Consider the following 56,605-nt stretch of genomic DNA (forward strand, 5'->3'; position numbering starts at 1 on the left):
TTCGCGGCGGTGATCCTGGCACTCGCGGTGGTCCTCACCCTGTCGTTTCGCTGGACGCGATTCGGGCTTGCCACCCGCGCCGCCGCCGAGTCGGAGAAGGGAGCCCTGGTCACCGGGCTCTCCCCCGACCGCATCGCCTTCGGTAACTGGGCGCTGAGCACGATGGTGGCCGGGCTGAGTGGCATCCTGATCGCACCGATCGTTCCGCTCATCCCAGTCTCCTACACGCTGTTCATCGTGCCCGCGCTCGCGGCAGCGCTGGTCGGCAACTTCAATGCGCTGGGACTGACAGTGACAGCCGGTCTCGGCATCGGCATGTCGCAGTCGGAGATGACGCACCTGCAGAGCACCGTGGATTGGTTCCCACAGTCCGGCATGGCCGAACTCGTCCCGCTGGTGATGATCCTCATCTTCCTGGTGGTGCGTGGAAAGCCGCTGCCGTCGCGTGGCGCCATTATTCAGCAGACCCTCGGCAGGGCACCGCGTCCGCGCAGCCTGTTGATCCCCACCGTGATCTCCGTGGTGGTCGCGCTCGCAGCGCTGCTGCTGACGTCGGGCAGCTACCGCGCCGCTGTCATCACAACCCTGATCCTCGCGGTCGTCGCGCTGTCCCAGGTAGTCGTCACCGGTTTCGCCGGTCAGATCTCACTGGCCCAGCTCACCCTGGCCGGTGTCGGCGCTTTCACGCTGAGCCGGCTCACCGGCGACCTCGGCGTGCCGTTCCCCATCGCCCCGATACTGGCTGCCCTCGCCGCCACCGTGATCGGTGTCGTCGTGGGGCTGCCGGCGCTGCGGATCCGCGGCTTGCCCGTCACCGTGGTCACCTTGGCGCTGGGGGTATTCCTGGAGACCTTCTGGTTCCGCAACAGCAACCTCAACGGTGGATTACTCGGGGCGCACATCGAGAACCCGCGCCTGTTCGGTCTCGATCTCGGCATCGGGGCCGGTGCGGGGTACCCGCGGATCTCGTTCGGCATCGTCTGCCTGGTCATCGTTGTGCTGGTCGCGCTGTGCGTCGCCACGCTGCGCACCAGCCGTCTCGGCGCGTCGATGCTGGCGGTCCGCGCCAACGAGCGTTCGGCCGCCGCGTCGGGAATCGACGTGGCACGCACCAAGATCAAGGCCTTCGCCATCGGCGCGTTCATCGCGGGACTGGGCGGGGCGTTGATGGGTTACCAGCAAACGGTCGCTACGGCCGAGTCGTTCTCGGCAATCGCGGGAATCGGCCTGTTCGCCATCGTGTACATCGCGGGCATCACGTGTGTGTCCGGCGGTATCCTCGCCGGCGTCACCGGCGCCGGCGGCGTCATGTTCATCGCGATGGACAGGTTCCTGCACCTCGGCAACTACTACGCGATATTGTCCGGCATCCTTCTGGTACTCATCGTTATCCGATACCCCGAGGGCCTCATCGGGTACCTGCACGGGTACACGGCACGAATCCGCGTGCTACTCGGGCGTCTTCGCCCGGCCCCGACCGCCGAGCCGGTTCCGGCACCGATTCCGGTCCGCAGCATCGCACCGCCGCACCGGGAGCGCTCCGAGGAGATCCTGCTGTCGGTCGAGGGGATCGGTGTCCGCTACGGCGGTGTCGTAGCGCTCGACGAGGTCGGCTTCGAAGTCCGGTCCGGCGAGATCATCGGGCTGATCGGCCCCAACGGCGCGGGCAAGACCACCTGCATCGACGCACTCAGTGGGTTTGCTCCGGCATCGGGCACGGTCACACTCGGCGGCCTGCCGGTGGATAAACTCCAGCCGCACGTGCGAAGCAGACTCGGCCTCGGCCGGACCTTCCAGGGCATCGAGTTGTACGACGACCTGACGGTGCGGGAGAACGTCGCCGTCGGCGTCGTCGCGGCGGCGAATCGTCCTGGCGGCGGTGCCGCACCGTCGGACGCGGACATCGATATCCTGTTCGGCGTGCTCCACCTGCACGGGGTCGCCGATCGTTCGGTCAGCGAGCTGTCGCAGGGCCAGCGCCAACTGGTCTCCGTCGCCCGCGCCCTCGCCGGAGGCCCCAGAATCGTCCTGCTCGACGAGCCGGCCGCCGGCCTCGACAGCACCGAAAGCCGATGGCTCGGTGAGCGTTTGAAGGCAGTGCGGGACGCGGGTGTGACTGTGTTCATGGTGGATCATGACATGGAACTCGTGCTCGACGTCTGCGACCGGATCGTTGTTCTCGACCTCGGCCGGGTCATCGCCCAGGGCACGCCCGAGCAGATCCAGTCGAACCAGGATGTGGTGCGCGCCTACCTCGGCACCACCCACGCACCCACGGAGGTGTCCGCATGACCACGGTTCTCTCATGTGCCGAAATCGACGCCGGCTACTCCGCGGGACGTCCGTGTGTGCGCGGTTTCGACCTCGCGCTCGCCGAGGGCGAGGTGCTCTCGCTGCTCGGACCCAACGGTGCGGGCAAGACCACCCTGCTGATGACCCTGGCCGGACTGCTGCCCAGCCTCGGCGGCACGATCTCCATCGCGGGCACCACCGTCAAGCCCGGTCAGGCGCGGGCATCGTCTCGGGCCGGGTTGGTCCTGGTGCCCGACGACCGCGCACTGTTCACCACACTTACCGTGAAGGAGAATCTCGCGCTCGCACGCAGCCGCTCGGGTCCGACCGTCGCCGACATCATCGAGTACTTCCCTCGGCTCGGCGAGCGGCTCGAGGTCTCCGCGGGCATGCTCTCCGGCGGCGAACAGCAGATGCTCGCGATCGGGCGGGCACTCATGCAGGACCCGAAAGTACTGCTGATCGACGAGCTGAGCATGGGGCTGGCACCCGTGATCGTCGAGTCGCTGCTCCCGGTGATCCGCAGGGTCGCCGACGACAAAGGCGCCGCGGTGATCCTGGTCGAGCAGCACGTACGGCTGGCCCTCGAAATCGCCGACACGGCCATCGTTCTCGCTCACGGATGCGACGTGTTGCGCGGCAGCGCGGCGGAACTCGCGGCTGAGCCGCAGAAGATCGAGCGGGCCTACCTCGGCACCACCGAAGTCCGGATCGGCGCCTGACCAGGCCCGACCCGGCAAGCCGATATCACTCCCTCACCTGCCAGCGGACTGGCCTCGTACGATCTACCATTGTCCCTGCGCGACATGGACTTCCTCGACTCGACGAGCGCACAGTGCCTGCGATCGACTACCGCGACTTCCACACCGGAGGACGCTTCTCGGCGAAGGCCAACGGGCCCTCCTTGGCATCCTCGCTGCTCATCAGTGCCTGCCACTCGGCCTCCGAGTGACCCCACTTGTCGTTCTCGGCGGGGCGGTCGCCCGCCTGGATGCCCAGCGCGATCCGCTTGCTGGCCTGCACCGACAGCGGAGCGTTGACCGCGATCCGTTCGGCGAGCGCCAGCGCGGCCTCGACCGCGGTGCCATCCGGTACGACCTGGTTGATGAGGCCGTACTCGCGGGCGGTGGCGGCCGAGATCGGATCGCCGGTGAGAATCATCTCCATGGCCAGGCGCTGCGGTATCTGCGCCGGCAGCCGGAACACCCCACCGGCACCCGCGAGCAATCCACGCTTGACCTCGGGCAGTCCGAAGCTGGCGCTCTCCGCCGCGACAATGAGGTCGGCGGAGAGGGCGAGTTCGGTACCGCCGCCGAGCGCGGTGCCGTTGACCGCGGCGATCGTCGGCTTGTTGACGACGTGCCGGACGAACCCCGCGAAACCCCAATGCTCGTTGCCGGGAGCGAACAGCCCCTCGCCGCGTGAGATCGCCTTGAGATCCGCGCCCGCGCAGAAGGATTTGTCGCCCGACCCGGTGATCACGATCACGCGGATCTCCGGGTTGTTCTGCGCCTCGACCAATCCCGCGCCCACGGCCGCGCTCACCGAGGCGTTGACCGCGTTGCGGGCCTGCGGACGATTGATGGTGATGAGCAGGACGTTGCCCTTGCGCTCGACCAGTGCGCCGATCTCGGTTGCCTGCGTCATCACTTCACCAGCTCGAGAATCGTCGCGTTGGCCTGCCCGCCACCCTCACACATGGTCTGCAGACCGTAACGGATGTCGTTGCGGCGCATATGGAAGATCATGTCGGTCAGAATGCGGGCCCCGGAGCCGCCGAGGGGGTGACCCAGGGCGATGGCGCCGCCGTTGGGGTTCAGTTTCTCCTCGGGCGCGCCGATCTCCTTCTGCCAGGCCAACGGCACCGGCGCGAAGGCTTCGTTGACCTCGAAGACACCGATCTCGTCGACCGACAAGCCGGAGCGCTCCAGCGCCTTCTCCGTGGCGGGAATCGGGGCGCCGAGCATCATCACCGGGTCCGCGCCCGCGACGACCGCGGTATGCACGCGGGCGATCGGCGTCAGTCTGTGCTTCTGCGCGAACTCGTCGCTGACGATCAGCAGAGCCGCTGCCCCATCGGAGATCTGCGAGGCGTTGCCCGCGTGGATGACACCGTCGTGCTTGAAGACCGGCTTCAGGCCTGCCAGCTTCTCGACGGTGGTTCCGCGGCGAATGCCCTCGTCCTTCGAGACGACCGTCCCGTCGGGCAGGGTGACGGGCACGATCTGCGCGTCGAACAGGCCCGCGTCCTGCGCCGCCGCGGCGCGTTCGTGCGAGCGGGCGGAGAACGCGTCCACATCGGTGCGCGACAGTGCCCACTTCTCGGCCATGATCTCGGCGCCGACGCCCTGGTTGGGGGCGGCGTTGTAGCGCTCGGTGAACTTGGGGCTCAGCGGGCTACCGCCCCCGGCCACCGCCGCACCCATCGGAACCCGCGACATCGACTCGACACCGCCGGCGACGACGGCCCGGTAGTGACCGGCGAGCACGCTGGCCACCGCGAAGTTGAGCGACTGCTGCGACGATCCGCACTGACGGTCGACGGTCACACCCGGCACCGACTCCGGCCAGCCCGCCGCGAGCACCGCGTTGCGCGCGATGTCGTGGGTCTGCTCACCGACCTGCCCGACGCAGCCCCAGATGACGTCCTCGATCAGCTCGGGCTCGATGCCCGCTCGCTCGACCAGTGCCCGCAGTACAACAGCCGACAGATCGACCGGGTGAATCCCGGACAGGCCACCGTTGCGCTTGCCGACCGGGGTCCGGACGGCCTCGACAATTACCGCACCCATAGGGGTTTCCTTTCTACAGTCCGAGCGAGCGCCCGATGATTTCCTTCATGATCTGAGTCGAGCCGCCGTAGATCGTCTGGATCCTGGCGTCCGCGTAGGCCTTGGCGATCGGATACTCCATCATGTAGCCGTAGCCGCCGTGCATCTGCTGGCAGGCATAGATCAGCCGCTGCTGCAGTTCGGTGGTCCACCACTTGGCCTTGGCCGCGTCGGTGCCGTCGAGGGTCCCCGCGTTCAACGCGGTGATGCACCGGTCGACGTAGACCTGCGCCAGATCGACCTCCGTTTCCAGGGTCGCCAACTCGAACTTGTTGGCCTGGAATGATCCGATCGGTGTGCCGAATGCCTTGCGGGACTTCACATATTCGAGGGTCATATCCAGCAGGCTCCGGCAGGAGGCGACGGCCGAGACGGCGATGGACAGCCGTTCCATCGGCAGGTTGCGCATCAGGTGCACGAATCCCTTGCCGACCTCACCGATCACGTTCGCCGACGGAACCCGCACCTCGTCGAAGTCGAGTTCCGCGGTGTCCTGGGAATGCAGGCCGAGCTTCTCCAGGTTGCGGCCGCGGGTGAATCCCGCCATGCCACGCTCGACCGCCAGCAGGGTGAACGCCCCGCCCGCCTTGGCGTCGGGATCGGTGCGGGCGACCACGATAACGAGGTCTGCATGGATACCGGAGGAGATGAAGGTCTTCGATCCCGTCAGCACCCAATGGTCGCCGTCCCTGTGCGCTGACGTACGAATCCCCTGCAGATCACTGCCCGCGCCCGGTTCGGTCATCGCCACAGCCACGATCAGTTCGCCGCGCGCGAACGCGGGCAGCCACCGAGCCTTCTGCTCGTCGTTGGTGAGTTCGAGCATGTACGGGGCGATCACGTCGTTCTGCAGGGTGAACGCGGGGCCACCGGAGGACGCGCGGGTGACCTCCTCGGCGACGATGGCGTTGTAGCGGAAGTCGCCCGACACCCCACCCCCGCCGAACTCCTCGGGAACCGCGAACCCGAGCACTCCGAACTTCGCGGCATCGACGTAAAGCCGTTTGTCGATGATGCCGTCCTTTTCCCACTGCTCCTGATGCGGAGTCGCGTAGCGCGCCAGGAATTCGCGAACCGTTTCGCGGTACTGGTTGTGTTCGGTTTCGAAGATCTCTCGTTGCATCTTTCGTCTACCTTCCCGGTGTCACTGCTGAGACCGATGCGGATTCCTCTATCTCCGAGACCATTTCGAGGAGGCGACGCCGATCCACCTTCAGCGAAACGCTTCTCGGCAGCTCCGCCACCGTGTGGATCCGCACCGGGATCTCGTAGGCGGTGAGCTGATTGCGGCAGAAGGCTTTCAGTTCTTCCTCGGGGACCTCGGCAGCGCCGTCGCGCAGTTCGACGACCGCGACAGGCACCTTCCCGAGCCGCTCGTCGTCTCGGCCGTACACCGTGGCGTCCAGGACCGCGTCGTGCGCGCGAAGCGCCTCCGCGACAGTCTCGGGATGAACCTTGAAGCCGCCCCGGATGATCGCGTCGTCGGCGCGGCCGTCGACGTAGACGAATCCGTCTTCATCGAGGTGACCGAGATCCGATGTGCGGACCCACTCGTCTGTGCCGGTGCCGGTCTGGCTGGAGCTGACCTCGAGACGTCCCGACTCCCCGACCGGCAGGACCGTGCCGTCCTCGGCGACCGCCCGGAGGCTGACACCGGGCATTTCCCGCCCGACACTGCCGCGTTTCTCGGTCCACCACCGCGCGTGCATGGGCTTGGTCCACCCGGCGATGGCTCCGGAAAACTCGGTGGCTCCGTACATGATCAGCACTGGGATGCCATATTTGGCGGTGAACTCGTCGGCGAGGTCCGGATTGACGAACGTCGTGCCCGCGGTGATGGCACGCAGGCTGGCCAGATCCGCGGCGGGGACGTCGGCGCTGAGCACCGCACGCATCCCGGCCGGCGGTAAGCCCGCGACCTTCGGCCGGTGTTCCTTGACCGCCGCGCACCAGCCCTCGACGGTGAAGCGCGGGAGCAGCACGAAGGGCCTGGCCTCGGCGAGATTCTGCAGCACAGCCCACAAACCACCGATATGCACGATCGGGAGGGTGACCAGCGCGACACGCCCTGTGAGCAGCTTTCGGTCGGCCGGACCCGCCGCGCCGGTATGCCCGTGCACGGCGGTGAGCGCGGCCTCGAGCTGACGCCAGGTGAGCGGGATCCGCTTGGGCGGGCCGGTGGTGCCAGAGGTGAACATCTCCACGCCCACCGCATCGATGACCTCACTGTCCGCCTCCCGCACCGTCGCCTCGGTCGCCTCGGTCGCCTCGGTCGTCGCGACGACCCGCGTGCCGTCGACGGCGAATCCGATCATGCCGCCCGCTTCGGCCGCGGACCGGAACAGCGGCTCGCTCCACGTGGATGCCGGCGCCAGGACGGCGTGGGGGCGGGCGCCGGTCATGTCGGCGGTCAGCCGGGCCACCGGCTGCATGGGATTGAGGGTGATGACGGTGCGTCCCTTGGCGAGTACAGCGATGAGCGCGGCAATCGACTCCATCCGGTTGTCGAGCACCACGCCGACTCTGCTGCCCTCAGCACACCCGGCCTCGGCCAATTCGGTATCCAGGATCTCCGCAAGTGCCCGGACCTCCCCCCAGGTGAACCACGTGTCGCCCTGCTGAATCATGGCAGCGTCGTCGTCGGCCTCCCACAGCCTCGCCAACGCGCCTCTGATACTCGCCATTCGTTACCTCCCACTCTTGCGGTAGCGGGCCACCGAGTCGGGACTCCGTGCTTCAGCACCCCGGCCGTATCGATCGCCATGATCACGCGATCCGGAATCCCAGCTGTCGTATGCTCTATCCAGAAGGTAGCTCACATGGTTAACTAGGTCAACATTCAGAGAAAGGGGTCTCGTGGATTTCGCATTGAGTGCCGAGCAGGAAGACCTGGCCGCGAGCGAGCGGGCCTGGCTGGCAAAGCACGACCCCATCGCCGCACTCCGGCCGACGATCGACTCCGGTCCGGCCCGAATTCCCGATACCGCGGTACGACACATCGTGGAGTCCGGACTGATCGCCCTCCTGACCGGCGACACGGGTGGGACCCACGTCGACCTTGCCGTACTCGTCGAAGAACACGGCAGAGCCTGCAGTACCGTGCCACTGGCCGAATTGGCCCTTGCCACCGCCGAACTCGACAAACTCGACCACCCCCTGGCCGCACTCGCCGAGGCGAACGCGGGCGGCGCGGCGTCGGTCCCCCTTGTGCTCGCCTCGGTCGACGGCGCCGCGTTCGCCGCCGAAGTCCGCGGCGCCGAGCTGAGGATCAGCGGTACCGCCGCGCCCGCCACAGCTCTCATCGACGCCACCGGATTCCTGGTCGCGGCAACGACTTCGAACGGGACCGAGGTCCTCGCCCACGTGCCGAGCGTGAACGAGGGCGTCGGCACACGCAGGCTGGAGACCCTCGACCTCACCAGGTCCTGGTCTGTCCTCGAACTCGACCTGACGGTGGCCGCCGAGCGCTGGGCGACCGTGCCGACCGGCACCGTCTCATACCTCGAAGACGCCCTCGCGTTCTACCGGAAGATGGACGCGCTCGGCGCTGCCGAACGACTCGTGGCACAGACGGTCGAGTACGCGGGCCAACGCACTCAATTCGGTCAGCCGATCGGCGGGTTCCAGGCCGTCAAGCACCACTGCGCCGATATGGCGTTGCAGACCGAGGCGTCGCGGGCGTCACTGTGGGCCGCCGCGGTCGCGCTCGACGGCACCGACTACGGCCGCCGCGCCACCGCGGTATCCGCGGCCGCGGCCTACGCGGGCGACGCGACCAGCACGGTCGCCTCGATCGCGTTACAGGTGCACGGCGGCATCGGGTTCACCTGGGAGCACGACCTGCATCTGCTGACACGCCGAATCAAGGTGGACGAGTTGCTCAACGGCTCGGTGAGCTGGCACCGTCGCAGACTCGCCAGCGCCTGAGCCGACACCATATCCCCACACCTGGACTGCGTCCGGCATTGCACGCGCGATGCCGGACGCAATGGCGGAGCATGACAAAGTCGCGACCGCCGTCGACGTCAGCGCGGCATCTTCAGCCCGCGCTCGGCGATGATGTTCCGCATGATCTCGGAGCTGCCGCCGGCGATCGTGTACCCGCGGGCGTAGAGGAACTCGTCCTGCCACCGCCCGTGGTCGACGGCGCCGATGTCACCCTCCACCAGGATGCCGGCCTCGCCACTCAGTTCCAGTGCGAACCGCGAGATCTGCACGCCGAGTTCGCTGAACATCAGCTTGGCCATGGGGGCGTCCTGCACTCGCTCGGTGCCGCGCGACCATCGGCTGATGTTGGCGTACACCAGCGCGGACAGCGCCGCGACTTCCGCATCGAGTTTGCCCAGAGTCTCCTGGACCGCACCGTCTTCGATGGCCGGGCGTCCGCCCCGGTCGACTCTCCTCGCCAGATCCGCGAGCGCGTCCACGTTCTGACGCAGCAGCACGACGCTCGTAGCGACACTGGTGCGCTCGTGCGCGAGACTCGAATTGGCGATCACCCAGCCGGCATGGAGCTCACCGATCAGCGCATCGGCGGGCAGTTCGACATTGTCGAGGAATACCTCGTTGAAGTCCGAAGTGCCGGTCATCTCGCGGAGCGGACGCACGTCGACACCGGGCAGGGTCATATCGACGATGAGGGCGCTGATGCCCTTGTGCTTGGGCGCGTCCGGATCGGTGCGGGCAAGCAGGTAGCCGTACTCGGCCCACTGCCCGTTGGTGGTCCACACTTTCTGGCCGCTGACCAGGAAGCCTCCGCCCTCGTTGCGAACCGCCTTGGTCCGCAGCGACGCCAAGTCGCTGCCGGAGCTGGGCTCGCTGAACAGCTGACACCATGTGTCTTTGCCGGAGCGGATGCCAGGCAGGTAGCGCTGACGCTGTTCCTCGGTGCCGAAGTCGATCAGAGCGTGTGAGACCAGACCGCCCGCACCCGCGAAGTGCGGGGCTCGGGCCCGGGCGATCTCCTCCCCTACCACCACATCACGTTCGGCGGAGTAGGCACTGCCCTGTCCGCCGTAGCGCTGCGGCCAGCCCCCACCCATGTACCCGGCGGCGAAGAGTTTGCCGATCCACTCGGTGATCAATGTGTGCTCGGCTCGGTTCTCGGCAGTGCGCACGCCGGCCTTCGGCGCGATCTTCGGCGCGTTGGCCTCGACGAATGCCCGCACCTCCAGCCGGAATCGCTCCAACTCGGGGCTCATTCCATAGTCCATCTCAGCCTCTTCTGTCGATGCGCGTCGGGCGACCCGATGGTCAGCGGACCTCGTACTCGCGGGTGGGCACCTCCGAGCGCGTGACCTGCGCCTGCCCGATCGGATTGCCGATCACCGTGTACGCCATGCCGGTGGCGAGAGCGTGCGCGCGGCCGGTGTCGCGCGATTCCCAGATCGCCCGGATGCTGCCCTGCACCGCCGCAGGCGGCTTCGCGGCGATCCGTTCGGCGAGTTCGCGCGCACGGTCCCACAGCCGCGCACGCGGCAGCACCTCGCTGACGAAGCCGATCTGATGCGCACGTTCGGCGGACATTCGTTCGTCCAGTCCGAGCAGAACCATGCGCAGCACCTCGCCGATCGGGATGCGGTGCGCGAGTCCGATCGGCTCGAGGGCCGCGACCAGACCGTACGAGACGTGCGGGTCGAAGAACTGGGCGTCGTCGCTGGAGATGATGATGTCGGCTTCATTGAGCCAGTAGAGAGCGCCGCCCGCGACCATGCCGTGCACCGCGCAGATCAGCGGCTTCCAGCACCCGTTCTGCTTGGGGGACAGATCGACGCCGGGATCCTGCCTGCTGAACGGGTTCTCGGCGAGAAAGGTCCCTTCCTTCACGTCCACGCCGGTGCAGAATGCGCGATCGCCGTTGGCCTGCAACACGATCGCGTGCACGTCGTCCTCGTCGTCCGCGAACCGCCAGAGTGCCTTGAACTCCGCACGCATCGCGTCATTGAAGGAGTTCAACCGATCCGGCCGGTTGAGGGTGATGGTCAGGACGTGCTCTTTCAGGTCCGCGATGACCGTGGTCAACCCGTTCAGATCCACCGTTCCTCCTGCACTCGACTGTGACATTTCTGCACTATAAATATTCAACTAAGTGATTTATCTAGCCGTGGACTGGCCGCGGATGCTCGTCCACTACCGCCTCGACCGCCGTGGCCGAGAGGTCGCCTCCGGTGGAATCCGGTCGACAGTTCAGTCGTCGCAGGCAATCACTCCGAGCGCGACCAGCTCGTCGATGCGCTCCTCGCCGACCCCGATCTCGCGCAGCACCGGGCGGGTGTGTTGACCGATGGTGCAGCCCGCATCGGCCTTGGTGCGCGAGCGTGAGAAGCGGGTGAGCGGGGCCAGTCGACGGTGCTCGTCGAAGATCGGGCTGACCGCTTCGACGCTGTACCCGGCCTCGAAGAACGGATCGGATTGCAGCGCCGCCCCGGCGTTACGCTCCAGGATCGCGACGCAACCCACGTCGAGGGCTGCGAGCTCGTCCTCCCACCGCTGCTTACCTTTGCCCGCGAACACGCCCGCGAGCACCTCCGCGAGAGCCGCGTCGTTGTCGCGGCGGTCCTGCGGGGTGGAGAACCGCGCGTCCGCGGCCAGATCGACATAGGGTGCCAGTGCCTTGACCAGCGCCTCCCATTCGCTCGGCAGCGGCGACGCCAGGAAAACCCAGCCGTCACCGGCCCGGTACATCCGGTAGAGCGCGCCGAGCCCGTAGAACTGCGCATCCGTGGTGGCGATCTCCGGACGGCCCTCGTAGCTGGTGTTATAGGTGATCAGCGCCTGATGCACGGTACCGAGCATGGTGGTTACCATGTTCGAGAGTTCGACCCCGTTGCGCTTGGCGTAGAGGCCGACCAGCATCGCCGAGGCGACACCGAGTGCGGCGACGCCGTCGGATTGGACGGCGGGCACCGCACCGGCCGCGTGCAGGGTCCGCGCTCCGGCGCGCAGTGCGTCTCGGTCGGTCGGCGCGTTCGCGGCGTCGCGACCGTCCACGGTCGACAGTCCGGTTGCCGCGCCCACCGAGGGGGCGTAGGCCGGACGGGCCGCGTACGGACCGTCCACACCGTAGCCGGGGGTGCTCAGATACACGATGTCCGGATTTATGGCCCGGAGCGTCGCCTCATCGATCTGCGCCCTCCGCGCGGCCGCGCCACGGAAACACTGCAGCACGATGTCGCTGCGCCTGACCAACTCGTAGACGAGTTCGAGTCCCGCGGGCGCCATGAGATCGACCGCGACACTTTCCTTGCCCTGCAATACCTTCGCGCCACCGGCCTCGGGAAAGGCCACGAGGTTACGGATATTGTCGCCAGCGACCGGCTCGATCTTGATCACCCTGGCACCGAGGTCGCCGAGCAGGGTCGCACCGTACGGGCCGGCGAACATGGTGCCGAATTCGAGAACCGTCACCCCGGCCAGCGGCAACTCCTCCGGCGCGGGGCCACCCGCGGCGGGTGCGGGCGTGGACGCCGCGATGGCGTCCCGTACCTCGTCATTGTGCTGGCCGGGCAGCGGTGCGGGACGCAGCGGGCTCAGTGGCCTGCCGTTCGCGTGGATGAGGGTGGACGGTTGACGCACCGGACCGATCACGGGGTTGTCGACCTCGACGGCTCGGCCGTCCGCCACGACCTGCGGGTGGTCCAACGCCTCATCGGGTGTGCGGAAGGCCTCGGCGCTGATGTCGCTGTTCGTCTCGAAGACCCGCTGCCACTGCTCGAACGTGCGAGCGCCGACGCGCTCGAGCATCGTCTCCCAGAATTCCGTCCGGAGTTCGGCGGTCGGCAGCATCGGGAAGCCGGCCCACTTGGGGTCGGCCAGTTCCCGCGCCAGATCGAGTTCGGTGAGCCACGCCTGCATCAACCGTGGCGCGGTCTGGGCGAACTGCAGCCAGCGACCGTCCTTGGTCGCCGCTATCAGCAGGGCGTAGATCAGGTACGCCTGCGGGCGCCCCTCGTCGTCATAGGCCACGTCCATCGCGCTGAAGGCGTCGGGGTAGCGCTCGAGCACCATCTCGTAGAACCAGTTGTACGGGTCCATCGCCCCCATCCCGGTCACCAGGTTGGACTCGACGACCTGTCCACATCCACTCGACATGCGCTCGATCAGCGCCGCGAGGATGCCGTGAACGGCAGCCTGCGACGCCCCGAAGGAGGCGTAGGGCGCGCTGACGAACGCCGGTCCAGGACGAGTGGTCAGCTGGCGTTTCTCGAACATGACCCCGGTCTTGGCCATCACCAGGCCTTCCCAGCCCTTGTAGTCCTTCCACGGACCGGTGCTTCCCCAGCCGGTAATCGATGCCCAGACCAGGCGCGGGTACTTGTCGGCCAACGACTGCGGGGTGAGCCCGATCCGGGTCGCCGAGATCGGCCGCATGGTCGTGATCACCACATCCGCGGTGCTCAGTAGCGCACGCAGGTCGGCGAGGTCGGCGTCCGCGTGCACGTCCAGGGTGACGCTGCGTTTGCCCCGCAGCAGTCCGGGCCAGCCCGCGAGGTTACGCAGGTGGCTGCCCCCGGGCGGCTCGACCATGATGACATCGGCGCCGCTGTCCGCCAGGAACTGGCTCGCCTGCGCCCCGGGCAGGGTGGTCGAGAGGTCGACGACGACCAAGCCCGCGAGGGGACCCGAGCTCGTTTCGTGGTCCGGTGCTGTCGTCACGGTGAATCCCTTCGTCACAAAGATGGTCGGCACCGCGGTGCCGTGCCTTGCCCGTCAGCCCGTCATCACGGCGACGGGCGCGGCGAAAGATCAAGCGATGGCGATGTTCTTGAGCCGGAGGAACTCCTCGACGCCCTGTCTGCCGCCCTCCTTGCCCAGGCCGCTGAGGCCGATGCCGCCGAACGGGCGGTTGACGCCGAGGTTCGTCGCACCGTTGATCAGGACCTCTCCGGTGATCAGTTCCTCCGCGACCCGGTGCGCGCGGCGCAGGTCGTTGGTCTGGATGTAGCCGGACAGGCCGTACTCGCTGTCGTTGGCGATCTCGATCGCGTCCCGCTCGGTCGCGAACGAGGTGATGGCCAGCACCGGACCGAATACCTCTTTCTGCGCGAGTTCGGACTTCGGGTCGACGTCCGCGAACACGGTCGGCTCGAGGAAGAAGCCATCGGCCAGCGCCCCGCCGATCCGGCGACCACCGGTGACCAGACGCGCGCCTGCTGTCCGGGCGCGCTCGATCATTCCGAGGATTCGGTGCAGCGCCGCCTCGTTGACGACGGGTCCGGACATCGTCCCGGCGGCCAGCGGGTCACCGACGGTGATGAATTCGGCGAACGCCTTGACTCGCCCGATCATCTCCTCGTAGATGCTGTCCTGCACCAACATTCGAGTGGGAAGTGCGCAGCCCTGGCCGCTGAGCGCCCCGATGGACATCATCGTGCCCTGCGAGCAGGCCTGGTCGAGGTCGGCGTCGGCGAACACGATGTTCGCCGACTTGCCGCCGAGCTCGAGCACCGACGGCTTCATCGAATCGGCGCAGCTGTGCAGGATCTTGCGTGCGGTGTCAGGGCCGCCGGTGAAGGTCACCTTCTTGACCAGCGGATGCTCGACCAGTGCCGCGCCCGCTTCGGGCGCACCGGGCAGAATGTTGATCACACCGGCTGGTATGCCGACCTGCTCGACAAGGTCGGCGAAAAGCTCAGCGGTGAAGGGAGTCAGTTCGGATGGCTTGACCACCACCGTGTTTCCCGCGGCCAGTGCGGCCGGAATCTTCATCGCGAGCGAGATCAGCGGGCCGTTCCAGGTGATGATCACCCCGATCACGCCGTAGGGCTGGCCGAGCGAGTAGGAGAACTCTCCGTCCGGGGCAAACGATCCGGTGACCTCCGAGGTGAGCTTGTCCGCCCAGCCCGCGTAGTAGCGCGTCCACTCGACAGACGTCGCGACCAACCCTGCCGCGACCGGGATCGGAGTGCCGTTGTCGAGCGCGCCCAGGCGCGCGAACTCGTCAGCGTTGGCCTCGATCAGATCGGCGAGTCTGCTCAGCATCTGCCGCCGCTCGGCGGGCCTGGTGCGACGCCAGTCGGCGAAGGCCGTGTGCGCCGTCCGCACTGCCAGGTCGACCTCGGCCGGACCGGCCAGCGGGATCTGCGCGTCCACCTGGCCGTCGACGGGGTTGATGTGCTGATGCACTCCGCCCGATCCGGTGGTGATCCGCTCGGTACCGATTCGAAGGTGCACGGTGGGCCTGGTCGTGTCGATTGCCTGGCTGGTCATAGATGAGTCACTCCGCTTCGCTGCGATCGGATCAGACGACAACGCCATCTTAGTTAGCGATGTTGCGCAGCTCACACAGTATTACGGACACCAGGTGTCCGCAAGTAGCAGAAAGCCGAATGTCACCGGACTAATCGTGCACTCGACTGTGGTTGGTTGATCCGAGACGAACGCGTGGACAGTCGCATCGAGGAGAGGAACGACATGGGCAGGCAAGCCACACCACTCGGACGCCCGCGCGACCCCGAGCTCGACGAGAAGCTGATGACGGCGGCACTGCTCGAATACGCCGCGCTGGGCTGGGGGGCATTCACCATGCAGGGCGTCGCCAGGCGCGCCGGCGTCGGGAAGTCCGCGCTCTACCTGCGCTGGGCGAGCAAGGAACAACTGCTGCTCGACAGCGTCGAATCGGTAGCGCTCACCTTGCGTATCAACGTGGACACCGGCTCCCTGACCGGCGATTTGACCGCGCTCGCCACCGCACTGCTCGAGCACTTCCTCGACCCGATCGGCTGGGCGACCTTGCGGATCACCATCGACGCCACCGCAGAGTTCACCGATCTACAGCCCTACCAGCAGCGCATCGTGAGGTCCCTGCGCACGGCCGCGACGGCAGCCTTCACCCGAGCCGTCGAGCGCGGCGAGATGGCCGAGGGCGCCACCTATCAACCCCTGATCGAGTCCCTGTTCGGCGCGGTGCTGATGCATACGCTGGCATGCTCGCAAGAGGAGCGCGCCGACGCCCGCGCACATCCCGGCGAGCACGTCGCTCCGCTCGTCGACGTGATAGTGCGCTCAGTTAAGCCGACAAAGAAGTAATTGCACATAGATAACCCAGTCGGTTAACTTGGTCGTGCATGCGGCGCATGCGTTCATTCCCCGCACACGGGGCCTCCCGCGGCAAACCCGTGTCGAATCGACGGAGGACACCATGACCGGTCTCGAAGGCAAGGTCGCCCTGATCACCGGAGGCGCACGCGGACAGGGCCGCTCACACGCTGTGCGCCTTGCGAGCGAGGGCGCCGACATCATCGCCCTCGACATCTGCGCGGACATCGACACGATGGACTACCCCAATGCCACCCCCGCCGACCTCGAGGAGACGGTCGACCAGGTCAAGGCGCTCGGTCGGCGGATCGTCGCGGTCGAGACCGACGTTCGCGATGCCGCCGCGACCCGGGCGGCCGTCGACCACGGCTACGAGACTTTCGGACGAATCGACATCGTGCTGTCCAACGCGGGCATCGTCCGGCTCAGCGACGGCCCCGACGACTACGCCCAGATGTGGCAGGACGTGATGTCGACCAACCTGAGCGGCGGCTTCCACGTAGTGACCGCCGCGCTGCCGCACCTCATCTCCGGCGGAAGGGGCGGTTCGATCGTGTTCACCGGATCTACCGCAGGTGTGCGCCCGACCGCGAGCCTGAACCCCGCCGCGCTGGCCTACACCGCGTCCAAGTGGGGTCTGGTCGGTATCTGCAAGCAGTACGCCGCGTCGCTGGCCGAGCACTCGATTCGAGTCAACATCGTGCACCCGACCGGCGTCGCGTCGGGCATGACGATGAACGAGGCGATGGGCAGACTCGTCCAGGAGGCGGCCGCGGGCGGCGACAACTCCATCGCACAGATGCAGAATGCGATGCCGATCGAGATCCTGCAGCCCAGCGACATCTCCGACGCCATCGCGTTCCTGGTCTCCGATCAGGCGAAGTGGATCACCGGCGTCTCCCTGCCGGTGGACGCGGGCTTCTCGATCCGCTGAGCCGAGATCCGCGGGCGGCGGTCAGCACAGGCCGCCGTCCACCCGGATCGGTCGGCGTCTCGCACGGCTCTACGCTGCGCGACAGGATGGTGCGCCTCGTGGGTGAAGTAGATCAGCCGACTCGGGTCCGCACGGGGTCACTCCCAGACCAGCTCTGCTGGAAACGCCGCAACGCGGGCCAGGAAATCCATGACCCGCGTTGCGGCACTACCTAATCGACGAATCGAATCGCCGAGCGTCTCATCCCCGAGCCGGGCGGAACACCGGGAGCTGCCAACCATCCGATATGGGCGAGAAGGTCACCTCCAACTCCATGCCGATCCGCACTTCGCTCGGATCCACATCGATGACATTGGTCACCAGCCGGGCCTCGCCCGCTCCGTCGAGTGAAACCACCGCCCCGACAAGGGTGATGTCGGGAATTCCGGGGAAGCCGTGGATTACGGCGTAACTGTAGACACTGCCACGGCCCGAGAGCTCTTTCCAGCGCTTCTCGGTGGACTGACATTCCGGACAGAACGGCGTCGGCGGCATCCGGAAGTGCCCGCACGAACCACATTGCAGCGCAACGAGTTTACCCTCCCTGGCGTACCGCCAGAACGGCTCGGTGTCGCTATTGGTGGTGATGCGGACCGCGTCGGCGGGCAATGTAGTCGCGCGCACGTCGCTCATACCGCGCTCCCGAGGATCAAGCCACTGACCGGCAGCGACGCGGGTCCGCCCGTGGCGAGCGCGAATTCGGCATCCTTCACCTGGTTGATCGCCGTGCCTCGCATCTGTTCCACCGCCTCCTTGATGTGCGTCATACCGATGATGTAGGCCTCCGACAGCTGGCCACCGTGGGTGTTGACGGGGATCGAACCGCCCCGGTATCGAATGGCGCCGCTCTCCACGAACTCGCCACCCTCGCCCTTGCCGCAGAATCCATAGTCCTCGAGCTGCATGAGCACCATCGGGGTGAAGTGGTCGTAGAGCAGTGCCACGTCGATGTCCTCGGCCGTCAAGCCCGACTGCCCCCAGAGCCGTTCGGCGATCGGCGCGTTGCCCGAGGACGCGAAGTACTCGTCGGGCATCCCGTACCAAGCGAATGCGCGACCCCACTCGCGGCGACCGCCGTGCGCGACCGCCACGACTGGCACCGGCTTCTGCCGGAGGTCCTTCGCCCGCTCGATACTGGTGGTGATGACCGCGACGGCCCCCTCGGTCTCGAGGCAGAAATCGTAGAGGCACAACGGATCCGCGATCATCCGGGCGTTGAAATACTCTTCCTTGGTCAGCGGCCTCTTCTGAATTGCCTTGGGCCGGTTCAGCGCATTCTCCCTGGTCGAGATCGCGATCTCGGCGAACGCCTCGCGCCGGGTGCCGTACAGATACATGTGCCGTCGCGCCAGGACCGACATCAGGTGGCCGGGACCGGACAGACCGGAGGGCTGCAGGAAGGAGTTGATCGGGTCCGGGGCGCTGGCCGCGAAGACGGAGCCCAGGCGTTGCTTCTGCTGCTGCAGTGTCATCACCGTGACCACCGCGGTGGCGTCACCGGCGACGATGGCCGCCCGAGCGAGTCCGATCGAACCGGCCGCGCCGCCGCCACCGGAGGTCAGCGAGGCAGTGAAGGTGACCTCCGGAATGCCAAGGGTTTCCATGAAATCCGCGGTGTCCATCTTGTCGCCGTACCCGGCGCCGGCACCCGAGTAATAGGCGAAACCATCGATTTCCTTGACCGAGATGCCCGCGTCCTCGCAGGCCGCCAGGATCGCCTTGCCCGCCAACTCCAGATTTGTCTGCGGCGCGGACCCGCCGCGCTTGTAGTACGGGGTCGCCCCCACACCGACGATCGCGACATCTCTCAAACCGTTGGACACATCAACACTCCATTCTGGTTGCCGCCGACCATCGAACCCGAGACGCGGCACGTGACCACATCACATGCCGCAGCGTCACGCGCGGACAAGTCATCAGGTCACATATATCACATAGTAAACTATCAAATTCCTACCGTCGGGACCTGCCGTACATCTGCGCGATACCAGCCTTCTCGACCAGCATGCGAAACTTATTAAACTTAGTACGATAGATTCTGGCGATCAAGGAAATCTCCGGACCTGCGGCGGCAACCCAACGGCCCCGCAAGCACCGACACGATGGTCGGACCAGATGGTTTACTTGGCCGACGACGACGATCTACCGGGAGGACATACGTGGCCGACAGGGGCTTCGCACCGATCTTCGACTCGCGCAGCGCGGCGTCGCGCCCGATCCGGACGCCCAAGACCGCCCAACTCGTCGCGCACAACCTTCGCCGCATGATCATCGACGGCACCCTGAAGGACGGCGATCACCTCCCACACGAGGCCGAGCTGATGGAACACTACTCGGTCAGCCGCCCCACCCTGCGCGAAGCCGTCCGCGTCCTCGAATCCGAACGCCTCGTCGAGGTGCGCCGCGGATCCCGCTCCGGCGCCCGCGTATGCGTCCCAGGCCCCGAGATCGTGGCGCGACCGGCATCGCTGCTACTCGAACTCTCCGGCGCCACGGTCGCCGACGTGTTCGTCGCTCGCGAGGCCATCGAGCCCGACGCGGCCCGCATCCTCGCGGGCGACGGGACCGAGGAAGACTTCGACGAGCTCGAGCGCATCGTCGACGAAGAGATTCCCGCGGCCTTCGCCTCCGACAACCTCGCGGCCGGTACCTCCGCCTTCCACCTGCGGATGGTGCAGTTGTCCGGAAACGCGACGCTGGCCATCATCGCCGGCATGCTGCACGAGATCACCGAGCGCCACACCGGTGCGGTGCTGCTGGAGACCCGCGCGGACAAGGAGAGGTACGAGTCCTCGTACAAGCTCGAGATCCGGTCCTGCCGACGCCTGATCAAACTGCTGCGCGCCCGCGACGCCGACGGCGCGTTCGCACACTGGCAGAAGCATATGGTCAATGCCCGACTGTCACTGCTCGAGGGCCGCGAGAACGTCCGGGTACGCGACATCTTGGACTAGTAGATATGACGAACTCGCCATGGTGTCGGCATGTACACCCGACGAGTTCGTCCGGGATCCAGCGTTACGAAGAACTGGATTCCGTTGGCGGACTTTTCAATTGGCAGAGCCGCGAGCCGCGGCTCGCAGTTCACTGTGCCGCGCGAGCATCCGCGCGGCGACTACCCCGAGCTCCCGGGGAGGGGTCGGCAGTACGACCAGGCCGCCCTCACGGCTGGGCAGGGCGATGGTGGCGGTCGCCGGGCAGGTGACCTCGCCGCGCTGGCTGGTGCCGCGGAGCTCTACGTCGACCAGATACCGGTCGCCGTCGATCCGTTTGCCAACGACCTCACCTGTGATGATGTGAGTGTCGCCCTGGTAGTTGAATTTCCGCATCTGGCTCGACATGCTCACCAGCCACGCGTCGTCACCCATCCAGTCGGTGAGGTAGTGCGAGAGCCAGCAGTCGCGCATCATGCCGTAGTCGTAGGCGGCGGGCAGGCCGATCGAACGGGCGTAGTCGCTGTCCCAGTGAATGCGCTGCGCGACATCCGGAATACCCTGCTCGTTCGGGATATAGAACGCCGCGATGCGCTGGCGATTCTGGTAGGTCAGGCGACCGGTCGACGGTGTGTACGGAGCGAAACCGTAACCGCCGGAATGGAAGACGACCATATCGGTGGTGGTCAGCGGACCCTTGGCCATAGTACCGAGGCTCTCGCCGACCACGACGTCCTCGTAGTAGCGGGTATTCGCGCCCCGACGCTGCTCGGCCGCGTAGATCTCGTCGATCTTCGCGATCTCCTCGGGGGTATAGGAGGCAGGCTCGACCCCCTCGTACTTGTTTCGCTTCTTCGACTCGTGGCGTTCGGTGTGGATCGTGATGACCTTCTGCACCTGGACGACCTCGGCGCGCTGATTCATCTGGACATGCGAGCGGGTGACGATCAACGACCGACCGGCGAACTCGGACTCCTTGAGCTCTACGTCGCTGAAACCCTGGAACGAATACAGAGTGTCTCCGTCGTATACCGGGCGGTACCAGTCGGTGGTGGTACCCGAGACGAACACGTGAATGCCACGGAAGGACGGACGGCGCTGCTCCTTGGGGACCGGGTCCGCCAACAGATTTCGAGTGAGAGCGATATTGATCATCGGGGGCGCGACCTGACCGCCCCAGCGGGTGCCGAGGCCGTACTCCTCGTCGACGAAGAGCGGATTGTCGTCACCGTAGCTGCGCGCGAAGTTGCGCATGACGTCGGGCACGGCACGGGTGAACTGCTCACGCTGGGTCACCGCGTGGTAGATGCCGACCAGGTCACGCGCGCGCTGAATATCCTCGTCGCGGAAGGTATACACCTGCGGTGCGTCCATCTGCTTCTCTTCCGTCGTCGTCATCCGTACCTCCGTGGTCATGAGCTGATGCGGGCCCGGGCTGCGATTCAGTGACCGAGCCCGTACCCGAGGCGCATATCTCACCTTACATAGAAGGTTCACTAAGTGAAAGATGTTGACGCACCGGTGGCCGTGCGCTCCCTATCTCGGTGAGCGACTCGACGGGGGCGTCGCCGCCACCGGGCAGTGCGCGTTCAGACCACGACGTCGTCGGCGAGGATGCGCTCCAGCACGTGACGACGGACCAACTTTCCGGTCTCCGTGCGGGGCAAGTCGTCCCAGTAGAAGACCCGCTCGGGCGTCTTGCTACCACGCAGCACAGCGCGCACATATGCCCGCAGATCATCGGAGGACAGTTCCATTCCGGCGCGTACAACGACGGCAGCCTCGATCCGCTGGCCCCATACCTCGTCCGGCACACCGACGACCGCGGTGTCGAGCACCGCGGGGTGCCGGAGAATGACCTCCTCGATCTCCGCGGGCGCGATGTTCTCGGCGCCGCGGATGATCGTGTCGTCCATACGTCCGCCGATGTACAGGTAGCCCGCCTCGTCGAGGTACCCCTTGTCGCGGGTGTCGAAGAAGCCGCGGTCGTCGACCGCACGTCCGATGCCCGCGTACTCGGCGGACACCTGCTCACCCCGGACGCAGATACTGCCTGCGACACCGGGGCCAACCACCGCGCCGTTCGCGTCCCGGATCTCGAGGTCGATGCCGGGGACCACCTGGCCGACCGACCCCAGTCGAGCGCGTACAGCGGGGTCGTCACTGGCCAGCGCGGCCCGGTGGTCCTCGGGGCCGAGCACCGCGACGGTGGAGCTGGTCTCGGTGAGTCCGTAGGCGTTGACGAACCCGACCTCGGGCCACATCCGCAGCGCCCGTTCGATGAGAGCGGTAGGCATCGGCGCCCCACCGTAGGCGAGACTGCGCAGCGACGGGAGCGCCTTGTCCTCGTCGGCTTCGACGATCCGCGAGAGCATCGTGGGAACGACCAGCGCGTTGGTGATCTCTTCCTCGCGGGCGAGCTGGAGCCACTGCGCGGGAGTGAACTGTTCGAGCACCAGGGTGCGCCGACCCGCGAACAGGCTGGTGATCGCATTCGCCACTGCCGCAATGTGATACGGCGGGACACTGATGAGCGCGGCATCGGTCGGCTCGGCGGACGCGAATTCGACCGACCCGAACACATAGGAGGTGAGGTTCTCGTGCCGCAGCAGCACGCCTTTCGGCGCCGAGGTGGTGCCGCTGGTGTAGATGACGACGGCCGGCGCGGCGGACTCATCGGAGTTCGGCGAGACGTCGATGCCGACCGCGACGGGCTCGGCAGTCCTGGCCAGCCACTGCGCGGGGGTGAGGGCGGCCAGTCCGGCGTCCCGCAACGCGGCCACCCGCGCTTCGTCGGCGATGCCGAGCGCGCGTGGGTGGTTCGCCAGCAACAACCGGAGCTGCTCCGCGCCGAGCCGGTAGTTCACCGGCACCAACGGAACCCCCGCTCGCGCCGCGGCGAACATGGCAACCGGGAAGGCCGGACCGTTGACCGCGAGGTAGACCACCGAGTCCGCACCGGATTCGCGAATCGCGGCCGCACCCGCCTCGGACATCGCACCGAGCCGTGCGGCCGTGATGCCGCCCTCGCGACGACCGATCATCACACGGTCCCCGAAACCGTCGATCGCCATGTCCAGCAGCATCGTCACATTCATTCGAAACTCCAACAGGTTCGTGTACCGAGGATCCAGCCGGTGGCGGTCAGTCCGAGGACGGCAGCGGCTCGGCCTGCTTGATCTGCAGCGGGCGATCCCCCACGGCCAGTGAACCGTCACCCGCCTTGGTACACAGCACTTCGAGGTCGGTCTCCTCGTCGACGTAGCGCTTACCGAGCAGAGTGCCGTAGCGGTGCGCGGGGTCGATGGCGCTGCCGTCACCGACCCCGGTCCTGCCCGCCACCATTTCGGCCCCACCACAGGTGAGAGCGATCTCCCCCTTGGGCGCGCGCACGACGATGAGCGCGGTGGCGTCGGTGGTGCTCGCCAGCGACTGGCCTACCTCGAGAATCACGGTGCCTCCGTCTGTACCTCTTACCTGACCGGTCCACGCTCCGTGGCCCTACCACCTAGTTTAGATAGTACTATAAGTTATCGAAGCGATACAGGACCCCCCACATCGTCGAGACCATTCGTCGGGCAGCTTTCACCGGGCCCGAGGCGGGCCCGAGGGACAGGAAGCACATATGGAGATCAACGGAAAGAACGCGATCGTCGTCGGTGGCGCGTCCGGCATGGGCAAGGCCAGCGCGGAGGCTCTCGCCGCAGCAGGGGCCACGGTGGCGATCCTCGACCGAGAAACCAGCAACGGCAAAGAGATCGCCGACCAGATCGGCGGCACCTTCCACGCCATCGACATCACCGATTTCGATGGCGCCGAACAGGCACTCGCGGCCTCGGTCGCCGACCTGGGGAGCCTGCACATCGCCGTCAACACCGCGGGCGGCGGCACCGTGAAGAAGACGCTCGGCCGCGGCGGTCCGCACGATCTCGAGACCTTTCGCCAGGTCGTCGACCTGAATCTGGTCTCCACCTTCAACCTGAACCGCCTGCAGGCGTTCCATATGAGCGAGAACGAGGCCGAGGACTCAGAGCGCGGCGTCATCATCAACACCTCCTCCATCGCGGCGTTCGAGGGCCAGATCGGCCAGGTCGCCTACACCGCGTCGAAGGCTGGCATCGCGGGCATGGCTCTGGTGATGGCCCGCGATCTCGGCCCCCAGGGCATCCGGGTGCTCGCCATCGCGCCGAGCCTGTTCGCCACCGGCGCCACCGCCGCCTTCACCGACGAGCAGGTAGCACCCCTGGTCGAGGATGCCGCCTTCCCGAAACGGATGGGGCGACCGGAGGAGTACGCGAAGCTCGCGCTCGCCATCGTCGACAACCAGATGCTGAACGGTCAGTGCCTGCGACTGGACGGCGGCCAACGGTTCGCACCCCGCTGATCCACACGCACCATGCCAGGAGCCACCCCACCGTGCCACTGGCACTGGCACTGGCACTGCCACTGGCACTGGCACTGGCACTGACGGACGACCACCTCGCCATCGCCGAGGCGGTCCGCTCCTTCCTCACTGCCTCGCGAGCACATCGCACACTGGTCACCCGTTCCCCCGACATGGCAAGGGCCCCGTCATCATTCGACTACCGTGGGAATCCCGGCCACCCCGGCAGCGCACCGGGGTCCGGGCCGCCGACCGGATCGCCGATGACCCGCTGATCCAGGCGGCCGGCTTCTGCTGCGCCTGCGGAAGTAGCCGGTGTGATAATTCGAAGGAGTACCGACTTGGTTGTCGAGATACCGCTCGGCCTCGCCGCCAGAGGTCCTGCCGAGGCCACTCCCCCGCGCCGGCCCGGATCTGTGCGGCGCACCTCGACCATCGATATGCGATGGCCCGGGGGCCCGGGAACCCAGCTCCTCCTTCTCGGGCGCGCACGAGATCTGTTGACGCCCGATGACGGCGGCGATCCGGTGGTGCTGCGCGAGGACACCATGCGGGCGGGCATCGACTCCGCGACGCGCACGATCGAGGAGATCGAGACGCACCCCACTCGTCCGAATGTGATGAAGCTGATCGGTTCGCGAGGCGGCGGCAACTCACGTGCGGTGCTCGCCGAGGCGATGGCCGGCGAGTCCTCCGCGGGGACCCCGCTGTACCTGCTGCTGGATGATATCGCGGGCGCCTCCCTCATCGCCGGGTTCGCCTACTCCCGATGGGTCGACCACGACCTGCTCATGCAAGCCATCGGCGCCGGGCCGGTCCGTGACATGACCGGGCTCTGCGCGGGATTTCAGCCCGGTTCCGGCGCCATGATGCCGGACGGCTCTCCCAAGTGGAACCACCAGGTCAGGTCCGTCGCGCCACTCCCACGTGCGAACGATCCACTGAGTTGGCATGCGCTGGAGGAGATCACGGATATGGCCATGCGCCGAGCGCGCCGCATCGACGTCCACGTCGCGGATCTCATCACTATCGACTCGATGTTCCAGGACAGTTCGACGGTGCCCACCGGAGGACGCGTGGCGGTGCACGAGTACCGGCTGACGGCCACCGCGGATCCGGACACCGGGGACCTGCTCACGATCGACGCCGACCCTCGCGTGCTGCCCTACGACGAGTGCCCCCTCGCCGCACGTAACGTCGGAAAGATCCTCGGCACACCACTTTCCGAACTCCGCACCGTCGTGCTGGAGAAGCTCTCCGGGACCGAGGGCTGCACGCACCTCAACGACGCGATGCGCGCGCTCGCGGAAGTTCCCGTCCTGGTCCGCGACCTGCGCGCACGTTCGAATTCCGGTTGAAGCCGACACCTGGAATTCACGGTGTCTCGTCCGTGCGATATCGGTCGGGCGCGCGAGGTCGATACGTGCGACTCGCGCCAGCCGATGTCACCGGCGACTCGGACCAAGCGACTCGAGGTGCTCACCCGGCCCGAACACCCTGGACCTTCCCGGTCGACATGGTAGGTGAACCCGCGACCCTCGCATGAGACTGTTTCACCTCCCGGATGACACCATCGCGCATTCCTTGCAGCAGCGACCGTGCCACCGCACGTAAGACCATCTTCTTCGGCCGCCAGTACTGCGGGGTGTTCATCAACCGCTGCGCCCACATCGGGTGCAGATCCTGCACGACCCAGAACATCAACGCGTACACCGGCCGAACCCAGAGCGGATGACGCCACGGCGCAAGGGGATTCAGCAATTCGACGGTCGGCATGGTGACGCCGAGCAGGGGCAGCGAGTCCGCCAGCAATTGGTCGACGCCCGCTTTGCTGGTGGGTACATCGGTCGCGCCGAGTTCGATACCCATTCGGGCGTATTCGCGGAAGAATTCCTCGAGGCGTTCGCCGCGCATCGGTCGGGGATGATAGCGCTCGTGGGCGGCGGCCAAGGCCCATGCCATGGTGGCGTAGTTCCAGCGCAAGAGTTCGGGGTCGCTGGCACGGTAGGGATGTCCGTCGGGGCGGACGCCTTCCACTCTGTCGTGCATGGCGCGCACGGTGCGTGATACCCGTTCGGCCACAGCGCTCGGGCCGAAAGCCACGCCGAGGAAGAACGACAATGTGTGGCCGGTGCGGGAAGCCATCGCCTCCTGGTCGAATCGGCCGGTGGGAATGCCGTCCACTCTTTCCACGGCGCGGGTGTGCTCGTAGCCCATCCACGCCATATCGGGATGCAACGTTTCGATCATCGCCGCCGCGGCGAGTCCGATCTGGACCGTGGCGATATGCTCGTGCAGATACCAGACAGCGCTGCCGGGGCCGAACCAGCCTGGATCCCCCGCCGGTTCGTCGAATCGCACGTTCTTGAAGAATTGCTGGCGAATCGGCTGGAACGATTTATCGGCCATCCAGTCGAAAAGACTCCGCCGATGCGTAATATCCGGCGCCGCTATTGTATTCATTATTCGAGGCTAACGCGACTGATCAGTCGCATACTAGTCGCATTCGGGCGCGGCCCTTCTCCTGGACACGAAACCGCAAAAGAGCTGGAAAGGACGCTGTCGGCATGGATCTCGATAGCCATCGGTCACTTCTTGGGCACCGGCACTCGCATACCGATCGCCTCTGCCGCCGAACCGCGCGAAGAGTTGTGAAGTCGGCACGGCACACGCGAAGCCGCCGCCGATCGAGATATCGATCGGCGGCGTTCGGCGGAACTGGGAAGGACGGCTCAGGACAGCGCCGCGCGAATCACCTTGTCCACCTCGAGGTCTTCGATGGCGATATTCGCTGTGGCGAAACCGAGGGCCACTCGTTCCGGTGGCTGTAATCCGGGCCACGCCACGCACATGGCGATCGAATCCCAGGCGTCGAAAGCGAAGAATCGTAGTGCCGTCCACGCCTCGTCGAAGGTCGGCGGATCGGTGACGCCGTATTCGCGGAGCGTGGACAGATAGAGCCGCAGCAATTGTTCTTCGTTGCCGCGGCGGACCTCGGTGGGCGTGGAATGGGTGAGCAGATAGCTGATTTCCCGGATTCCGGGTCCGCAGTGGATCACCTGCCAGTCGAGCAGGCCAACACGGCCGTCTGGCAGACGGAAGGTGTTGGCGCAGTGCGCGTCACCGTGCAGGACGGTTTGCGGACCGACCTCCCAGCGCGCGTGCAGAGCCTTGTCGTGGTCGTTGGCGAATTCGGCCATCCGGCGCACCGGTGCGGGCAGGTCGTGTTCGGGCGCGGCGAGCAGAGTTCTACGCATCTTGCGGAATTGCCAGAGCAGCAGGTCGAAGCCCGGGCGTGCACGTTCCGGCGCGATCCATGCGAGATCGGTGTGCAGGCGTGGACTGTTCCAGTAGGCGGCGTGCACTCGTCCGAGCGCATGGATCAGCGCCTGGACATGGGCGAGATCGACGTCCCGCACCGTGTCGGGGAAGGTGGCGTTCTTTGCCGCCAGGTCCTCGAGTACGAGAAGATGGCGCGCGCCGTGACCGGCGTGGCAGGCATACACCTCGGGGGCGATGTCGGCGTCCAGTTCCGGGCGGATCTGCTGGTAGAACGCCACCTCGTTGATCGCCATATCGAGTGCCGCGACCATGGTCCGGTTCTTCGCCGACAGCGGGGTCGACTTGACGAACACGCTGGCAGGCATGCCCGAGTTCTGTCCGATCCGGTTCCAATCGAGCGCGAGACGCTGTCGGTCGGTGGTTCCGGTGGTCCCGTCGAGGGGCCGAATGTTCTCGACCACGGCCGCGGGCGCTCGCGGGGCGAATACTTCGGTGAGCCACTGCGCGGTGACCGCCGCGGCACTGTGCGGTTTCGGCGCGGGCGCCCACGGGGATATCGCCAGCGCGGTTTCGGACAGGGCGCGAGCGGTTCGTCGCATGCTTTTCTCCGTCGTCATCGAGATGTCGGCCACCCACGAGTTGACGGCCTTACATAGTTAACTATGTCATAAAAGATAGCTATCCATGCGCGATCGCGGGGATGAGTTCGCCGCGGAAAGCAAGGCGATCAGCCGGTTCACGACAGGCTCACCTTGGCGGCCAGCCAACGACCGTCCACCCGTTCCATGGTCATCAGCATGCGGCTGCGGTCGACGCGGGGATCGGGGCTCGCGGTGTTCGTCACCGTCTGGTCGACGAACAGCAGGACTTCGGCCCGGTCATCGGACGCCGACTTGACTGCGGAATCGACCACCGTTCCGTGACCGGTCGCTTTGTTGTCGATCAGCAACTGTTTCAACTGGGCACTGGATTGGCTGTACATGTCCTTGAACTCGCCGGTGGCGCCGTCGAGCACAGTGGCGAAATCTCGATCGAGATTATTCGAATCGATACTGGTCAGCGCCAGCGCGTACTGTTCGGCGGCGCGCTGTGCCGCGCGGCCTGCGGCGTCAGTGTCATTGCCGTTCTTCAGTTTCCAGCCGCAGACGGCCGCGATGACGGTCGACACCACCGCGATCGCGATCAGCAACGCCATCACGGCATCGCGTCGTGCGATCGATGACAGGCGGACCATCCGCTTCGAAGCACGCCCGATCTCGGCGCTCTCGTCCTTGGCCGGGCTGTCCGCGGTCTCGCCACCGAGGTCTCGCGGTGAACGAGTCTCGCCGGCGTCCTCGGTCGAATCGTCACCGGCCCGCGCCGTCTCGCCCTCGGGCAGCGGGTCTTTTTCCACAACAGGGGTATTGGTGTCGCTTTTCATGCGCTCCCTTTCATGCGTAGGTGTGAGGCACCGACTACCTGGGCGGAGGCGCCATCGGCACCGAAGGCCCGCCGTATGGGGTCGCAATCGTGTGCGGACCCCGCGGGGTCGGTGAACTCGTCGCGTGCGGATCGACTCCGGGCGGCGGTCCCGCCGTGTCGTCGCCGGGCGGGCGCGGGGCGTTGCGGGCACCACGAACAAGCACGCTCGGGTCCATATTCGGGCAGTACGTGTAGAGGTACGGCTCCGGATAGTCGGGTACCGACGGCGGCAGTCGCGGCAGGTCGTAGGAGCAGCTGTAGCGCGGATACAGATCGACGATTCCCCAGGTGCCGCCGTCTCGGAAAGTCGATCCCACAGCCTCCAGCGCCGATCCGCGGTGGTCGGGGAACAGCGCCCGCAGCGCGGGAACAGGCACATAGGACAGTTCGGCGATGGTGGTCAGGTTCACCAGCAATCGCACCATGGTCGGCGAATTGTCGGCGATGATGGCATCGAGTGCGCTCATCGCCTCCGGTCCCTGTTCGATCAGGCGGCGCAGCCCCCCGTCCATGGCGGCGGCACCGCCCGACACGGCGCTCGCGTTCGCGGCCAGCGCCCGCAGGCTCGGTGCCACCTCGCCGAGGGTGCCGAGCACGACCTTGCTGGTGTTCAGCAGCTCGATGGTCTGCGGGAGAACCGAATCCAACGTCGAGACCAGGAAGATGCCGCCGCCGAGGATGGCCTCCAGTTTTCGCGCGCCGTCCGGCCCCATCCCGAGTTCGCGCACGATCGCTTGCACGCGCGCGGGATCGATCTGCGCGAGCGCCCCGGTGAGGTCGCCGAGCAGTTTCGGGAGCGAGGTGGGTGTCGAGGTGCGTTCGACAGGTACTACGGCGTCGTCGGTGAGAAACGGGCCCGTGCTCGTGCTCGGACGGAAATCCAGATACTGTTCGCCCGCCGCGGACAGCGCCGCGACCCGAACGGCGGCATCGGCTGGAATCCGCGCCCCGGCATCGAGTTCGGCGACCGCCACCACACCGTCGGGTGTCAACAGAATCGAGTCGACTCGTCCGACAGAGACGCCGCGAACGGTCACGTCCTGACCGGCCAGCAGCCCGCCCGATTCCGTCAGCTGCACCCGGACGCGGATCTTCGATGCCATCGGGTCGACCCGCAATGCCCCGAAAACCACATAGACGCAACCGAGAACGAGGGTTGCGGCCAGCGCCATGGCCGACAACCACAATCTGCGTCGTACGCCGGCGCGAACCCCTCGCACCAATTGCCGGGCAGGCCATTCCAGTAACGCGCTCGTTGTCATCGGCCCGCGCCGACCACTCGTTCGTGCAGTCGGCGTAGCAGATACTCCAGGCTGCCAACCAGGTACGACCAGTCGGTGAGGTCGGGCGGGCGCATTCCGGGATCGGCCGCGTGACCGGGATCCGGTACCGCGCCGAGAGCGACTTCCGCGATATCAATATTGGCGTGTGCCGACGTCGAACTCGTCGCCTTGATCAGCGGCGCGAGCAGTGCGTTGACCACGTTCAGGTCGGCCTCGGGGTTGAGGGCAGCACGATTGAACGCGTCCGACAGGATATTCAGGTCCGCGATCATGCTCCGGGTGTCTGTGCCCTGAATCGACGGGAAGCGGGCCAGCTGAGCGCTGATGCGGTCGATCTCGGCGACCAGTTGCAGGAGTTGGCCGGTGTCGGCCGAGACGACGCCGAGCGCGGGGGCCGCTGCCGATACCGAATCGACGATCGCCGACTGTTGGGCGGCCACCGTCGCCGTCAGTCGACTCGTCGCGGCGAGTGCGTCGCGGATCTCTTCCGACCGTGCGGCCAGGGTGGACACCAGGGTGCTCGACTCCTGGATCAGGGCGGCCACCTTGTCCGCGTCGTCGCCGACCGCCGCGCCGAGGCCGTTGACGATTGTGGTGAGATCGCGGATCGCGCCCCCGTTCACCAGCAGAGCACTGGTGGTCAACGTCTCCTCGACGGTCGCCGCCGCGGCCGTCGACTCCACCGAAATGCTGTCGTGATCGCTCAGCGCCTTCGTGCTGGAGCCAGCGTCGGCGGGCGGTGTCAGCGCGACATAGACGTCGCCGAGCGGTGTGGCCGAACGCAATTCGGCGGTCGTTCCCACCGGCAGCCGGGTCGCGGATCGGATCCGCATCGTGACGACCGCGTGGAAGTCGCGCGCCCGCATGGCGGTGACCTCCCCGATGTCGCCGCCGGCGAGTCGCACCTTCGCCCGCTGCGGCAGGTTGAGCGCGTTGGCGAACGTCGCGGTCAACTCATAGGTATCCGACGCGACGCCCGGCGCGGGCAACGGCACCCGGTCAAGTCCGACACCGCACGCCGTCGTCGGGACAACGAGCAGCACCGCGACCGCCACCGCACGCACGGTTCTCCGGGTCCGCGTCATCGCGGCTGCTCCGCCATCGCCGTGAGGATCGCCGTGATCCCGAGGTCGGGGCCGAAGTCCCGCAATGTTCCCGTGGCGCAACCGAGCTGGCGTAACCCGAGTACGTTGCACACCTCCTTCAACAGCTGACCGTCGAGAACCATTCGGTCGATCAGACCGTGCACGCGCAGCGCGCCCGCCTGCTGATCGATGGCGTTGTAGACGTTGTCGAGCAATAGTGGCGCGACGTCGAAGACTTCGGACAGCTCGCGTTGGTAGTCGTACATCGCCTTGGTGACGGTTTCGGTGCTCGCGACGGTGTGTTGGATGCCTGCCCGGTTGTCTCGCAGCAGTGTGGTCGTCTGCTCGAGCAGCGCGTTCAGTTGCGCGCCCGTGGTGCCGGTGCCGAGCTCTTCGGTGGCGAGGAATTCGGTCAATCGACCGAGGCCGGAACCGAAATCCCGGATCAGCGCGTCGTTGTCGGCGGCAGCGCGCGACAGTGCGGCGAGATTATCGACGATCTCGGTGATCGCGGCGCCGCTGTGCGCGCCGCCGTCGGCGCTGAGCCGAAGCGCCTGCTCGAGCCGGCCGAGGGCCTCGCGCAGCAGTTCGCCGTTCCCCTCGGTGGCAGCCGCGCCCACCGCGATCAGGTCGGCGATCGGGCCGTTACCCTCGCCGTCGCCCTGTAGCTCGACCGACAGTCGCTCGACCATGCCGAGTATCCGGTCGAACTCGACCGGGGTCTTCGTACGGTCCAGACCGATCCGGTCCTTGTCCCGCAGCGCCGGGCCCTCGCGGTACGGCGGTGTCAGTTCGACGTGGCGATCGGTGAGTACCGAACTCGACACTGTGACGGCCTGTGCGGCGGCAGGTATCTTCACGTTCTCATCGATGCTCATCGTCACCTCCACGTAGGGGCCCTTCATCGCGATGGCGCTCACCCGGCCGACCCGCATGCCGAGCACGTCGACCGCATTGCCGACGTAGAGACCGTTGGCGTTGTCGAATTGTGCTGTCACCGTGATAGTTTCGTCCCGAAAGGACATCGCGTCCCCCGGCGAACAGGCGGCGGCGAACGCGGCGAAGACGAGAGTCGTGAAGAGTCGGACGACGCGGGCCGGTACGCTCATTTGCAGTCCTTGAAGTATTCGGCCAACGTCATCATCTCGGCTCGGCCGCTCACCGCGCACATCCACGAATCGATCAATGTTCCCGCGGGGGCGTTGAAATCGAGATCGTTCGCGCTGCCGGTGGCATTGGTGAAATTCCGTAGCGGTACCGGCAGGATCTGCAGGGTGTCGCGTAACACGTCCTGTCTGGCCGCCAGCGCGCCGATGAGTTGTTCCAGATCGGTGAGCAGCCCGACTACCTGCGGCTGCCGCTCGCCGACGACATGGTGGAGTTGGTCGACCAGCGCCGTGGTCGCCACCATCAGGCGCCGCAGCGCCGCGATCCGCGCGTCGAGTTCGCGCACCAGACTCTGTCCTTGTCCGACCATCTGTCCCAGTGCCACGTGCTGATTGCGAATGGCCGTCGTCAATTCGGCGGTGCTCGCGAGCAGGGTGCCGATCTGGCCGCGGCGCTCGGCGATGACGGACGACAGGTTCTCGATATTGCGCAGCACCTGCGGGACGAGTTGGGGCGCGCCGTCGAGTTGTCGCGACAGCACGGTCATCGATCGGGCGATCTTGTCGGCGTCGACCTGCTCGAAGGTGGACGTGGCGTTCTGCAGCGCGGTTTGCAGATCGTAGGGCACCGAGGTGTTGGCGAGCCGGATCCGATGGTCGGGCACGGCGCCTGTTCCGGCGGGGGTGATATCCACGTATCGGGAACCGAGCAGGGTCGTCAGTTCGATCGCCGCGCGGGTGTCGGCGCCCAACGGCACGGCGCCGTCGATTCGCATCGTCACCACTACGTGGTCGCCCGCCAAGCGCAGCGACTTCACCGTCCCGATCGGGACGCCCGCCGTGGTCACCCGATCACCCGCCGAAATCTGCGCCGCCTGCGCGAATTCGGCCTCGTAGGTCACCTCCCCGATACCGATCCTGCTCACCACGACGGTGCCGAGGATGAGCGCGGCCAGCAGCGTGACCGCCACCAGCCCGAGCCGCAACGGGTTGTGGCTTTCGATCGGGCGTAGGAGGGTGTCGCGCGCGGACCGGGCGGTTCTACCGACTAGGTTGGACGTGAATTCCATTGACTCACCGGCATTTCGGGGTTTGCTGGATCTTTCCCTCGGGCGAAAGCCCCGCGACCGTCTCGGGAATCATGTGGCTCAGCCCTGGGGTGAGGGTGATGTCGAGGTTGCAGAGATAGGCGTCGGCCGCGGTGCCATCCTGGGTGAATCGCGCGAAACCCTTCAACGCCAGCGGGATGTTGTAGAACAGGTACGCGAACCGCTCGGCGTTGGTCAGGATGTGCCCGGTGAAACCGGGCTCCCTGGCGACGAGCGCGTCCAGACTCGGATCGACACCGGTGACCACGCGCGCCGCGCGGTCGACGGTGTCGGAGATCGCGTCGATCGACCCCGCCAGCCGGTCTCGTTCCGCGGCCAGGCCGGTGAAGATCTCCTGCGCCCGCGTCATCACGGTCTGCAGGTTCGCGCTCTGCGCGGCCAGCGTACGCAGCACACTGTCCAGGTTCACGATCATCTCGTCCAGCAGCCGATCCGGTCCCGCGAATGATTCGGCCAGTGCCGAGGTCTGCGCGATCAGTGAGGTCAGCGATCCCGTGTCGCCCTGCAGGGCGGTGATCAGCGCCTCGGTGATCCGGTTGACCTGCTCCGGGTCGAGGACGCTGAACAGCGGTTCGAATCCGTGTAGCATCCCGGCGATGTCGAAGGACGGCTCGGTGTGGTCGACAGGAATGACACCGCCGTTCGGCAGCGGCGCCGGCGGTATGTCGAACTCGCCCGCCGACAGCGCGACATAGCGTTGCCCGATGACGTTCTGATAGGTGACAGCGGCCTTCGTTGTCGTGTACAGGGTTTGGTCGCTCTGCACCCGGAAGGTCACGCGGGCCAGCGTCCCGTCCAGTTCGATCGTGTCGACCCTTCCCACCCGCACACCCGCCACCCGGACGTCGTCGCCGGCGCGCAAACCGCTGACATCGGTGAAGGTCGCCGAATACGACCGGGTGGCACCGTCCACACCGCGTTGCAGGGTGACGAATACCAGCCAGCTCAGCACGCACGACACCACGAGGAACAGGGTCAGCCCGATCAGCGAGCGCCGATACGATGTCATCGGTCGGCTCCGTCCGGTACGGGTGCGTCCGGTACGGGTGCGACGGTGACCACGTTGCCGCGCAGCAGCGGGCCCAGCAGGATCGCCGCCGCCGGGCTCGCGGGAGCGCCGAGGATCTCGCCCAGCTGACCCAACTCGTACGCACTGCCCACCGGTCCGACATTTCCGCCGATCACTCCTGCGGGGGGTGCGTACCCTTCGGACAGTCGGAAGTTCGAGGGGTTCATCGCCGATGGCATGGGCGCCTGTTCGGGCGCCGAGATCGGCGCTGTCGCACAACTCGGTCCCGCCACCTCGCCGTAGCGCGGGCAGTCGGCCCGGGTGTAGGGCCGGTTCGGTGACAGCGACAAGATCATTTTCGATTGCACGAGGCCGGTTTCGGAGTTGTAGACGTGGGTGAAGAACTTGTTCGCGACCACGGTGAGCCTCGTCGTGATCGGCACGAAGTGCTCCGCGTTGTCGGCCAGTACCCCGACCACCGGGGTGAGCCCGGTCGAGATCCTGATCATGCGATCGGTGTTGTTCTCGAACGCGGTCGCGATCGTTCCCATGGTCGCCACTCCCGCCGCGAGGAAGTGCGTCAGCTCCGCGTCCTTCTCCGCGACGGTGCGCAGCGGGACCACGGCGTGGTGCAGGGTATCGAGCAGTTCGGGGGCCGATTGCTCCAATCCCCGCACGGCCTCGGCGAGCGATCGCACCGTGGACGGCCCACCCGTCGGGGTCGCCACCGCGTTCAACTGGGTGACGATCCGTTCGAGTTGGGCCCCCGCGCGAACCAGGTCCGCGCCACGTCGATCGGTCGCTCGCGCGAGCGCGCTGATCACTCCGACCGTGTCGTCGGTTCTGCTGCGGCTCATCGCCGCGATGATTTCGCGCAGATCGGTCAGTGCCGTCTGGAATTGCACGGTGGCCAGGCTCTTGTCCTCGGGAATGCGGAATCCCGCGTGAATGGCGCGACCGGGTCCGTTGTCGACCAACTGCACCGATGACACGGCGAAGACATTGCCCGGCACGACGCGTGCGGTCACCGTCTCCGGAATGCTCGTGGCGTATTCGGGGTCGAGAGCGATGTGCACGTGATTCGGTCCGTCTCCGGACGACGGCGTCACACCGGTGACCACACCGACGAGCACACCGCGGAATTTCACATCGGAATTCTTCGGCAATCCGTCACCCACCTGGGTGAGCATTCCGGTCACCGTGACCGTCTTGTCCAGGCTGCCATTGGATTTCGCGATCATCCATCCCACGAGTGCGGCGACCAGTAGCAGAAAAAGGACGCCGCGCAGCAGCAGGCGCGAGTTCGAATGTCCGCGACCATCGGTTTCGAATGCGATCGACATCGCTCAGCCGCCGAATCTCGCGCCGGAGTCGACGCCCCACAACGCCATGGTCAGCAACATATTGGCGATGATCATGACGGTGATGCTGGTTCGCATCGCGCGTCCCGCGGCCACACCGACACCTTGCGGGCCGCCCGCGGCGTAGTACCCGTAGTAGCACTGGACAGTGGAGGTGATGATCACGAAGACCACCGCCTTGAGAACGGAATATCCGATGTCGCGCGCGTCGAGCACCAAGGCGAAGTAGTGCAGGTAGGTTCCCGGCGAACCCGCCCCGGACAACCGAACCACCAGTTCGCATGTCAGGTAGTTCATCGCCAGACACACCAGATACAGCGGAATCACCGCGACGATGGATGCGAGCAATCGGGTGCACACCAGATACGGAATCGGGCGGATGGCCAATGATTCCATCGCGTCGATCTCCTCGGAGATCCGCATCGCCCCCAGTTGGGCGGTGAACCGGCAACCCGCCTGCGACGCGAACGCCAATGCCGCCATGACCGGGGCCATCTCGCGGGTGGCGGCGAACGAGGAGATGAATCCGGTCGCTGGGCCCATACCGAGTAGGTCGAGGGTGCTGTAGCCCTCGATGCCGATGATCGCGCCCGCGGCGGCGCCGAGCACGATGATGACTCCCGCGGTGCCACCGCCGACGACCACCGAACCATTGCCCCAGGTGACATCGGAAAGGACACGGGCGAATTCGCGCTTGTAGTGCAGCAGGGTGACCGGCATCGAGATCAGGGCGCGCACCAGGAAAGTGACCATGTGCCCGATTCGCATCACCGGACGCGCGCAGGTTCGCGCGCCGACGATCAACGGTCGCAGGCCGGGTGAATAATAGCGAGCGACGGTCATCAGAACCCTTGCCGTGGCATGACGAGCTGATAGACCTGGGTGAACACGACGTTCACGATCATCAGCAGGAGAATGGACGCGACGACCGTGGCGTTCACCGAATTGGCGACCCCCGCCGGTCCACCCTTCGTGCTCAGCCCTTTCTGGCAGCCGACGATCGCGACGATCGCGCCGAATACGGCCGCCTTGAAGAGGGTGAGAACGAAATCCCCCACCGTCGCGAAGGACGCGAATGTGGCCACGAAACTCCCCGGGGTTCCTTTCTGGACGTAGGTGTTGAACAGATATCCGGCCAGGAATCCGACAAAGCAGGTCAGTCCGGTGAGCGCGATCGCGACCACGATGCCCGCGGCCAGGCGCGGGGCGACCAGCCTGCGCACCACCTGAACGCCCATGACCTCCATGGCATCGATTTCCTCGCGTATTCGCCGCGAGCCCAGGTCCGCGCAGATGGCCGATCCCACGGCGGACGCCATCAGGATCGCCGCCACCAGCGGCGCGCCCTGCCTGACCACGGTGAGCCCGCTCGCCGCGCCCGCGAGTGATGTGGCGCCGACCTGTCCGGCCAGCAGTCCGAATTGAATCGAGAGCGTGACGCCGATCGGTATGGCGACGAAAAGTGTTGGCAGCACGGCGGTCCTGGCCATGAACGCGGCCTGCTGCACGAATTCGGCGAAGGAGAAACGGCCGGTGGCGATATCGACGCACAAATATTGGATCGCGCGAATGCCGAGCACGAACTGGTGGCCGACGGTTTCCAACGCGACACCTGGATGTCGGCGCAGATAACCGCCGCACCAGTGTCTGATCTCGCGAACGGCGGATTCCTTGTTCGTGCCTGCCTCGCCGGTCGAGTGTGGATATTGCAGAGCGGAGTTGATCGCCATTGGACTCCTCGTGCCGACGCCGGTGGCACTCACGGAAGAACGAACACTTGCCGATGAACGTCCAGTCGTGCCTCGGGCCGCTTCCGCGCGAAGCGCTGTGTCGCAGACCACACCGGCCCGCATAGCTTACCTAGATAGACTACTCAGAGACAAGATTTCGACGAAGTAATCCCGCAGGGCACACCGAAAGCCGATCGACATCCCGGCTAGACGACGAGAACTACCAGATCGCAGCAGGTTTCATGCCCCAGTCAATCGAGAACCGCCGCTGGTCCGGCGAAACCGGTCAGCAGACGGGTGAGTTCATCGATGAACTCCTCGCGCGGAATCGCCGGGCGGTCGAGTACGTAGCGGATGATGGTCTGCTGGAACGCCTGCACCGCTATCCACACCACAGCGGGAGGCCGACTCGGATCCATCTGATTGGTGACAGCGGCGAGATAGCCTGCGGCGAAATCGCCTACCCGCTGCTCCACGGTCTTGAGCTCGGTCGAACCACCCAGACGCGGCATCTGCTCGACCAGCACGCGGACCAGCTCGCGGTTCTGCTCGGTGGCCTCCAGAGCGGCCACCACGGTGGCACGCATACGCTGCCGCGGGTCGGTGTCGTCGCGGGGTTCCCACGCGCCGAGCAGCCGCCGGGCGATCTGCCCGATCATCCGCTCGACAGTCATCGCGACGATCGCGTCCTTATTCGGAAAATACTGGTAGAGGCTGCCCGGACTGATGCCGGCGTCCGCGACGATCCGATGGGTGGACACCCCGTCGTAGCCGGAGGTGATCAGAAGGCGCGCACACGAATCCAGGATTCGCTCGACCATCCGCTGAGATCGCTCCTGACGGGGAATCTTCCTGGGCACCTGTCGTGTCATGCCTGCCCTCCTCACTCGTGGATGCCTACGGGCGCCCACTTGTTCTCGGCCGATCGCTCAACGCCGCCGAGAACGTCATCTCGGCAGAAACCTGTCGGCCGTCCGAGCACGACGACTACCGCACAGACGAGACTGATGATACTTTCTCGGTATTATGAGTATCATTCCGGTCGGCTCACTGGTGATCGACGCCCTCCTCGGGCCGCCGATAGAAGGCGACACGACCGACGAAGCGATCCTCGGCGCGACCCTGCACTGTTTGAGCCGGCACGGACTCGAACGGATGACCGTCGCCGACGTCGCCGCCGAAGCGGGCGTGGGACGAGCGACGGTATTTCGACGATTCGAGACCAAAGACGAACTCATACGGAGAGCTTTCGCGTGGGACCTCGGCCGATTGGCCAACCAGTTCCGCGCGGCGACCGAATCGATCGAAGACCCGATCGAACGGGCGGCCGAGTGGATCGTCCAAGCCGTCCACGTGGTGCGCACACACCCAGTCGCCCGGCGACTCGTCGAAGACGATGCCGCGCTCCCGATACTTCGTGATCCACAGATCACCCAGATGCTGCTCGGCGCCGTCGGCCACGAGCTGGAGAACACGGCCAACCAGGCCGGAATCGAGTTCGACACCGAGATGATGGCGGAGGTGATCGTCCGATTCTTCGGCAGCGTGTGGCTGACTCCCGACCTGGGTGCGGCAACCGGCGACGACGCCGGAGTCCGCCGACTCGCCAGAACGATCCTGGCTTCGCTGACCGTGCCGCCCGCGGCCGTCGACGAGCACTGACGACACATCACGCCGACCACCCGTCGGATTGGCATATCGAAAGGAGCCGGGACATGGATTCACAAACGCCACACAGTGTTTCGGATACTGATTACACCGAGATCCCGGTCGCCGAACGCGCCTTGGTCCACTTGACGGCGCAGCGGCAGGTCTGGCCGATCTTCCTGTTCCGGGCGATGGCGCTGCAGGGCTCACACCCCACGATCGCGGTCGCGCTCGAAGACCACTCCACGGGATTCACCGAACCCGCCGCACGGGCGTCACGCACCTTGTCGTACGCCTATCGCGTGTATTTCGGCGAGAATCTCGCCGAGACCGCCCGCGAGATTCGTCAGCTGCATCGCCCCATCACGGGCCAGGGATACGACGGCAAGCCCTACCACGCGTGGAACCGTGAGGCGTGGACCTGGGTTCACCTCACCACTGTGGAGGCGATGCTGTACGCCGTGGGGGCGTGCTTCCCGTCGCTGTCGGCCGAGGATGCCGAAGCCTTCTATCGGGAGGGCCGCGCTATCGGGCTCCTGTACGGGGTGCGCGAGCAGGATATGCCCGCCGATATCGCGGGTCTCAGGGCTTATGTCGACGCGGGAATCCAGGACAAGTTGGCCACGTCACCGGGCACTCGCCGACTGCGGCGGCTGGTCGACGAGCAGTCCATCCTCGAGCTCCCGCTACCGCGTCCGATCCAGGTCGTTGTCGACCGACTCGCCGCCAGACCGGTGCACACGTTGATGTTCGGTGGCTTCCCCGAACCGATCCGCCGCCTCTGGGATGTGCGCTGGACCCGTGCGCGCGAGATCGAGTACCGCGCGCTGCTCACTGCGCTGCGCGTCGGCTCGCGCGCGCTGCCGCGGCGCCTGCTTCTGGTGCCCGAAGCGCGTGCGGCACTGCACGACTGAGTCCACGCCCGGCACCGCGGCACACCACCGACTGTTGAAGAGTAGAGAGAGAGTTCGAGTGACGAGGTTGTTAGCTACCGCGGCATCGACGGCGCGGTCGCTCGGCCAACTGGCGGCCGCGGCATCGGCCTGGGTGCCGACCAATGGCCCGACGAGTCCGGCCGAGGTCACGGCGCGGTTCGTCACCGACCACCTGGGAGCGGCGGCGGGCGCCGAGTGCACGGAGGTGGTGCCGCTGGACGGCAGCACCGGCACCACCGACCGCCGCAGGTTCGCGCTGCGATGGAACGCGGCGGGTTCCGCCGCCGGACTCCCCGACTCGGTGTTCGTGAAGAGCACGCCGTTGAGCCTGAAGAACCGGCTCATGGTCGCGCCACTCGACATGTCCGTGAACGAGGTCCGTTTCTATCGAGAGATCCGCCCTCAGCTGGACGGCCATGCCCCGCGATCCTGGTTCACACACTCGGGGCCAGGCGCCCGCCATCTGCTGATCCTCGAGGATCTGATCGCTGGCGGCTGCCGACCGTATGCGCTGTCGGACAACTGCTCGATCGACCACGCCCGCGCGGTACTGCTGGCCCAAGCGTCGTTACACGCGTCCATGTGGGACAGCCCTCGGCTGCGCACCGATCTGCGCTGGGTCAAACGCTGGAGCGAGCGACCCGGCTATTCCGCGCTCGTCTACATGTACCGGCGCGGTCGGCGGAAATTCCTCGAGGCCAACGGCGAGCACGCCTCTGCCGAGGCGCACAGGTTGGGCGAGGCACTCGACCGGCACGCCGATGTGCTCTACCGCGAGCTGGAACAGGGCCCGTTGACGGTGCTGCACGGCGATCCCCACTTCGGCAATACCTATGCTCTGCCCGACGGGCAGGCGGGCCTGCTCGACTGGCAGGTCATCTGGCAGGGGCCCGGGCTGCGCGACGTGGCCTACTTCATGCTCTCCGCACTCGAGCCCGATGTCCGCCGCGCCAACGAACGCGAGCTGCTGCGAACATATCTCGACGCGCTCGCCGAGCGGGGAATCGATCCACCGGATTTCGACAGCGCATACGAACGCTACCGCCTTTTCGCTGCCGAGCTCTTCGACGCGGGTTGTCTGCTGGCCACCTGGCCCGGCCTCCAGTCACCGGAAAATGTCGACGCCGTCGTGTCGCGTGGCATGGCCGCACTGGAGGACCTCGACATCACCGGCGCGGTCGAGCGAGCGGCGGCCCGCTAGACCATGACATACACCGTGTTGGACATCCCGGTTACACGGCTGCCCACCGAATCCCCCACTCGGCCATCGACTGTGCCGGGAAATGGGTCGATCCGGTTGCCCAGCCACATCGGCGTGCCGCGACCGCCTGACCAGGCGCGCGACAACCTCGCGAGATCCACGTGGGTGGGCGCCGCTACGCGATGGGTGGTGATACCCTCCACTCCGAACATGTGGGGGCGTATGCCGTCAGTTAGCGGGAGGATTCGGCGATGACGCCGGGAACAGCGGAGGAAACCCTCCGATCGAATCTCACGCAACCGCGGACGAACGGGACCGACGCCGAGAAGACGGTGCGGTCGGCATCGGAAGCCTCCGGAAGAGCGGTCCTCTTCTGGATCGCCGGTAACGCGCGCACGCTCGGCCGAGTCGTTCGACTCGGCGCGCGCGCCAGCGCACTGATGGCTGTCGATCTCGCACGAGCGCGATTCCCGATGCGAGAAGCCCTTGTTCAGGGTTGGTTCTTCGTTTCGGTGTCGGCGGTCCCCGCGGTTCTGATCGCGCTGCCGCTGGGTGTGGTGATCGCGGTTCAGGTCGGCAGCATGACCGAGAACGTCGGCGCCAGTTCGATGGCCGGGGCGGTAGGAGGCATGGGGGTGATGCAGCAGATCGCGCCGTTGGCCGCGGCCCTGCTGGTGGGCGGCGCGGGCGGATCGGCGATCGCGTCGGATCTGGCCTCACGCACTATCAGAGAGGAGATCGACGCGCTACGCACCATGGGCATCGACCCGCACCGACGCCTCGTTGCCCCCCGCATTCTCGCGATGAGTTTCGTGGCGCCCATGCTGGCGGTGCTGGTCATCCTGATGAGCATCATGGCCAGCTTCGCGGTGGCCTCGATCGGGCAGGGGGTGGCACCTGGTTCGTACTGGCTGTCGTTCGGCAGTTTCGCCTCGGTCACCGATCTGATCGTCTGCCTCGGCAAGGCGGCGGTCTTCGGCTATCTGGTCGCGGTGATCGCCAGCCATCGCGGACTCGAAGCCAAGGGCGGCCCCAAGGGCGTGGCCGACAGCGTCAACGCGGCCGTGGTGCTCGGCATCCTCGCCTGCATGGTGACCAACCTCGTCATCACCCAGATCGTGCTGATGTTCGTTCCGATGAGGTTCTTGTGATGACCGGCTACATGTTCGACGGGCAGGTCTCCAAGCCCACCCCGTACCGCTCCCGATTCCTGCGCTGGACCCGTGGCATCGATCGACTGTGGGACCCGCTCGAGGAACTCGGTCACCAACTGCACTTCATCTGGTCCGCATGCTTTGGAATCGGACATGCCCTGCGGCGCAACCGCGCCCAGGCCGTCACTATCTTCACGGATCTGACCTGGGGCAACGGCCGCGCGATCGTTGTCGGCGGCGGGGTAGCCCCGGTGCTGGCGCTGATGGGAGTCGTCGCGGGCGCGATGATCGGCATCGTCGGATCGTCGGTGCTGAACATGCTCGGCATGGGCCCGATGGCAGGTGCGATGTCGGCATTGGCCAACCCTCGTGAACTCGCGCCGCTGATCGCCGCGGTCGGGTTCGCCGCACAAGCGGGATGCCGCATCACCGCGGAGATCGGGGCGATGCGGATCTCGGAAGAGATCGACGCACTCGAAGTCCAAGCGATCGATCCGATGCCCTATGTCGTCTCGACCAGGCTGATCGCGGCGGTTGCCGCGGTCATCCCGTCGTATCTCATCGCGTTGGCGCTCGGATTCGCGACCACCCGCGCCACCGTCACACTGGTCGGCGGCCAGCCATCAGGCGCCTACGACCACTACTTCCGAATGTTCGTCGACCCGACCGACCTGGCGTATTCGCTGATCAAGGTGGTGATCTTCGTCGTCGTGGTCACGTTGGTCCACGCATACCAGGGTTTCTACGCCACCGGCGGACCGGAAGGCGTCGGCATCGCTTCGGGTCGCGCGATCCGGGCGAGCCTGGTGTTGATCGTTGTCACGGACATGGTGCTCACGCTTTCCATGTGGGGTCTGAACGCCACCATAAGTTTCTCAGGGTGATTGGCTGATGAATCGAACAGCAAACTACTCGGTGCGCGGACCGAGCCGTCGAGGCTTGCGGGTGCGCGGCCTCGTCGTGATCGTCGTGATCACCGTCGCCGCGGGAGTGTCATGGCGCATATCGCGGCCCGACCACTCCGGACAGATCGAATTCGCTCTCGCGGCAACAGATCTCGGCGATGGTGTCTCCACGAGCACCACGGTTCGACTGCGCGGCATGCAGATCGGGTCGGTGGTCGGCATCGAGCCGCACGGGCTCGACCGTCAGCTGATCACGCTGAGCGTCGACCGAGCCAGGGTGGACGAGTTGACGACGTCGATGCAGACCAGATTCGTCTCGGCCAATATCTTCGGATCCACAGCGCTGGAATTCATTCCGATGCCGGGCGGAGACCCGATCCGCCCGAACTCGCTGCTGGATCTGGGCGATGATGTCGGCAACTTCACCGTGACGAAGATCCTGCGCGATTCCGGCCACGTCGTCCTCGACGTCCTGACCTCGAAACTGGCTGTCTCGCTGGACGATGCGGCCGCGTTGACCCAGCAGATGACACCGATGCTTGCCTCGGCTCTGCTGGTGATGCGGGCCATCGCCCGGTCACAGAACATGCCATTGCGCGACCTGCTGCCCCGGCTTGCCGAGGTGACCGAAGGCGTATCCGCGTTCACCCCTTCGGCGCTGGGCATAGTGCACTCGCTGGCCTCGGTCGACGCGCTGGACGACGAAGCGCGATCCCGCCAGGCCGGCGAGACCATCTCCGAGGTGTCCAACCTGGTGTTCTCCTTCGCCGGCCAGGTCGTCGGCGCGCTCGGACCGATGTCGGGCGCTGTCGACATGCTGCTCGACATCTTGATTCCGCTCAACGCGGCCACCGCGAATGTCACCGGCGACCAGATCCGCAGGCTCGTCGCCGGACTCGACGGCGCGTTGCAGCGGCGCGGCGACAAGGTCGTGCTCGGCGTGGATGTGCTGATCGATGCCTTTCCCGCGTTCCGCGTTCCACTCGAGGCCACCGGCGGGGGTCCGCGATGAAGACTCCACGCCAAGCGGCGCTGCGGCTTTCCCTGTTGGCGGCCGTCGTGGTCGCGATCATCGTCCTGGTGGTGCAGGCGATCGAGCGGCCGGTCGGCGGCGAAACCGTCGCCTACCGTGCCCAATTCGGTGATGTGTTCGGCCTGCAACAGAATGCCGACGTCCGGCTACGCGGGGTGCAGGTGGGCAAGGTCACCGCGATAGAGCTGACCGGGGACGGCCACGCCCTGGTGCGTTTCACGCTGCTCACCGAATATCGGCTGCGCGAGGTCGACCGGATCGCGGTCAAATTCCAGAACCTCACCGGACAGCGATACCTCGCACTGGAGCGTGGGGCCACGTCCGGGATGGAGGTAGCGTCGGACACGGTCTTCACCAATACCGTGGATTCGTTCGACATCACCACGGTGTTCAACGGATTGCGGCCGTTGCTCAGGGAGGCCGACCCCGCCGTCTACAACCAGCTCGCCACGAACGTGGCCGCCATGATCGACGGCAGCGAAGCGAGTATGACCCCGGTCCTGCGTGACATCGCCACCCTCGCCTCCTACGCCGACAACCGGACCGAGCTGATGACCACCATTCTCGGGAATCTGCAGTCCCTATCGGACAAGCTGCGCGGGCGATCGGAGAATCTCGAGAACATCCTGCGGGTCTTTCACTCCATCTTCATGCCCATCGCGAGCCGGATGGGTGAGTTCCTCGTCCTGATGGACAAGGGGTCGTTGGAGATGACAGAAGTGACCCGGACGGCCGACGCGCTGGCGCGATTGTTCCTCGGCGCGGAGAACGTCTCCGACGACCTCACCCGCCGCATCGGTGAGGTGATACCCGACAGCGCGACGGCTGTCCGAACCTTGACACTGCTGCCCGGCTTGCTCGAGGGCTTGAACAAGCTCATCCCCAGCACCGATCCGGCCAGGCAGTGCAGCAACGGGACTGTCGCACTGCCGATCACCGCCGAGGTGCTGATATCCGGCAGGCAGCTGACAATATGCAATGGGAGCCGCTGATGCCTACGACACGGCCGGTGTGGAAGTTGGACCTGGGATCGGAGGAGGCGACGCCGCGGGCCCAGGCGATCTGGGCGCTGGCGAGCGTGCTGGTGATCACGGTCGTGCTCGGCACGATGGGCGTGCTCTACCTGCGGCCCCCCGGCTACGCGACCTACCATCTGGAACTCCCGGAATCCGGCGGTCTTTCGGTCGGCGACGGCGTGCGCATCGCCGGCGTTCCGGTCGGCAGGATTATGGCGCTACACCTCGAAGACGATCACGTCGATGTCGAGTTCACCGTCGACTCGAACCAACGGCTGGGTGACCAGACCTCGGTTTCGGTGCGGATGCTCTCCCCCGTCGGCGGCCTGTATCTCGCCGTGTTGCCCGACGGGTCGAAACCGCTGCGGGCGAACATTCCCGCGCAGCGCGCCACCCTGCCGTTCCAGGTCGAGGATCTGGTGCACGCGGCCGACACCGTCGTCGCCGATATCGACGTCGCCGCGCTGCGAGCGGCACTGACCGGTACCGCGGCGGCCCTGGCCGATTCACCCGAGGCGATTCGCAATTCGGTTTCCGAGCTCGAGTCCGTGGTAACGGTATTCGCCGAGCAGAAGAACCAGATCAACGACCTGCTCTCGGTGTCGAACGAGTATCTGCAGGCAGTGCACAACAACCAGGCGCTTGCCACCGAGGTGATCCGCGCGTACGCGGTGCTGGGGCCACGGATCGTGGACGCGCGCGAGAAGGTCGAGAATTTCAGCGACAAGATCTCCGCGCTCGTCGGACTGCTCTTCGACTTCCTGAGCGGGCCGTACGCACAGAAGGTCGAGCCATTGCTCGCTCCCCTCGAACAGAGCAGCGATCTGAGCAAGGAGCTGTTGAATTCGGTCGACTCCGTGATGACGTCACTGTCGACGACCGTGACGAGTCTGTCCGGCCTGGCCGGCCCGGAGGGGCAGGCGCTGATCGACCAGAGCGGACTGACCGTGCGGCGACCGGATGTCTGCCTTCCTGTGCCAGGGATTCGGTGCTGACATGCGGACAATCCTGAACAAGACACGCCGAGCGACCGTGGTGCTGACCGCATCGATCGTGACAGTGGCCGCCGGTGGATCGACGACGCTGTGGCAGTGGAGCAGCGAGGAAACACACGCGGTGTGCGCGTATTTCGACAACTCCTTCGGCCTCTACCCCGGCGCGCCGGTCACCATCAGGGGCATAGCGATCGGCACGGTGACGCGTGTCGAGGCCGACGGCGATCGCGTGCTCGTCGGCATGAAAACCGATGACCGGACGCTGCCCGCCGACGTGGGAGCCGTCATCGTGAACGCATCGATCCTGACCGATCGCCGGGTCGAACTCGTCGACGCGACCTACCGAAATGGGCCGTCCCTGCCGAGCGGGCACTGTATCGACAAGCAGCGAACCCGGGTACCGGTGAGCGTGTCGGACGCGATCGAGTCATTCGCGACGCTGGTAGGCAAGATCACCGAACCCGACGGCAACGGCGATCTGCCGCTGCGGTCGGTGCTGCGCAGCGCTGGACACGAATTCGACGGACTCGGACCGACCCTCAATCGTGAGTTCCGGGAATTGGCGGAACTGATGGCGTCACCGGACAGCTTCATGGACCAGTTGGGCAAGCTCCTCGACAACTCGGCCGAACTCACCACATTCGTCACCAGCGAGTGGAGCGATATCAAGACGACGCTGCTCACCTTCGGACCGGGCCTGGAGAGCATCCAGCGCATGCTGGTCATCGTCAAAGTGCTGGTCGGAAAGCTCGCCAACGCCATCGGACCGATGGATCGGATCTTCAACGAGCACTTCCCGTATCTGATGGAGGTCCTGAACTCGACTGTTCCGGTCGTCACCCTGGTGCGTACCCGGACCGAGAATTCCCAGGACCTGCTCATGAAGATTCCCGGCGTGATCACGATGCTGCGCACGATGATCGAATCCCGCCCCGGAGCGCTGTCGGTCGACTACGAGTCGCCGCAGACCGTGGTCCGCACTCCGAGCGCACCGATTCTGTGCGCCGAACTCGATCGGCCCGACAACGGCCGGTGCACTGTCCTCGACCAGCAGTCGGCGGCCGTCTCGTTGCCGCACGTGTTGCTGTCCACGATCGGAGGAATGCCGTGACAATCGCGTCAACCGTCGCGCATCGCCTGGTCGGCGTCGTGCTGGCGGGTTCATTGATATGCCTGACCGGGTGCGGCTTCAATCCGAGCAATTACGCCATGCCTGGCACCGGAGTGCACGGCCCGACCTACCGGCTCGACGTCGAATTCGAGTCGCTACTCAGCCTCCCGGCAGGCGCCGACGTCCGAAGCGGGGGCACCAAAGTAGGCTCGCTGTCTTCGATCAGTCTCACCCCGTACAGCGCCGTGGCACATATCGATGTGGAAAAGGCGGCCCGGTTCCCTGTCGGAACGCGCGCCGAACTCCGGCAGACGACGGTTCTCGGCGACATCTACATCGCGCTGCTGCCGTCGCGGCCGGCCACGCAGACGACACTGCTCCAGGATGGGGACACCATCGCGCTGGCCGACACCGATCCGGGTCCGCAGATCGAGGAGATTCTCAACCGCATCGCGACATTCGTCAACGGCGGCAGCATGACCCGTCTGCAGACCTCGATCGATCGGCTCAACCACATTCTTCCGGAGAACCCCTCGGAGACAAAGGATCTGGCGGCGGCCATGGCGGTCGACCTCGACGACGCGGCGGCGCGCCTTCCCGATATCGATCGCATTGCCGCGGCGACCGGCCAACTGTCGCAACAGTTGCACGATATGCGCGAGCAGATCGGCTTCACCTTCTCCGATGTGGCGCGCGGCCGACTCGGCCGGGTCCCTTACTTCATGACTGCCGTCCTCAACGTCGTCATCGATGTCAACACGTTGACCACCGGACTCGACTGGCTGATTCCCCGTCTTCCGCATATCAACACACTGCTGGAGAAGGGGGTCCCGTTGCTGCGGGAACCGTCGGCGAGCGCGACCGAATGGGCCGGGGACTCCGCTGGCATGACCGCGCTGACCCAGGACAAGTTGATCCCGTTTCTGCTCGGCCCCGGCGTGGATGTCCGTCAGCTCACCATCGCGACCGATAACGGCGATGCGACCAAGGACGGCCTCGTCCTGCTCCGGATGATCGGGGCGCTGCGATGACCCGGATACCCGCGTGGCTGTCCGGCGCGGCACTGCTCGCGGTAATGCTGCTGGGCAGTTGGTATTTGACCGTCGGCGTGCTCGACGCCGATCCGATCGGACGACGCAGGCACGCGGTGGTCGACCTGAGCGCGGCCTCCGGTCTGCGCCCCGGCTCCGACGTGGTCTACCGAGGCGTGAACATAGGCAATGTCGAGGAGATCCACAGCGTCGCCGGCGGGGTCCGCATGCGCATCTCCTACGACGCGACGTACAAGATCCCGGTCGCCGGTTCGATGCGCGTCGAGAACCTCTCGGCACTGGGCGAACCCGTCTTCGCCTTTCTTCCGGATTCCCCCGGTGGGCCGTGGCTCGACGACAACGCGCACCTGACCGAATCGGTGAAACTGCCGAGTTCGGTGCCACAGCTGCTGGCCACCACATCCGGCCTGCTGGAGCAGACCGACACCGAAGCTCTCGCGCGACTGATCGAGACCTTCACCCAGACCGTGACAGGCCTGGAATCGGTGATGCCCACGGTGGGGATCGGCGCCGAACTGCTGCTCGCCACCCTGCTGCGCCACCAGCAATCCTTGGAGACCGCACTGAACAACACCATGCGGATCATGACCGACGTGGGGTGGATGAAGCCGACCATGACCGCGGCTCCTGCGCAGATGGACGAGTTCGGGCGCACCCTCGGCATCGCCTATCAATACCTCTACGAGGGCTCGGCGGCGCTGCGCGGCAATGAGATTCTCGGCTCGTGGCATGAGCAGGAGGCCGCGCTCGTGGACTATCTCCAGCGGATTTCCCCCGAGATCGGTGCCATCGGCGCCGCCCTGCGGCCCGTGACGATGGCAGCGGGCCCGATGGTCGGCCTGATCGATCTGGCGAGACTGCTCGAAAACCTGCTCGCCGCACTGCCCGGTGACAGTGTGCGATTCACCGTGACCACCCCGCGATGATCGTCGACCGTTGCGCGACAAGCAGATTCAGCGCGCTGGATCGACAATCCACCAACAATGTATTCGAGGACGCACAGCAATGACGGAAACGATCCGACACACCGACGACATCGACGAGAAGGCCGACAGCGCCGGTTCGGGTCCGGACACCGGCGACTCGCCCCGTCCCGGCGCGAAGACCGACGCACCGGCCGAGCCGAAGCGCGACATCGACGCGGCGGCCGAGGCGACGGACACGGTGAAGCCGACTCGGAAGGGCCTCGTGCGCCGCAGCGCCGTGGGACGCGGGAAGCGGCCGTCAGCGTCGGGGGTGCTCGCGATTCTGGCGACCGCCGCCGCCGTAATCGTCAGCGTGCTGTGGGCGACCGATGATTCCGCCGACGAGCTCTCCGCGCTGCGCGGCCGGATGGCGACCGACACCGCCGCCCAAGACGCGGCATCGAACTATGCCATGAACGTCTCCCGAGTCGATTTCCACAATCTGGACGCCTGGCGACAGGCGTTGCGCTCCAACGTCAGCGGGCAACTCGAGCCGAAGATGAACGCGGCCGTCGATGTGGTCGGGCCGTGGCTGACCGAAATGGAGTACACCTCGACAGCACGACTGCTCGCCGCGACCGTCACCGAACGCGACGGTGACCGATACGTGGTGCAGGTATTCGTCGACATGAATTCCAAGAGCAAACAATCCCCCAACGGGGTGACCGCCACCGCCAGCTACACCGTGACCATGGACCGCGCGAGCAACTGGACGATCACCGATGTCGGCGGAGTGGGCGGAGTGGGCGCCGGCCTGCCCAAGTAGTCGCCCAGTTCCCGCATCTCCTCGACCGCCGCCGATCACCTTCGGCCACGTCAATCCAGATCGAATTCGGGGCGCAGATCCGGATCGGCGGACGCCCGCCGCTCGCCGAATTCGGCGCGCAGTCGCTCCTGTTCGCGACTGAGCACCGCCCAGTCGTAACTGCAGTCGGGATGTTCGGCGACATCGACGAGCGGATCGTCCGGATAGTCCACGTCCTCGTGAACCGCGATCACGCGAGCCAGACCACCGCGCATATCGTCCTCGCCGTGGCCGAGGAACAGTTGGGTGTCGACATAGATGTCGGAACCCACCACGGGCCGATCGGTGAACGTGATTCGTTCGGATCCGCCGGCTCCCATACTCGCCTCCTCGCGGCGCTGAAACACACCGCGCCACAAGGAGCGTACTGGTCAGTTGGTAACACGTGCGGGTTTTCGAATGTTCGATCGCGTCTCGAGCTCGTTGCTCGCTCTGGTCCGGTTCTCACCCACTTGCGTTCCGGCGCATGATGGAGATACATGCTTTGATCGCTATATCTAAATATCTCGATCTATCAGGGCGGGTCTCTTACCCGGGTGATTCGCTCAAATAATGAGTCGGCAACGCCCGCTCTCTACGTTTGCCTCCACACCCGCCGAACGCACGAAGGGCTCGCCTCGGACACCACTGCCCTCCCGCGCTCCTACGGCGCGACTCTCCCCGAGTGGGTTTTCGATGAACTCGCGGACTCCCCCGCCGCCCTCCCCTCCGACGCCGCTCGGATGGTGTTGGTTCACCGACTCGCCGCCCGCAATCCGCGCGAAGGTTCCAGTGGCCCATGCGCCGCACTCGTCGTCGACAGCGCGGTCCGCCACCGTCCGGTTATCGGCACGACGGCCGCCTGCCGAGGGCGCGGTACCGGGCGACGGCGCACGCGCCGGGCGGCAGACCTGCGGAATCCATGGATCGGTGGCATCGACCTCACCCCGACCATCTTTCCGCTCGAGCTGAATGTAACCATCGCGGAAACCGCCCAGCATTCCTAGCCTTCGTGGCATGACAACGGATCTCAGCACGCCGCTGAACGACATCGTCGACGCCACGGCGACGGCGGTCGCCGGGGACCCGGCGGCAGCATTGGTCGTGTTCCGGGCCACCGGCACGCCCGAAGGCGCCGTCGGCAGCGCGATCAGCCTCGGTCGGCACACCCTCCGGGTGGACGAGCCGCCTACTCTCGGCGGTGCGGGCACCGCGCCCAACCCGGTCGAGGTCTACCTGTCCTCGCTGATCTCGTGCCAGGTGGTCACCTACCGATTCTGGGCGCAGCGGCTGGGGATCACCATCGATGAGCTGTCCATCGACGCCGAGGGCGACCTCGATGTCCGCGGATTCTTCGGTCTCGATGACACTGTGCGGGCCGGATTCCAAGCCGTCCGGGTCACCGTGCGGGTCAGCGGTCCCGAGACCGCACAGCGCTACGCCGAACTACAGGAAGCAGTCGATAAGCACTGCCCCGTACTGGATCTCAGTACCGGGAAGACCCCCGTGCACACCACGCTCGTCACCGAGGAAACCTCCGCCGCACCGTCTGGAGCTCTCGCATGACCGACCTGTCCCCGGCCGCCGATCCCGCCCAGAGCTGGAGTTTCGAGACCAAGCAGATCCATGTCGGGCAGGTCCCCGACGGCACCACCTCCGCACGCGCGCTGCCGATCTACCAGACCACCTCCTACACCTTCCGCGACACCGATCACGCGGCGGCGCTGTTCGGACTGGCCGAGCCGGGCAATATCTACACCCGCATCATGAATCCCACGCAGGACGCGGTGGAACAGCGCATCGCCGCGCTCGAGGGCGGCGTGGCCGCGCTGCTGCTGTCCTCCGGGCAGGCCGCAGAGACCTTCGCGATCCTCAATATCGCGGGGGCGGGCGATCACATCGTGTCGAGCCCGCGGCTCTACGGCGGCACCTACAACCTGTTCCGGTACACGCTGCCGAAACTCGGTATCGAAGTGTCGTTCGTCGATGATCCCGACGACCTCGAGCAGTGGCGTTCGGCGATCCGCCCGAATACGAAGGCGCTCTACGGCGAGACGATCTCCAACCCGCAGAACCATATCCTCGATATCCCCGGTATCGCCGAGGTCGCGCACGCCGCCGGGGTTCCGCTGATCGTCGACAACACGGTCGCCACTCCGTACCTGATCCAACCGCTCGCGCACGGCGCGGATATCGTCGTGCACTCGGCGACCAAATATCTCGGCGGACACGGCACGGCCATCGCGGGTGTCATCGTGGACGGCGGCGGTTTCGACTGGCGCGGTGGACGTTTCCCCGGTTTCACCGAACCCGACCCCAGCTACCACGGCGTTGTCTACGCCGACCTCGGTGCTCCCGCGTACGCGCTGAAGGCTCGGGTGCAACTGCTGCGTGATCTCGGTTCGGCCGTCTCGCCGTTCAACGCGTTCCTCATCAGCCAGGGCCTGGAAACACTGAGCCTGCGCATCGAACGGCATGTGCAGAATGCGGGGGCCGTGGCGGAATTCCTCACCGAGCAGCAGGGCGTGACCTCGGTCGCCTACGCGGGTTTGCCCTCTTCGCCCTGGTATGAGCGCGCGAAGGCGTTGGCGCCCAAGGGCGCGGGCGCGATCATCGGTTTCGAACTCGCGGGCGGTGTCGACGCGGGCAAGCGTCTCGTCGAGGCGCTCACCCTGCACAGCCACGTCGCCAATATCGGTGACGTCCGCTCCCTCGTCATCCACCCGGCGTCCACCACGCATTCGCAGCTGACCCCCGAGGAACAACTCGCAGCGGGCGTCACCCCCGGGCTGGTGCGTCTCGCGGTCGGTGTCGAAGGCATCGAGGACATCCTCGCCGATCTGCGTGTCGGATTGGCGGCCGCGAACGCGTGATCCCTCGCCGGGGCGGTGGATGAGGGAACTCATCCACCGCCCCGACGCCAGCCGGGCACGAGTCGCCGCGCCGGATGTTCCCCGTGCGCCGCGATGGCCCGAACGCGAAGGGACGCATAGGATATTTCTGCGTCGTGGTGACCATGCGGCGCCGGTCGATGAGCGCAGCCCGCAGCACGCGCCGGGCCGAGTGAGCCGTCGACCCGCGGGAGTGCATGTGGAGCCGAACTCCGGATCCTGGACGTCGTACTCCCGTTATGTCGCTCTCGGCGACAGTCAGACCGAGGGTATCGGCGATCCCGACGGTATGGGTGGTCATCGCGGATGGGCCGACCGATTCGCCGAATTGCTCGACGCGGCGTATCCAGGACTGCACTACGCGAATCTGGCGGTCCGTGGACGTCGCGCCGGGCAGATCCGCGACGAACAACTGGAGTCCGCGGTGGCGCTCGATCCGGATCTGGTCACCGTCATGGCGGGGATGAACGATCTGATCCGGCCGCGCTTCGACCGGAAATCCCTGCTGACGGATCTCGATATCGTCTTCGGTACGCTCATCGACACCGGTGCGACCGTGGTGACCTTCACCTATCCGGATATCGGCGGCGTCGCCCCGCTCGTGCGCCCGCTCTCACCGCGCATCTACGCGTTGAACGACGATCTGCGCATGCTCGCCGAGGAGCACGGCGTCGTCCTCATCGATGTCGAACCCGTCGAGGCGACCGCCCATCCCCTGGTATGGGCCGACGATCGTCTCCATCTCAACCCCCTCGGGCACGACCTCGTCGCCCGCGCCGTCGCCGACGCCCTCGCCCTCCCCGGCTCCGGCGACACCTGGCGCGATCCGCTTCCCCGCACGCCGAGCACCTATTGGCACACCCTCGCCGCGGAATCGGTCTGGGCGACCCGTTATCTGCTGCCGTGGGTCGGTCGGCGGCTGCGCGGTCACTCCGCCGGCACCGGCCTGTATCCCAAACGGCCGGACCTACTTCCAGTTCTACTCTGAGCCGCGGGAGCGGCGCGGGTCGCGCACCAGTACGCCTCCGGCCGGACTCCGCGACGAATCAGAAGGCGAGCCCCGTCGCGGCGACCTCGAGGTATTCCGTGCACGCGCCGCGCGATGCGGGACCGAACACGACGTGCGATCCCCGGGGTGCTTCGGCGAAACAGGGCCACAGGGCGTATCGCTGCGCCGCGTCCATCAAGACGAAGAAGTCCTGTATCTCCTCGAAGGGCTGCATATCTCACCTCACCGTCGCGCGGCGTCCCTCAGTGCCCGGCTCCCGCGATGAGGAGCCGGGTTGCGCGAGCATCCGCGGGACTACGAATATTTCGTCTATGCTGAACAAGTGCTCAGCAGAACGACAGGATTGATATATAGCACTCGACCGCGTGCGGAGGCAACAGCGAACCTCGGGTCGCGCCGATACCGACGAACCGACGCGGACCCACCTGCATCAGGCCGTCACCGACCTGCTCACCAGCACACCGGAGTTCGCCGCTCGAATCCGGTCCCGGTTCAGTCCTCGCTCAGGTCCAGAGCACCGCGACCAGGACGTTCACGATCGCCAACCCGCCTGCGGCGTGGGTCATCCACGGAATATCCTTGCCGCGCTTGGCATCCGCGCGCCCCATCTCGGCGAAGGCCGCGACGAGGATCGCGATCACCAATTTGACCCCGACCTTGGCGTTGTCGGGATCCTTTCCGATCGAGTCGATCGCCGAGGCCATGCCGACCAGAATCAGCCCGCTGACGAGCTGGGCGCGTGCGCCCCACACCATCAGCTCCGAAACCTTCGGCTGCGCGGCAATGTACCCTCCGACCACCGCCGCCATGCCGAGCAGGTGCGTGACAACCACCACGTTGTAGAGGACTTCTGGCACGCTCACGTTGCGAACTCCCAACCGTTGGACGATAGAAGACCGTTCTACCGTGTCGATACCCTGTGACGCCGAGTCGGGGTCGTTCCGGCATCATGCGCCCGACGACCCCCGACCTGCCATCGCACGCGTAGATCCCGCGCCCGAAGGGGGGATTCGCCTACCGTGTCCGGCATGGTCGGCGGACTCGATGCGACGGAAACCCTGGAACAGCCGGGTAATCGACCCGATGCGGGCGGATTGGTCGCGATGCTGTCGGAAGCGGTGCGACGACTGGACGACGTTCCGTACGCGGCGGCGCCCGCGGTGGTGATGCTGGCCCGATGCTTCCACGGGTTCGCCGCGGTGGGGCTTTCCAGCATGGCGCTCTACGAGCACCACATTCCTCGTCCGCACGAATGTCTGGCGGTGGCACAGGAATGCGAGGCGATCAGTTACGAACTGATCGAGGTCATCGGGGAGAATCGCCGCATCGAGTACCGACTCGACCAGGAACTGGTCGTCGGCCGACTCCGCGATCCGATGCTGACCCGCACCGGGCCCGACCTGTCCGCATGCATCGCGCAGACCTTGCGGCTGGCCCACGGCCTCCGTGAAATTCTCGACCACATCGCCCGCGACCACACCGCGCCGGCGGAGATGCGCGAGGTGGCCGCCGTGGGTGCGCGATCGGCCGACTATATCTGGAGCCAGTACAGGTGAGCTGTACTCAGCGCCTACCGTCTCGGCCTCATCGACGCCGGGTGGCGTATACCTCGTGCAATTCGGTGCCGATCAAACTGGCGTCCTGCCTGGTGCGGGCCGTGAATCCGTGTGCGGTCAACAGATCACAGACCTCGACAAGGCGGCCGTCGATATCGTGGACCTCGACGACGACAGCGCGAATCCTCGGCCAATCGTCCTCGTCGACGCCATGCAGGACATCCAATTCGGCCCGCTCGACATCGACCTTGAGCACACCGATCTCGCTGTCGCGAGCGTGCTCGTCCAGGATCGCCGACACGGTGGTCACCTCGACCTCGATCTGCTCGCCTTCGTGCAGTTCTTCGGTGATGAGATCGATCGCCTCGTCGTTCAGACCGCTGTTGCGAAGGAAGATCTTGGTGGCTTCGTCGTCGGCGTCGCGGTCGGCGTAGAAACCCGAATTCGCCGATGCCCGCGGATACCAGGTGAACGG

General features: G+C 66.2%; 54 protein-coding genes (2 of these 54 running past the window's edge). 25 read left to right on the forward strand and 29 right to left on the reverse strand.

Annotated features, from left to right (window positions below):
- Together ABZS43_RS12215 and ABZS43_RS12220 are read left to right on the forward strand one after the other, a co-directional pair.
- On the forward strand, positions 1-2,292 hold the 3' portion of the coding sequence (locus ABZS43_RS12215; RefSeq protein WP_355035901.1) for a branched-chain amino acid ABC transporter permease/ATP-binding protein. Its footprint begins 477 nt before the window's first position; the window shows 2,292 of its 2,769 coding nt (coding positions 478-2,769); its start codon lies off the left edge, out of view; the stop codon is at positions 2,290-2,292.
- Positions 2,289-3,014 carry an ABC transporter ATP-binding protein gene (locus ABZS43_RS12220; RefSeq protein ID WP_355035902.1) on the forward strand — a complete coding sequence of 242 codons (726 nt, stop codon included), beginning with the start codon at positions 2,289-2,291 and terminating at the stop codon, positions 3,012-3,014. Before ABZS43_RS12215 ends, ABZS43_RS12220 begins: the two co-directional genes overlap by 4 nt.
- 127 nt (positions 3,015-3,141) lie before the next feature.
- On the opposite strand, the gene ABZS43_RS12225 is transcribed toward ABZS43_RS12220, so the two are convergent.
- Genes ABZS43_RS12225 through ABZS43_RS12240 form a run of 4 tightly spaced genes read right to left on the reverse strand, consistent with a single transcriptional unit; the run spans position 3,142 to position 7,807 of the window.
- The gene (locus tag ABZS43_RS12225; protein WP_355035903.1) at positions 3,142-3,939 is read right to left on the reverse strand and encodes a crotonase/enoyl-CoA hydratase family protein; all 798 of its coding nucleotides are present in this window, start codon (positions 3,937-3,939) and stop codon (positions 3,142-3,144) included.
- Positions 3,939-5,084, reverse strand: coding sequence for a thiolase family protein (locus tag ABZS43_RS12230; protein WP_355035904.1), 1,146 nt, complete (start codon positions 5,082-5,084; stop codon positions 3,939-3,941). Before ABZS43_RS12230 ends, ABZS43_RS12225 begins: the two co-directional genes overlap by 1 nt.
- A 13-nt stretch (positions 5,085-5,097) precedes the next feature.
- Positions 5,098-6,246: an acyl-CoA dehydrogenase family protein gene (locus ABZS43_RS12235; RefSeq protein ID WP_355035905.1), complete on the reverse strand. Its 1,149-nt coding sequence runs from the start codon at positions 6,244-6,246 to the stop codon at positions 5,098-5,100.
- A gap of 7 nt (positions 6,247-6,253) precedes the next feature.
- Positions 6,254-7,807 (reverse strand): fatty acid--CoA ligase family protein, encoded by a 1,554-nt coding sequence (locus tag ABZS43_RS12240; RefSeq protein ID WP_355035906.1) that lies wholly within the window; start codon positions 7,805-7,807, stop codon positions 6,254-6,256.
- Between the two features lie 172 nt (positions 7,808-7,979).
- On the opposite strand from ABZS43_RS12240, the gene ABZS43_RS12245 reads away from it, so the two are divergent.
- On the forward strand, positions 7,980-9,050 hold the full coding sequence (locus tag ABZS43_RS12245) for an acyl-CoA dehydrogenase family protein (RefSeq protein ID WP_355035907.1): 1,071 nt from the start codon (positions 7,980-7,982) through the stop codon (positions 9,048-9,050).
- Between the two features lie 98 nt (positions 9,051-9,148).
- Here the strand turns inward: ABZS43_RS12245 and ABZS43_RS12250 are convergent, their stop codons facing one another.
- The 4 genes from ABZS43_RS12250 to ABZS43_RS12265 all read right to left on the reverse strand — a co-directional run bounded on the left by ABZS43_RS12250 (position 9,149) and on the right by ABZS43_RS12265 (position 15,332).
- A complete protein-coding gene (locus tag ABZS43_RS12250; RefSeq protein WP_355035908.1) occupies positions 9,149-10,336 on the reverse strand; it encodes an acyl-CoA dehydrogenase family protein in 1,188 nt (395 codons plus the stop codon).
- Between the two features lie 40 nt (positions 10,337-10,376).
- Positions 10,377-11,159 carry an enoyl-CoA hydratase/isomerase family protein gene (locus tag ABZS43_RS12255; RefSeq protein ID WP_355035909.1) on the reverse strand — a complete coding sequence of 261 codons (783 nt, stop codon included), beginning with the start codon at positions 11,157-11,159 and terminating at the stop codon, positions 10,377-10,379.
- Between the two features lie 150 nt (positions 11,160-11,309).
- On the reverse strand, positions 11,310-13,778 hold the full coding sequence (locus ABZS43_RS12260) for a CoA transferase (protein ID WP_355035910.1): 2,469 nt from the start codon (positions 13,776-13,778) through the stop codon (positions 11,310-11,312).
- Between the two features lie 90 nt (positions 13,779-13,868).
- Complete coding sequence (locus ABZS43_RS12265) at positions 13,869-15,332, reverse strand: aldehyde dehydrogenase family protein (protein ID WP_355035911.1); 1,464 nt, start codon at positions 15,330-15,332, stop codon at positions 13,869-13,871.
- 204 nt (positions 15,333-15,536) lie between these two features.
- Here ABZS43_RS12265 and ABZS43_RS12270 point away from each other — a divergent pair, with 204 nt between their 5' ends.
- Both ABZS43_RS12270 and ABZS43_RS12275 read left to right on the forward strand, forming a co-directional pair.
- Positions 15,537-16,151, forward strand: a complete 615-nt coding sequence (locus ABZS43_RS12270) for a TetR/AcrR family transcriptional regulator (RefSeq protein ID WP_355035912.1) — start codon at positions 15,537-15,539, stop codon at positions 16,149-16,151.
- A 112-nt stretch (positions 16,152-16,263) separates the two neighbouring features.
- A complete protein-coding gene (locus tag ABZS43_RS12275; protein ID WP_355035913.1) occupies positions 16,264-17,094 on the forward strand; it encodes a mycofactocin-coupled SDR family oxidoreductase in 831 nt (276 codons plus the stop codon).
- A 240-nt stretch (positions 17,095-17,334) separates the two neighbouring features.
- Here ABZS43_RS12275 and ABZS43_RS12280 read toward each other — a convergent pair whose 3' ends face one another.
- Entirely contained in the window at positions 17,335-17,766 is a 432-nt protein-coding gene (locus ABZS43_RS12280) for a Zn-ribbon domain-containing OB-fold protein (RefSeq protein ID WP_355035914.1), read from the reverse strand.
- Positions 17,763-18,956 (reverse strand): thiolase, encoded by a 1,194-nt coding sequence (locus ABZS43_RS12285; RefSeq protein ID WP_355035915.1) that lies wholly within the window; start codon positions 18,954-18,956, stop codon positions 17,763-17,765. Before ABZS43_RS12285 ends, ABZS43_RS12280 begins: the two co-directional genes overlap by 4 nt.
- Positions 18,957-19,292: 336 nt before the next feature.
- Between ABZS43_RS12285 and ABZS43_RS12290 the strand changes: the two genes are divergently transcribed.
- Entirely contained in the window at positions 19,293-20,087 is a 795-nt protein-coding gene (locus ABZS43_RS12290) for a GntR family transcriptional regulator (protein ID WP_355035916.1), read from the forward strand.
- A gap of 96 nt (positions 20,088-20,183) precedes the next feature.
- Here ABZS43_RS12290 and ABZS43_RS12295 read toward each other — a convergent pair whose 3' ends face one another.
- From ABZS43_RS12295 to ABZS43_RS12305, 3 genes are all read right to left on the reverse strand, one after another.
- Positions 20,184-21,464, reverse strand: a complete 1,281-nt coding sequence (locus ABZS43_RS12295) for a MaoC family dehydratase N-terminal domain-containing protein (protein ID WP_355035917.1) — start codon at positions 21,462-21,464, stop codon at positions 20,184-20,186.
- 191 nt (positions 21,465-21,655) lie between these two features.
- Positions 21,656-23,164, reverse strand: a complete 1,509-nt coding sequence (locus ABZS43_RS12300) for an AMP-binding protein (RefSeq protein WP_355035918.1) — start codon at positions 23,162-23,164, stop codon at positions 21,656-21,658.
- A 46-nt stretch (positions 23,165-23,210) separates the two neighbouring features.
- A complete protein-coding gene (locus ABZS43_RS12305; protein ID WP_355035919.1) occupies positions 23,211-23,519 on the reverse strand; it encodes a hypothetical protein in 309 nt (102 codons plus the stop codon).
- Positions 23,520-23,691: 172 nt separating this feature from the next.
- Between ABZS43_RS12305 and ABZS43_RS12310 the strand changes: the two genes are divergently transcribed.
- From ABZS43_RS12310 to ABZS43_RS12320, 3 genes are all read left to right on the forward strand, one after another.
- Positions 23,692-24,450 carry an SDR family NAD(P)-dependent oxidoreductase gene (locus ABZS43_RS12310; protein ID WP_355035920.1) on the forward strand — a complete coding sequence of 253 codons (759 nt, stop codon included), beginning with the start codon at positions 23,692-23,694 and terminating at the stop codon, positions 24,448-24,450.
- 32 nt (positions 24,451-24,482) lie between these two features.
- Positions 24,483-24,725: a hypothetical protein gene (locus ABZS43_RS12315; RefSeq protein ID WP_355035921.1), complete on the forward strand. Its 243-nt coding sequence runs from the start codon at positions 24,483-24,485 to the stop codon at positions 24,723-24,725.
- 225 nt (positions 24,726-24,950) lie between these two features.
- Complete coding sequence (locus ABZS43_RS12320) at positions 24,951-25,808, forward strand: DUF2889 domain-containing protein (protein ID WP_355035922.1); 858 nt, start codon at positions 24,951-24,953, stop codon at positions 25,806-25,808.
- A gap of 121 nt (positions 25,809-25,929) precedes the next feature.
- Here ABZS43_RS12320 and ABZS43_RS12325 read toward each other — a convergent pair whose 3' ends face one another.
- The 12 genes from ABZS43_RS12325 to ABZS43_RS12380 form a co-directional block, all read right to left on the reverse strand.
- Positions 25,930-26,859, reverse strand: coding sequence for an oxygenase MpaB family protein (locus tag ABZS43_RS12325; protein WP_355035923.1), 930 nt, complete (start codon positions 26,857-26,859; stop codon positions 25,930-25,932).
- A gap of 323 nt (positions 26,860-27,182) precedes the next feature.
- Positions 27,183-28,331 carry a hypothetical protein gene (locus ABZS43_RS12330; protein ID WP_355035924.1) on the reverse strand — a complete coding sequence of 383 codons (1,149 nt, stop codon included), beginning with the start codon at positions 28,329-28,331 and terminating at the stop codon, positions 27,183-27,185.
- 137 nt (positions 28,332-28,468) lie between these two features.
- Complete coding sequence (locus ABZS43_RS12335) at positions 28,469-29,152, reverse strand: hypothetical protein (protein WP_355035925.1); 684 nt, start codon at positions 29,150-29,152, stop codon at positions 28,469-28,471.
- Positions 29,153-29,186: 34 nt separating this feature from the next.
- A complete protein-coding gene (locus tag ABZS43_RS12340) occupies positions 29,187-30,455 on the reverse strand; it encodes an MlaD family protein (RefSeq protein ID WP_355035926.1) in 1,269 nt (422 codons plus the stop codon).
- Positions 30,452-31,561 (reverse strand): MlaD family protein, encoded by a 1,110-nt coding sequence (locus tag ABZS43_RS12345; protein ID WP_355035927.1) that lies wholly within the window; start codon positions 31,559-31,561, stop codon positions 30,452-30,454. The genes ABZS43_RS12340 and ABZS43_RS12345 overlap by 4 nt, the downstream gene beginning before the upstream one ends.
- Positions 31,558-32,670 carry an MlaD family protein gene (locus ABZS43_RS12350; protein ID WP_355035928.1) on the reverse strand — a complete coding sequence of 371 codons (1,113 nt, stop codon included), beginning with the start codon at positions 32,668-32,670 and terminating at the stop codon, positions 31,558-31,560. The genes ABZS43_RS12345 and ABZS43_RS12350 overlap by 4 nt, the downstream gene beginning before the upstream one ends.
- Positions 32,667-33,737, reverse strand: a complete 1,071-nt coding sequence (locus tag ABZS43_RS12355; RefSeq protein ID WP_355035929.1) for an MCE family protein — start codon at positions 33,735-33,737, stop codon at positions 32,667-32,669. Before ABZS43_RS12355 ends, ABZS43_RS12350 begins: the two co-directional genes overlap by 4 nt.
- Before the next feature lie 4 nt (positions 33,738-33,741).
- Positions 33,742-34,785, reverse strand: a complete 1,044-nt coding sequence (locus ABZS43_RS12360) for an MCE family protein (RefSeq protein WP_355035930.1) — start codon at positions 34,783-34,785, stop codon at positions 33,742-33,744.
- The gene (locus ABZS43_RS12365) at positions 34,782-36,128 is read right to left on the reverse strand and encodes an MCE family protein (RefSeq protein WP_355035931.1); all 1,347 of its coding nucleotides are present in this window, start codon (positions 36,126-36,128) and stop codon (positions 34,782-34,784) included. The genes ABZS43_RS12360 and ABZS43_RS12365 overlap by 4 nt, the downstream gene beginning before the upstream one ends.
- Positions 36,129-36,131: 3 nt before the next feature.
- Positions 36,132-36,989: an ABC transporter permease gene (locus ABZS43_RS12370; protein ID WP_355035932.1), complete on the reverse strand. Its 858-nt coding sequence runs from the start codon at positions 36,987-36,989 to the stop codon at positions 36,132-36,134.
- Positions 36,989-37,876 (reverse strand): ABC transporter permease, encoded by an 888-nt coding sequence (locus ABZS43_RS12375; protein ID WP_355035933.1) that lies wholly within the window; start codon positions 37,874-37,876, stop codon positions 36,989-36,991. Before ABZS43_RS12375 ends, ABZS43_RS12370 begins: the two co-directional genes overlap by 1 nt.
- 251 nt (positions 37,877-38,127) lie before the next feature.
- Positions 38,128-38,748 (reverse strand): TetR/AcrR family transcriptional regulator, encoded by a 621-nt coding sequence (locus tag ABZS43_RS12380; RefSeq protein ID WP_355035934.1) that lies wholly within the window; start codon positions 38,746-38,748, stop codon positions 38,128-38,130.
- Between the two features lie 154 nt (positions 38,749-38,902).
- Between ABZS43_RS12380 and ABZS43_RS12385 the strand changes: the two genes are divergently transcribed.
- From ABZS43_RS12385 to ABZS43_RS12440, 12 genes are all read left to right on the forward strand, one after another.
- Positions 38,903-39,538: a TetR/AcrR family transcriptional regulator gene (locus ABZS43_RS12385; protein WP_355035935.1), complete on the forward strand. Its 636-nt coding sequence runs from the start codon at positions 38,903-38,905 to the stop codon at positions 39,536-39,538.
- A 53-nt stretch (positions 39,539-39,591) separates the two neighbouring features.
- On the forward strand, positions 39,592-40,437 hold the full coding sequence (locus ABZS43_RS12390) for an oxygenase MpaB family protein (protein ID WP_355035936.1): 846 nt from the start codon (positions 39,592-39,594) through the stop codon (positions 40,435-40,437).
- Positions 40,438-40,495: 58 nt separating this feature from the next.
- Complete coding sequence (locus ABZS43_RS12395; protein ID WP_355035937.1) at positions 40,496-41,659, forward strand: hypothetical protein; 1,164 nt, start codon at positions 40,496-40,498, stop codon at positions 41,657-41,659.
- A gap of 251 nt (positions 41,660-41,910) precedes the next feature.
- On the forward strand, positions 41,911-42,810 hold the full coding sequence (locus ABZS43_RS12400; protein WP_355035938.1) for an ABC transporter permease: 900 nt from the start codon (positions 41,911-41,913) through the stop codon (positions 42,808-42,810).
- Entirely contained in the window at positions 42,810-43,697 is an 888-nt protein-coding gene (locus ABZS43_RS12405) for an ABC transporter permease (RefSeq protein WP_355035939.1), read from the forward strand. Before ABZS43_RS12400 ends, ABZS43_RS12405 begins: the two co-directional genes overlap by 1 nt.
- Positions 43,698-43,704: 7 nt before the next feature.
- Positions 43,705-44,730, forward strand: coding sequence for an MlaD family protein (locus ABZS43_RS12410; RefSeq protein WP_355035940.1), 1,026 nt, complete (start codon positions 43,705-43,707; stop codon positions 44,728-44,730).
- Complete coding sequence (locus ABZS43_RS12415) at positions 44,727-45,743, forward strand: MlaD family protein (protein ID WP_355035941.1); 1,017 nt, start codon at positions 44,727-44,729, stop codon at positions 45,741-45,743. Before ABZS43_RS12410 ends, ABZS43_RS12415 begins: the two co-directional genes overlap by 4 nt.
- The gene (locus tag ABZS43_RS12420) at positions 45,743-46,762 is read left to right on the forward strand and encodes an MlaD family protein (protein WP_355035942.1); all 1,020 of its coding nucleotides are present in this window, start codon (positions 45,743-45,745) and stop codon (positions 46,760-46,762) included. The genes ABZS43_RS12415 and ABZS43_RS12420 overlap by 1 nt, the downstream gene beginning before the upstream one ends.
- A gap of 1 nt (position 46,763) precedes the next feature.
- The gene (locus ABZS43_RS12425) at positions 46,764-47,873 is read left to right on the forward strand and encodes an MlaD family protein (protein WP_355035943.1); all 1,110 of its coding nucleotides are present in this window, start codon (positions 46,764-46,766) and stop codon (positions 47,871-47,873) included.
- Positions 47,870-48,904 carry an MlaD family protein gene (locus tag ABZS43_RS12430; protein ID WP_355035944.1) on the forward strand — a complete coding sequence of 345 codons (1,035 nt, stop codon included), beginning with the start codon at positions 47,870-47,872 and terminating at the stop codon, positions 48,902-48,904. Before ABZS43_RS12425 ends, ABZS43_RS12430 begins: the two co-directional genes overlap by 4 nt.
- Positions 48,901-49,851: an MlaD family protein gene (locus ABZS43_RS12435; protein WP_355035945.1), complete on the forward strand. Its 951-nt coding sequence runs from the start codon at positions 48,901-48,903 to the stop codon at positions 49,849-49,851. Before ABZS43_RS12430 ends, ABZS43_RS12435 begins: the two co-directional genes overlap by 4 nt.
- Positions 49,852-49,930: 79 nt before the next feature.
- A complete protein-coding gene (locus ABZS43_RS12440) occupies positions 49,931-50,656 on the forward strand; it encodes a hypothetical protein (RefSeq protein WP_355035946.1) in 726 nt (241 codons plus the stop codon).
- A gap of 50 nt (positions 50,657-50,706) precedes the next feature.
- Here ABZS43_RS12440 and ABZS43_RS12445 read toward each other — a convergent pair whose 3' ends face one another.
- A complete protein-coding gene (locus tag ABZS43_RS12445; protein WP_355035947.1) occupies positions 50,707-51,015 on the reverse strand; it encodes a hypothetical protein in 309 nt (102 codons plus the stop codon).
- A 676-nt stretch (positions 51,016-51,691) separates the two neighbouring features.
- On the opposite strand from ABZS43_RS12445, the gene ABZS43_RS12450 reads away from it, so the two are divergent.
- From ABZS43_RS12450 to ABZS43_RS12460, 3 genes are all read left to right on the forward strand, one after another.
- Positions 51,692-52,240, forward strand: coding sequence for an OsmC family protein (locus ABZS43_RS12450; RefSeq protein ID WP_355035948.1), 549 nt, complete (start codon positions 51,692-51,694; stop codon positions 52,238-52,240).
- The gene (locus ABZS43_RS12455; protein WP_355035949.1) at positions 52,237-53,547 is read left to right on the forward strand and encodes a bifunctional o-acetylhomoserine/o-acetylserine sulfhydrylase; all 1,311 of its coding nucleotides are present in this window, start codon (positions 52,237-52,239) and stop codon (positions 53,545-53,547) included. Before ABZS43_RS12450 ends, ABZS43_RS12455 begins: the two co-directional genes overlap by 4 nt.
- A gap of 217 nt (positions 53,548-53,764) precedes the next feature.
- Positions 53,765-54,553, forward strand: coding sequence for an SGNH/GDSL hydrolase family protein (locus tag ABZS43_RS12460; protein WP_355035950.1), 789 nt, complete (start codon positions 53,765-53,767; stop codon positions 54,551-54,553).
- Between the two features lie 58 nt (positions 54,554-54,611).
- Here ABZS43_RS12460 and ABZS43_RS12465 read toward each other — a convergent pair whose 3' ends face one another.
- Together ABZS43_RS12465 and ABZS43_RS12470 are read right to left on the reverse strand one after the other, a co-directional pair.
- A complete protein-coding gene (locus ABZS43_RS12465; RefSeq protein WP_355035951.1) occupies positions 54,612-54,788 on the reverse strand; it encodes an MbtH family NRPS accessory protein in 177 nt (58 codons plus the stop codon).
- 289 nt (positions 54,789-55,077) lie between these two features.
- Positions 55,078-55,383 (reverse strand): hypothetical protein, encoded by a 306-nt coding sequence (locus tag ABZS43_RS12470; protein WP_355035982.1) that lies wholly within the window; start codon positions 55,381-55,383, stop codon positions 55,078-55,080.
- A 210-nt stretch (positions 55,384-55,593) separates the two neighbouring features.
- Here ABZS43_RS12470 and ABZS43_RS12475 point away from each other — a divergent pair, with 210 nt between their 5' ends.
- On the forward strand, positions 55,594-56,130 hold the full coding sequence (locus ABZS43_RS12475; RefSeq protein ID WP_355035952.1) for a hypothetical protein: 537 nt from the start codon (positions 55,594-55,596) through the stop codon (positions 56,128-56,130).
- 28 nt (positions 56,131-56,158) lie between these two features.
- Here the strand turns inward: ABZS43_RS12475 and ABZS43_RS12480 are convergent, their stop codons facing one another.
- A protein-coding gene (locus ABZS43_RS12480; RefSeq protein ID WP_355035953.1) for an FkbM family methyltransferase crosses the window boundary here: on the reverse strand, positions 56,159-56,605 show its 3' portion. It continues 291 nt past the right edge of the window; 447 of the gene's 738 nt are visible here — the last part of the coding sequence; its start codon lies off the right edge, out of view; the stop codon is at positions 56,159-56,161.

This window comes from Nocardia sp. NPDC005366, assembly GCF_040606855.1.
Classification (GTDB): Bacteria; Actinomycetota; Actinomycetes; order Mycobacteriales; family Mycobacteriaceae; genus Nocardia.

Bases quoted from the DNA above. Each gene is read 5' to 3' on its own strand.
- ABZS43_RS12230 (WP_355035904.1), bottom strand. From the start codon at position 5,084: ATGGGTGCGGTAATTGTCGAGGCCGTCCGGACCCCGGTCGGCAAGCGC.
- ABZS43_RS12400 (WP_355035938.1), top strand. From the start codon at position 41,911: ATGACGCCGGGAACAGCGGAGGAAACCCTCCGATCGAATCTCACGCAA.
- ABZS43_RS12455 (WP_355035949.1), top strand. From the start codon at position 52,237: ATGACCGACCTGTCCCCGGCCGCCGATCCCGCCCAGAGCTGGAGTTTC.
- ABZS43_RS12425 (WP_355035943.1), top strand. From the start codon at position 46,764: ATGCGGACAATCCTGAACAAGACACGCCGAGCGACCGTGGTGCTGACC.
- ABZS43_RS12440 (WP_355035946.1), top strand. From the start codon at position 49,931: ATGACGGAAACGATCCGACACACCGACGACATCGACGAGAAGGCCGAC.
- ABZS43_RS12340 (WP_355035926.1), bottom strand. From the start codon at position 30,455: ATGACAACGAGCGCGTTACTGGAATGGCCTGCCCGGCAATTGGTGCGA.
- ABZS43_RS12355 (WP_355035929.1), bottom strand. From the start codon at position 33,737: ATGGAATTCACGTCCAACCTAGTCGGTAGAACCGCCCGGTCCGCGCGC.
- ABZS43_RS12275 (WP_355035913.1), top strand. From the start codon at position 16,264: ATGACCGGTCTCGAAGGCAAGGTCGCCCTGATCACCGGAGGCGCACGC.
- ABZS43_RS12350 (WP_355035928.1), bottom strand. From the start codon at position 32,670: ATGAGCGTACCGGCCCGCGTCGTCCGACTCTTCACGACTCTCGTCTTC.
- ABZS43_RS12435 (WP_355035945.1), top strand. From the start codon at position 48,901: ATGACCCGGATACCCGCGTGGCTGTCCGGCGCGGCACTGCTCGCGGTA.
- ABZS43_RS12365 (WP_355035931.1), bottom strand. From the start codon at position 36,128: ATGTCGATCGCATTCGAAACCGATGGTCGCGGACATTCGAACTCGCGC.
- ABZS43_RS12410 (WP_355035940.1), top strand. From the start codon at position 43,705: ATGAATCGAACAGCAAACTACTCGGTGCGCGGACCGAGCCGTCGAGGC.
- ABZS43_RS12415 (WP_355035941.1), top strand. From the start codon at position 44,727: ATGAAGACTCCACGCCAAGCGGCGCTGCGGCTTTCCCTGTTGGCGGCC.
- ABZS43_RS12370 (WP_355035932.1), bottom strand. From the start codon at position 36,989: ATGACCGTCGCTCGCTATTATTCACCCGGCCTGCGACCGTTGATCGTC.
- ABZS43_RS12270 (WP_355035912.1), top strand. From the start codon at position 15,537: ATGGGCAGGCAAGCCACACCACTCGGACGCCCGCGCGACCCCGAGCTC.
- ABZS43_RS12235 (WP_355035905.1), bottom strand. From the start codon at position 6,246: ATGCAACGAGAGATCTTCGAAACCGAACACAACCAGTACCGCGAAACG.
- ABZS43_RS12345 (WP_355035927.1), bottom strand. From the start codon at position 31,561: ATGACGCGGACCCGGAGAACCGTGCGTGCGGTGGCGGTCGCGGTGCTG.
- ABZS43_RS12375 (WP_355035933.1), bottom strand. From the start codon at position 37,876: ATGGCGATCAACTCCGCTCTGCAATATCCACACTCGACCGGCGAGGCA.
- ABZS43_RS12325 (WP_355035923.1), bottom strand. From the start codon at position 26,859: ATGGCCGATAAATCGTTCCAGCCGATTCGCCAGCAATTCTTCAAGAAC.
- ABZS43_RS12385 (WP_355035935.1), top strand. From the start codon at position 38,903: ATGAGTATCATTCCGGTCGGCTCACTGGTGATCGACGCCCTCCTCGGG.
- ABZS43_RS12310 (WP_355035920.1), top strand. From the start codon at position 23,692: ATGGAGATCAACGGAAAGAACGCGATCGTCGTCGGTGGCGCGTCCGGC.
- ABZS43_RS12420 (WP_355035942.1), top strand. From the start codon at position 45,743: ATGCCTACGACACGGCCGGTGTGGAAGTTGGACCTGGGATCGGAGGAG.
- ABZS43_RS12280 (WP_355035914.1), bottom strand. From the start codon at position 17,766: ATGAGCGACGTGCGCGCGACTACATTGCCCGCCGACGCGGTCCGCATC.
- ABZS43_RS12225 (WP_355035903.1), bottom strand. From the start codon at position 3,939: ATGACGCAGGCAACCGAGATCGGCGCACTGGTCGAGCGCAAGGGCAAC.
- ABZS43_RS12240 (WP_355035906.1), bottom strand. From the start codon at position 7,807: ATGGCGAGTATCAGAGGCGCGTTGGCGAGGCTGTGGGAGGCCGACGAC.
- ABZS43_RS12265 (WP_355035911.1), bottom strand. From the start codon at position 15,332: ATGACCAGCCAGGCAATCGACACGACCAGGCCCACCGTGCACCTTCGA.
- ABZS43_RS12390 (WP_355035936.1), top strand. From the start codon at position 39,592: ATGGATTCACAAACGCCACACAGTGTTTCGGATACTGATTACACCGAG.
- ABZS43_RS12360 (WP_355035930.1), bottom strand. From the start codon at position 34,785: ATGACATCGTATCGGCGCTCGCTGATCGGGCTGACCCTGTTCCTCGTG.
- ABZS43_RS12300 (WP_355035918.1), bottom strand. From the start codon at position 23,164: ATGAATGTGACGATGCTGCTGGACATGGCGATCGACGGTTTCGGGGAC.
- ABZS43_RS12470 (WP_355035982.1), bottom strand. From the start codon at position 55,383: ATGGCGGCGGTGGTCGGAGGGTACATTGCCGCGCAGCCGAAGGTTTCG.
- ABZS43_RS12220 (WP_355035902.1), top strand. From the start codon at position 2,289: ATGACCACGGTTCTCTCATGTGCCGAAATCGACGCCGGCTACTCCGCG.
- ABZS43_RS12295 (WP_355035917.1), bottom strand. From the start codon at position 21,464: ATGACGACGACGGAAGAGAAGCAGATGGACGCACCGCAGGTGTATACC.
- ABZS43_RS12380 (WP_355035934.1), bottom strand. From the start codon at position 38,748: ATGACACGACAGGTGCCCAGGAAGATTCCCCGTCAGGAGCGATCTCAG.
- ABZS43_RS12450 (WP_355035948.1), top strand. From the start codon at position 51,692: ATGACAACGGATCTCAGCACGCCGCTGAACGACATCGTCGACGCCACG.
- ABZS43_RS12330 (WP_355035924.1), bottom strand. From the start codon at position 28,331: ATGCGACGAACCGCTCGCGCCCTGTCCGAAACCGCGCTGGCGATATCC.
- ABZS43_RS12335 (WP_355035925.1), bottom strand. From the start codon at position 29,152: ATGAAAAGCGACACCAATACCCCTGTTGTGGAAAAAGACCCGCTGCCC.
- ABZS43_RS12465 (WP_355035951.1), bottom strand. From the start codon at position 54,788: ATGCAGCCCTTCGAGGAGATACAGGACTTCTTCGTCTTGATGGACGCG.
- ABZS43_RS12405 (WP_355035939.1), top strand. From the start codon at position 42,810: ATGACCGGCTACATGTTCGACGGGCAGGTCTCCAAGCCCACCCCGTAC.
- ABZS43_RS12445 (WP_355035947.1), bottom strand. From the start codon at position 51,015: ATGGGAGCCGGCGGATCCGAACGAATCACGTTCACCGATCGGCCCGTG.
- ABZS43_RS12250 (WP_355035908.1), bottom strand. From the start codon at position 10,336: ATGGACTATGGAATGAGCCCCGAGTTGGAGCGATTCCGGCTGGAGGTG.